This is a genomic window from Saccharibacillus sp. O23, assembly GCF_002205895.1.
Lineage (GTDB): Bacteria > Bacillota > Bacilli > Paenibacillales > Paenibacillaceae > Saccharibacillus.
The window spans coordinates 57,672-100,706 of the sequence record NZ_NJDE01000022.1 but is presented as its reverse complement, the minus strand read 5'-3'; the positions used below and the strand labels follow the sequence as shown (position 1 = coordinate 100,706).

Annotated in this window: 35 protein-coding genes; 34 read left to right on the top strand and 1 reads right to left on the bottom strand. The window is 50.7% G+C overall.

Going from position 1 to position 43,035, the window contains the following annotated elements; all coding sequences use genetic code 11:
• The 28 genes from CDO73_RS21950 to CDO73_RS21815 all read left to right on the top strand — a co-directional run.
• Nucleotides 1–684: flagellin N-terminal helical domain-containing protein (locus CDO73_RS21950; RefSeq protein WP_088490667.1), on the top strand; the 684-nt coding region annotated here is incomplete at its 5' end.
• Between the two features lie 165 nt (nucleotides 685–849).
• Nucleotides 850–1,221: a flagellar protein FlaG gene (locus CDO73_RS21945; protein ID WP_088490666.1), complete on the top strand. Its 372-nt coding sequence runs from the start codon at nucleotides 850–852 to the stop codon at nucleotides 1,219–1,221.
• A 21-nt stretch (nucleotides 1,222–1,242) separates the two neighbouring features.
• A complete protein-coding gene (gene fliD / locus CDO73_RS21940) occupies nucleotides 1,243–2,766 on the top strand; it encodes a flagellar filament capping protein FliD (RefSeq protein ID WP_088490665.1) in 1,524 nt (507 codons plus the stop codon).
• 22 nt (nucleotides 2,767–2,788) lie between these two features.
• Nucleotides 2,789–3,172, top strand: a complete 384-nt coding sequence (gene fliS, locus CDO73_RS21935) for a flagellar export chaperone FliS (protein WP_088490664.1) — start codon at nucleotides 2,789–2,791, stop codon at nucleotides 3,170–3,172.
• A complete protein-coding gene (locus tag CDO73_RS21930; protein WP_088490663.1) occupies nucleotides 3,172–3,516 on the top strand; it encodes a hypothetical protein in 345 nt (114 codons plus the stop codon). Before fliS ends, CDO73_RS21930 begins: the two co-directional genes overlap by 1 nt.
• Nucleotides 3,517–3,668: 152 nt before the next feature.
• A complete protein-coding gene (locus tag CDO73_RS21925; protein ID WP_088490662.1) occupies nucleotides 3,669–5,444 on the top strand; it encodes a motility associated factor glycosyltransferase family protein in 1,776 nt (591 codons plus the stop codon).
• A gap of 40 nt (nucleotides 5,445–5,484) precedes the next feature.
• Entirely contained in the window at nucleotides 5,485–6,504 is a 1,020-nt protein-coding gene (locus tag CDO73_RS21920; protein ID WP_088490661.1) for a UDP-N-acetylglucosamine 4,6-dehydratase family protein, read from the top strand.
• Nucleotides 6,501–7,205, top strand: coding sequence for an acylneuraminate cytidylyltransferase family protein (locus CDO73_RS21915; RefSeq protein WP_088490660.1), 705 nt, complete (start codon nucleotides 6,501–6,503; stop codon nucleotides 7,203–7,205). The genes CDO73_RS21920 and CDO73_RS21915 overlap by 4 nt, the downstream gene beginning before the upstream one ends.
• Before the next feature lie 19 nt (nucleotides 7,206–7,224).
• Nucleotides 7,225–8,265, top strand: a complete 1,041-nt coding sequence (gene neuB, locus CDO73_RS21910) for an N-acetylneuraminate synthase (RefSeq protein WP_088490659.1) — start codon at nucleotides 7,225–7,227, stop codon at nucleotides 8,263–8,265.
• Entirely contained in the window at nucleotides 8,262–9,401 is a 1,140-nt protein-coding gene (gene neuC / locus CDO73_RS21905; RefSeq protein ID WP_088490658.1) for a UDP-N-acetylglucosamine 2-epimerase, read from the top strand. Before neuB ends, neuC begins: the two co-directional genes overlap by 4 nt.
• 13 nt (nucleotides 9,402–9,414) lie before the next feature.
• Nucleotides 9,415–10,056, top strand: coding sequence for an acetyltransferase (locus CDO73_RS21900; RefSeq protein ID WP_088490657.1), 642 nt, complete (start codon nucleotides 9,415–9,417; stop codon nucleotides 10,054–10,056).
• A gap of 6 nt (nucleotides 10,057–10,062) precedes the next feature.
• Nucleotides 10,063–11,202, top strand: coding sequence for a DegT/DnrJ/EryC1/StrS family aminotransferase (locus tag CDO73_RS21895; RefSeq protein WP_088490656.1), 1,140 nt, complete (start codon nucleotides 10,063–10,065; stop codon nucleotides 11,200–11,202).
• Entirely contained in the window at nucleotides 11,199–12,248 is a 1,050-nt protein-coding gene (locus CDO73_RS21890; RefSeq protein WP_088490655.1) for a hypothetical protein, read from the top strand. The genes CDO73_RS21895 and CDO73_RS21890 overlap by 4 nt, the downstream gene beginning before the upstream one ends.
• A 13-nt stretch (nucleotides 12,249–12,261) precedes the next feature.
• Nucleotides 12,262–13,437, top strand: a complete 1,176-nt coding sequence (locus CDO73_RS21885; RefSeq protein WP_088490654.1) for a Gfo/Idh/MocA family protein — start codon at nucleotides 12,262–12,264, stop codon at nucleotides 13,435–13,437.
• Nucleotides 13,438–13,457: 20 nt separating this feature from the next.
• On the top strand, nucleotides 13,458–14,969 hold the full coding sequence (locus CDO73_RS21880; protein ID WP_088490653.1) for a class I adenylate-forming enzyme family protein: 1,512 nt from the start codon (nucleotides 13,458–13,460) through the stop codon (nucleotides 14,967–14,969).
• A gap of 33 nt (nucleotides 14,970–15,002) precedes the next feature.
• Nucleotides 15,003–15,245, top strand: coding sequence for a phosphopantetheine-binding protein (locus CDO73_RS21875; RefSeq protein ID WP_179218788.1), 243 nt, complete (start codon nucleotides 15,003–15,005; stop codon nucleotides 15,243–15,245).
• A 36-nt stretch (nucleotides 15,246–15,281) separates the two neighbouring features.
• Complete coding sequence (locus CDO73_RS21870) at nucleotides 15,282–16,259, top strand: polysaccharide deacetylase family protein (RefSeq protein WP_218821639.1); 978 nt, start codon at nucleotides 15,282–15,284, stop codon at nucleotides 16,257–16,259.
• A 164-nt stretch (nucleotides 16,260–16,423) separates the two neighbouring features.
• Entirely contained in the window at nucleotides 16,424–18,481 is a 2,058-nt protein-coding gene (locus tag CDO73_RS21865; RefSeq protein ID WP_088490671.1) for a sulfatase-like hydrolase/transferase, read from the top strand.
• Nucleotides 18,482–18,515: 34 nt separating this feature from the next.
• Nucleotides 18,516–20,114 carry a phosphoenolpyruvate mutase gene (gene aepX / locus CDO73_RS21860; protein WP_088490650.1) on the top strand — a complete coding sequence of 533 codons (1,599 nt, stop codon included), beginning with the start codon at nucleotides 18,516–18,518 and terminating at the stop codon, nucleotides 20,112–20,114.
• Nucleotides 20,111–21,247 carry a phosphonopyruvate decarboxylase gene (aepY, locus tag CDO73_RS21855; RefSeq protein ID WP_179218787.1) on the top strand — a complete coding sequence of 379 codons (1,137 nt, stop codon included), beginning with the start codon at nucleotides 20,111–20,113 and terminating at the stop codon, nucleotides 21,245–21,247. Before aepX ends, aepY begins: the two co-directional genes overlap by 4 nt.
• A 31-nt stretch (nucleotides 21,248–21,278) precedes the next feature.
• A complete protein-coding gene (locus CDO73_RS21850; protein WP_256972807.1) occupies nucleotides 21,279–21,932 on the top strand; it encodes a class I SAM-dependent methyltransferase in 654 nt (217 codons plus the stop codon).
• Entirely contained in the window at nucleotides 21,926–23,764 is a 1,839-nt protein-coding gene (locus CDO73_RS21845; protein ID WP_088490648.1) for a 2-aminoethylphosphonate aminotransferase, read from the top strand. Before CDO73_RS21850 ends, CDO73_RS21845 begins: the two co-directional genes overlap by 7 nt.
• Nucleotides 23,765–23,977: 213 nt before the next feature.
• Nucleotides 23,978–24,175 (top strand): cold-shock protein, encoded by a 198-nt coding sequence (locus CDO73_RS21840; protein ID WP_037287260.1) that lies wholly within the window; start codon nucleotides 23,978–23,980, stop codon nucleotides 24,173–24,175.
• Between the two features lie 397 nt (nucleotides 24,176–24,572).
• A complete protein-coding gene (locus CDO73_RS21835; protein WP_179218786.1) occupies nucleotides 24,573–28,454 on the top strand; it encodes a collagen binding domain-containing protein in 3,882 nt (1,293 codons plus the stop codon).
• A 243-nt stretch (nucleotides 28,455–28,697) separates the two neighbouring features.
• A complete protein-coding gene (gene hpf / locus CDO73_RS21830; protein ID WP_088490646.1) occupies nucleotides 28,698–29,264 on the top strand; it encodes a ribosome hibernation-promoting factor, HPF/YfiA family in 567 nt (188 codons plus the stop codon).
• Between the two features lie 241 nt (nucleotides 29,265–29,505).
• Nucleotides 29,506–31,953 (top strand): preprotein translocase subunit SecA, encoded by a 2,448-nt coding sequence (gene secA, locus CDO73_RS21825; RefSeq protein WP_088490645.1) that lies wholly within the window; start codon nucleotides 29,506–29,508, stop codon nucleotides 31,951–31,953.
• A 189-nt stretch (nucleotides 31,954–32,142) separates the two neighbouring features.
• Nucleotides 32,143–33,259, top strand: a protein-coding gene (prfB, locus tag CDO73_RS21820) for a peptide chain release factor 2 (protein WP_143536168.1) whose coding sequence is annotated in 2 segments (ribosomal slippage) — nucleotides 32,143–32,214 and nucleotides 32,216–33,259 — 1,116 coding nt in all. Because the reading frame shifts where the segments join, the coding sequence is not laid out codon by codon here.
• A 9-nt stretch (nucleotides 33,260–33,268) separates the two neighbouring features.
• Complete coding sequence (locus CDO73_RS21815; protein WP_088490643.1) at nucleotides 33,269–34,144, top strand: YitT family protein; 876 nt, start codon at nucleotides 33,269–33,271, stop codon at nucleotides 34,142–34,144.
• A gap of 72 nt (nucleotides 34,145–34,216) precedes the next feature.
• On the opposite strand, the gene CDO73_RS21810 is transcribed toward CDO73_RS21815, so the two are convergent.
• Nucleotides 34,217–35,299 carry an Rpn family recombination-promoting nuclease/putative transposase gene (locus CDO73_RS21810; RefSeq protein ID WP_088490642.1) on the bottom strand — a complete coding sequence of 361 codons (1,083 nt, stop codon included), beginning with the start codon at nucleotides 35,297–35,299 and terminating at the stop codon, nucleotides 34,217–34,219.
• Between the two features lie 274 nt (nucleotides 35,300–35,573).
• Here CDO73_RS21810 and argC point away from each other — a divergent pair, with 274 nt between their 5' ends.
• The 6 genes from argC to CDO73_RS21780 all read left to right on the top strand — a co-directional run bounded on the left by argC (nucleotide 35,574) and on the right by CDO73_RS21780 (nucleotide 42,849).
• Nucleotides 35,574–36,626 carry an N-acetyl-gamma-glutamyl-phosphate reductase gene (gene argC, locus CDO73_RS21805; protein ID WP_088490641.1) on the top strand — a complete coding sequence of 351 codons (1,053 nt, stop codon included), beginning with the start codon at nucleotides 35,574–35,576 and terminating at the stop codon, nucleotides 36,624–36,626.
• Nucleotides 36,627–36,665: 39 nt separating this feature from the next.
• The gene (gene argJ, locus CDO73_RS21800) at nucleotides 36,666–37,895 is read left to right on the top strand and encodes a bifunctional ornithine acetyltransferase/N-acetylglutamate synthase (RefSeq protein ID WP_088490640.1); all 1,230 of its coding nucleotides are present in this window, start codon (nucleotides 36,666–36,668) and stop codon (nucleotides 37,893–37,895) included.
• A gap of 113 nt (nucleotides 37,896–38,008) precedes the next feature.
• Nucleotides 38,009–38,776, top strand: coding sequence for an acetylglutamate kinase (gene argB, locus CDO73_RS21795; protein WP_256972808.1), 768 nt, complete (start codon nucleotides 38,009–38,011; stop codon nucleotides 38,774–38,776).
• 435 nt (nucleotides 38,777–39,211) lie between these two features.
• On the top strand, nucleotides 39,212–40,414 hold the full coding sequence (locus tag CDO73_RS21790) for an aspartate aminotransferase family protein (RefSeq protein WP_088490638.1): 1,203 nt from the start codon (nucleotides 39,212–39,214) through the stop codon (nucleotides 40,412–40,414).
• 103 nt (nucleotides 40,415–40,517) lie between these two features.
• Nucleotides 40,518–41,474 carry an ornithine carbamoyltransferase gene (gene argF, locus CDO73_RS21785; RefSeq protein WP_088490637.1) on the top strand — a complete coding sequence of 319 codons (957 nt, stop codon included), beginning with the start codon at nucleotides 40,518–40,520 and terminating at the stop codon, nucleotides 41,472–41,474.
• Between the two features lie 142 nt (nucleotides 41,475–41,616).
• The gene (locus CDO73_RS21780) at nucleotides 41,617–42,849 is read left to right on the top strand and encodes an argininosuccinate synthase (protein ID WP_088490636.1); all 1,233 of its coding nucleotides are present in this window, start codon (nucleotides 41,617–41,619) and stop codon (nucleotides 42,847–42,849) included.
• Nucleotides 42,850–43,035 lie beyond the last annotated feature (186 nt).

Below are 43,035 nucleotides of genomic sequence, written 5' to 3'. Positions count from 1 at the left end.
AAACTGTCTTCGGGTCTGCGGATCAACCGCGCGGCCGACGACGCGGCGGGCCTGTCGATCTCCGAAAAAATGCGCGGACAAATCCGCGGTCTGGAACAAGCGCAGCGCAACGTGCAGGACGGCATCTCGTTCGCGCAAACGGCTGAAGGCGCGATGAACGAAGTCAGCTCGATGCTCGGCCGCATGAAAGAACTGAACGTACAGAAAGAAAACGGAACGTACAGCACAAGCGACACAGCAAACATCGACTCCGAGTTGAAGGCGCTGGGTTCGCAGATCGACAGCATCATGACGAACACGAAATTCAACAACATTGCCATCACGTCCGACGTGAAGATCCAAGCTGACGATAACAGCTTCCAAATCACGATCAAAGGCGTAAGCACAAGCGGCTTCAAAAACTTGAACGCTTCTTCGAAGCTTTCGGCAATCAGCAGCGCAATCGAGAAGGTGGCAACGCAGCGTTCGAACCTCGGTGCGGTACAGAACCGTCTGGAATACACGTCGAACAACTTGGGAACGACAGTGGAAAACTTGACGGCATCCGAGTCGCGTATCCGCGATACCGACATGGCGAAAGAAATGGTCGCACTGTCGAAAAACAACATCTTGCTGCAAGCTTCGCAATCGATGCTGGCACAAGCGAACCAATCGCCGCAAGGCGTTCTGTCCCTGCTCCGTTAATCTCGATAAGCCTCTATTCGACCTCCGCTATAAGCGGGGGTCTTTTATTTTTTTATGCATATCGCATAAAGTTTTCGTCATATAGGCCGATATATAAAATAACAACTTCAACGATCATGAACGGCTTGCCCGAATAACAACAGTCAATAAGCGGAGGTTATACGTATGGATTCTACGATTTCTGCAAACAGCGGAGGAGGTCTTCCTCTCCCCAACCTGAAGAGTGCTCCGATTCAGCCAAAAGCTGCTACATCATCGGCGCAGTCCTCCGAACCGGCTGCCGCTCCGATCAGCATCCCGCAGATCAATGCTGCGCAGAAAAAAGCTGTAGAAGAGATTCAGGCTGCTATGGAAGCTGTTCAAGGACCGCAGAAAACCGTTCAGCTTTCGGTTCACGAGAAAACGCATTCGATCATGATTAAGGTCATGAATAAAGAAACCGGAGATGTCATCAGAGAAATACCTTCTGAAAAAATACTGGATGTCGTAGCGAAAATGATGGAACTTACAGGCATTCATATGGACAAAAAAGTATAAAAAGCAGGGAGGATACCTAGTATGGTCACAAGAATTACAGGCATGGCATCAGGCATGGATGTAGACTCCATGGTGAAAAAACTGATGAAAGCCGAAAGTGCTCCTCTCACCAAGATGAATCAGCAGAAGCAGCTCATGGAGTGGAAAAGAGAAAGTTACAGAGACACCAGTTCTAAGCTGGTTACGTTTTTACAAGATAAAATCAGTGCTTTGAGCACAGCCGCATCCTTAAATGCTCAAGTGGCCACTGTCAGCGGCAATACATCGGCCGTAACCGCAAGTGCTTCCTCTACGGCTAGCGGAATCATGGAAGTCACCGTAAACAGTCTGGCTAGTTCGTCTAGAGCGACGACAAAGAGCACTCCGACGGACTCATGGTCCAGTACTCCTGCGGATACAAAATTGAGTGCTATTGATCCTTCTCTGTCCGGTACGGTGCGTATCGGAAACTCGGATATCTCGATTGGCTCTGACGAGACCGTCGCTACGTTCATACAAAAAATCAATAGCGATAAAAATGCAGGGGTAACAGCGATTTACGATGCGACGAACGGAATATCTTTTACTTCCAAGAAGACCGGCGCCGATAACAGTCTCGCGTCTGTGGCATCGCCAAGCACGGCATTCGGCATAGATTCGAAAGTGGCTAGCGCATTCAAGCTCGACTTTACTCCCGGAACGAATGCAGAGGCGACGATCAACGGACTTAAAGTGACACAGGCTTCTAATACATTCGATGTAAACGGCGTGACTTTGACATTAAACTCTAAAACGCCGGCTGGCGAATCCACGAGAATCTCCGTAAACAAAGATACCGACAAAATTGTATCTGCCGTTCAAGACTTTGTTAATGCGTATAACGATATTCTTTCCTCGCTGAACAGCAAAGTCGGCGAAGAACGCTATAAAAAATATACGCCGCTGTCGACTGAAGAAAGAGCAGCCATGAGCGACGAGGAAGCAAAGCTCTGGAACGATAAAGCCAAAAGCGGTATGCTTAAAAACGATAGCATTTTACAGGACACGATCGCCAGCATGCGCACGGCAATCATTCAAGGCGTAGATATCGGCAGGAAAGACGCCGACGGAAACAACAAGCCTCTCACCATGGTAGAGCTCGGGATTACTACAGGAAACTATCAGACAAAAGGCAAGTTGTCGCTGGATACGGATAAACTTAAAGCAGCTTTGGAGAAAGATCCCGAAATCGTATCGACTTTCTTGGGCAAAAACTATACCAACTCATTCTCGGATACGAACTATACGACATCTGACGGCGTGTTGGCTAAGATGAGAAAGATTTCGACAACAGCCTTGAAACGCATGGCAGATACAGCGGGAACGTCGACTTCGAGCAAAGACATTACGGCTTCATTCATGGGAAACAGCGTTATGGGCGAGCAATTGACTTCGTTAGATCGAAGAATCAGCGATTTTACCAGTAAGTTGAATACGATCGAGACAAACTATTATAAAAAGTTTGCGGCGATGGAAACGGCGATCAGCAAGTACAATACGACATCATCAAGCCTTACCGGCATGTAACCGATTCGAGGAGGCATGAAATTTGATATACTCACCTTATCAGAAATATCAGCAGGCTCAGGCGCAGACCGCTTCTAAATCGAAACTTCTGATTATGCTGTATGATGGAGCCATCCGGTTCGTAAAAGCTGGCATCGAAGGAATCGAAGAACGTAATTACGAAAAAGCCAATAATAACCTTTGCAAGGCACAGGCTATCATTCATGAATTGATTTCTTCGTTAAACTTTGATTATCCGATTTCGAAAGAACTTCTGACTATGTACGAATATATGCTGCATTGTTTGATTGAATCTAATATTCGTAAGAACAAAGAAAAGGCCGAAGAGGCTTTGGAATATATCGTGGACTTGCGCGAGACATGGATGCAGGTAACTAAAATGCCTGGCGCCGTAGGAGAAGCGTGATGTCGAATCCTTCTGTCATCAGTATATTGGATGAGTTGGAACTCATGACCGAAGAGATTATGAATCGTCTATCGATCGTAACGGAAGAAGAGTTCGAAGCTATGGCGGAACACAGAGAACTTCTTGTAAAACGACTGGAGCAGATGAAAGGGTCGATCACTGATCAAGATCGGAGCCGAATCAAAAATATCTTGACGTTCGATCAAGCAATCCTTCATCGCATGCATATCCTGAAAGATCAAGCCGGGAATTGGATCCAAAATCAAAACCAAGTGAAAGTTCAGAAAAATGCTTATCAACATGCTTATGCGGCTAACAGCCTGTTTTTCGACCATCGGAATTAAAGATTAATAAAAAAACCTTTATCTGTTATAGCGGATAAAGGTTTTTTTGCTTAAATTCGCAAAAAGGGTTTTTTTATTGAGGAAGGTTCATTACTATTGGGTTAAATCCGATATATAAGGATGACAAATTTTGAATCCGGAATGGTGAGATTATGACCTATATCAATCGCAATATGCAGATTATTGAACAGCGATTCCCTGCAACATTTCATCACATCAAAGATTCAATGGAGCAAGGCAGGTCGACTTCATGGAAAGAATCATCCAACTATGACTCGGCATGGCTAGAAGCGGTTACTCAGTCGATCGGTGATAATAAAATTGTTTTCGTATACGGTTTCGGCAGAGGATTGAGTATTGCAGAGTTGCTCGATCGTTATCCGGATCGCTGGTTTTTTGTTTATGAGCCGAATATGAATGTTGTTGTCGACTCTTTGGAGGAAATGGATCTATCCATGGTTTTGGAACATTCGAGTCTGTATTGGCTTGCAGTAGGAGAAGAAACGATTAAGACGGCTTTTACTCTCATGTGCAGTTATATGCAGAATAAAATCGGATTTTTGGCGCTTCGATATTACTTGGAACAAGAAGAAGACGTAATTGACGAGATCAAAGAAGAATTCATGGAATATCGAAAAACCTTCTTTTCTAATAAATTTACCGAGCACCGTTTTCGTATGGAATGGACGCAAAACAGTCTGCTGCATCTCAACGATTTTTTTGAACAGGTATCCATCGAGCAGCTTTATGGGACGTTGAAAGGAATACCGGCAGTGATCGTCTCTTCGGGGCCCTCGCTGAAAGAGGATATTGAATGGATCCGCAAAATCAAAGATCGGGCTTTGATCATATCGGCAGGTTCGAGCATCCAAGCGTTAATCGCCAATCAAATCGAACCTCATATGACCGTAATCATGGACGGCCATTCCATTAATCAAAAGATATTTTCCAGTCCGGAGTCGTTACAGCCTCCTTTATTGTACGCGGCTTCTTCTTATTATAAAATTTCCGATTCCAAAGCGGATCAAAAAATACTTAGCGTCATGTCAAGCGACCATATTTCCTTACACTTTCTTGGGTTGCAAACCGAACAGGTCTTTATCAGACCGACCTCTACGGTTGCCGGAACGGCTGTGCAAGCAGCCATTTGTTTCGGCGCAGATCAGATTATTTTCGCGGGGCAAGATCTGTCTTTCTCGAATAACGAATATTATTCGGCCGGCATTGCCCATCACGATTCGAAAAATGCCGAAAACAATGTCGCTACGGCCACCGAAAAGGTGTTAAACGTCAAAGGTAGCTATAATGCGACCGATGAAGGTTTCTTGGCGATGAAAAGCGGCCTTGAGAGTCTAATCGAGAAGTTTCCGGAGGTTAGATTCGTGAATACGACTCGCCATGGTGCCGAAATCGCGGGAGCTCCTTTCCAACCTATTGATAAAGTGTATGAAGAATTGAAAGATCTAAAGGTCGATCCTCATGTAATCCCGAATTTATTGCATAATTTGGAGCCGATTGCGGGAATGGAGTACAAAAACCAAGTGCTCAACCAATTGAAATCGGTATTCGAAGATGTCGGGAACGTGAATCAAGAGAGTATGAAGCTTCTGAACGACTTAGGAAAGATTCGCGCTTTAAGCCGAACAAAGCCGGTAAAAGCTCAAAAAAACTTGGAGCAAATCGAGAAACAATGGGCACAGATTGCTTCGCGCGACTGGTTCGCGGTAATTTTTGAAACGCTTATTCCGCTGGAAATTCATGCTTTTGATCGGATGCTTCCCGAAATTGTTAACGAAAGTAATATAGTCCGAAAATGCGACTTGATCGAAGAACATCTGACACTGGTGCTCAAAGCTATTCGTGATCAACTTCCTGCTTTGCAGGATATCATAGAAGAATCCATTAAACGAATGGAATCAGGCATTTAATCCAGACCTCAAATGAGACCTTTAAAGGGGCGATCATGGGATGTTTAAAGATAAAGTTGTTTTAGTAACGGGGGGGACCGGCTCGATCGGGAGCGAAGTCGTGCGCAAAGTGCTTGCGCATGGACCTAAGGCCGTTCGAATCTACAGCAGAGACGAAAGCAAGCAGTTCGAATTGCAGCAAGAACTTAAAAGGCATTCCAATGTTCGTTATTTAATCGGAGATATCCGGGATAAACAGCGCTTGAGTTACGCTATGGAAGACGTGAATTTTATTTTCCACGCGGCTGCGCTTAAGCATGTGCCGTCTTGCGAATATAACCCGATGGAAGCCGTAAAAACGAATGTATTCGGCGTTCAGAATCTGATCGAAACTGCTTTGGAAAACAATGTTGAAAAAGTTGTTGCGATCAGCACGGATAAAGTCGTAAATCCGACGAATACGATGGGAGCAACCAAGTTGCTTTCCGAACGTTTGATTTCCGCTGCGAATTTTTATAAAGGAAGTAAGAAAACGATTTTTTCCTGCGTACGATTCGGTAATGTCATGGGCTCGCGCGGCTCGGTCATTCCGCTGTTTCGCAATCAGATCTTGCAAGGGAAACCGGTGACGGTTACTCATAGCGAGATGACCCGCTTTATGATGTCTATTCCGCAAGCGGCGCAGCTGGTCATTGATGCAGCATATTATTCCAAAGGCGGAGAAGTTTTCGTTCTCAAAATGCCGATCTTAAAAGTCACAGAGCTGGCGGAATGCCTGATCGAATCTTATGAAAAACATTCAGGACGCGGCTATGCCGGAGACGTCGTCGTAATCGGCACCCGACCCGGCGAAAAATTGTACGAAGAGCTGATGACGCTGGACGAATCCGAGAGAGCTGTAGAAAACGAAAGCATGTATGTCATTCCTTCTGCTTTTGATCATGAGATTGCCGACTACGAAGGCTTTAGCAAAGCTCCGCATCAAGAGTATTCGTCTCATACCGCTCCTCAACTGTCCATGCAAGACATTCGGAATCTGATCGAGCAAAACCAACTCGGCTTCGGAGGTTTATTGCTATGAATAAAAGCGGAGGCTGTTTGGCAATCATCCCGGCTCGCGGAGGTTCGAAAGGCCTTCCGGGAAAAAATATTCGTCCTCTTGATGGAAAGCCGTTGATTGTGTACAGCATCGAAGCCGCGCTTCTAAGCGGATGCGTCGATGAAGTGATGGTGACCACGGACAGTCCGGCAATCGCAGATATTGCTCGATCGGCAGGAGCTCGTATCCCTTTCATGAGACCGGATCATTTGGCTTCCGATCAATCTAAAAGCATCGATGTTCTGCGTCACGCGATTTCTTTTTACGAAGAGAATCTTCATCGGACTTTTTCGTCTGTTTTGCTGCTTCAACCCACGTCTCCTTTACGCGATCAAGCAGACATCAGAAAAGCTTTCAAACAGTTCGAAGATTCCGGAGCCGAGTCGCTGCAAAGCGTATGTCCGGCTGCTACGCATCCGTATCTATTGCGGACGTTCGAAGGAGGACGTTTGAGTCCTTATTGGATCGAACAGCCTCATCTTCGCAGACAGGACCTGCAAGAAGTGTACGCTTTGAACGGGGCGATTTATATTATGAAGCGCGACTTGGTTATGGAGCGGAATTCGATCGTAGGCGACCACAACACCGGATATGTTATGCCGAAAGAACGATCTATCGACATTGATGATCTGCTAGATTTTCAGATTGCGGAGATTTTGATTCGAAAATATAGATCGGAATAAAAAAGGAGGAAGTTGACGGATGTCGATCGAGGCCTTATTTGGGAAAACCGGCGACCATTCAGTGCCTGTATACATCATTGCAGAAATCGGAGTTAACCATAACGGCTCGTTGGAACGTGCCAAATCTTGTATAGACGAAGCTGTGAACTGCGGCGCAAACGCAGTAAAATTCCAGACCTTCAAAAGCGAAAAGCTGGTGACCAAACAAGCGCAGAAGGCAGACTATCAGACCGAAAATACAGGTTCTTCCGAAACCCAACTCGAGATGCTGAAAAAATTGGAATTGAGTTTTGAAGACTTCACATATTTAAAGCAATACTGCAAACAAAAAGGAATAGATTTTCTTTCTACTCCTTTCGATGAAGAAAGCGCGGCTTTCTTAGATTCCATTGATGTTCATGCATTTAAAATAGGTTCGGGCGATATGAATAATATTCCGCTGCTAAGACAATTGAATCGTTATAAACGGCCTGTGCTGCTTTCTACGGGAATGGCCGATCTTGAAGAGATTCAAGAATCGCTGGTCGAATTGGATCAATGCGACGTAGCGATTCTTCATTGTACTTCGGATTATCCGGCGCCTCTGCATGACGTTAATCTGGCAGCCATTCAAACCTTGAAACGTACGTTTAATAGGGTTACCGGATATTCGGATCATACCGAAGGAGTCGAAATTACTTTGGCGGCCGTCGCGATGGGAGCCCGAATCATCGAAAAGCATTTTACAGTGGATCGTAACTTGCCGGGACCGGATCACCAAGCTTCGCTGGAACCCGCAGAGCTGCGGCAGTTGATTGCCGGAGTTCGCCATATCGAGCTAGCCTGGGGGGACGGACAAAAACGCTGCATGCCATCCGAGGAGAACACGCGCAAAGTTGCCAGAAAAAGCGTGGTGGCAGCAAGGGACAAAAAGGCGGGAGAAGTTTTGGCCGAAGAAGATTTAAGCGTCAAGCGTCCCGGGACAGGCTTAGCTCCCAAGTATTACTTCGAATTGTTAGGGCGCGAACTGACGAAAGATATTCGTGAAGAACAGCTGTTGAGCTGGGACGACGTGCGATGAGAAAGATTATGGTCGTTACCGGAACGCGTGCGGATTACGGTATCTATTATCCGATTCTCAAAGCTATCGAAAAGGATCCTAAGCTTGAATTGCAGTTGTTGGTTACAGGCATGCATTTATCGACTCAGTACGGAAATACCGAGCAGTATATTTTAAATGACGGATTTGCGATTACGGCACGAGTAGAATGCCTGTTCCAGAACGCGACGCATGCTAATATGGCTCGTTCTATAGCTATAGGAATCTTAGGCATGACGCAGGCATTCGAGACTTTCGGGCCCGATTGCGTTCTCGTGCTCGGCGATCGCGGAGAGATGTTGGCAGCGGCGATCGCTGCTTCGCACATGAATATTTTGTTGGCTCACTTGCATGGGGGGGAGATCTCGGGCACGATCGACGAATCGGTGCGCCATGCTATCAGCAAACTTGCGCATATCCATTTCGCGGCTACTGAAGGCAGCAAGGAACGTTTGCTTCGAATGGGAGAAGAGGCGAAAAGAGTATATGTTGTGGGGGCTCCGCGAATCGAAACGATCTTGAATACGCCGCTTCCCGAGCTGAACGCAACAAAATTAAAATACGGATTGGAAAAGATCGATACGTACAAGCTGTTTATTTATCATCCGGTAACGACCGAACAGGCGGATCTGGATGAGCTTCGAGCCATGCTTCGTGTGCTGGCCGATTCGAAAGGGAGCATAATCGCGATTCGCCCCAATGCCGATGCCGGGACCGAAGAACTTTCCGAAGTTTACGAGGAATTCGAGGATTACGATAATCTTTATTGGATTACCAGCTTCGAGCAGTTGGATTATTTGACCATGTTGAAATATGCGGAACTGTTAATCGGAAATTCTTCTTCAGGCATTATCGAAGCGGCGTCGTTTCAAGTTCCTGTCATTAATGTGGGCAGCCGTCAAAGCGGGAGAGAAAGGTCGAATAACGTCATCGACATCGAAGCGAATGCTCGGGATTTGATCGAAGCTTTAGAATACAGCGAGACCGCGGATTTCGATTCCGGTATGAAGGAATTAACAAACGTGTATGAGCAATCGGATACCAGTCAACGGATTGTTCGTGTTTTGAACCAAGTCGATCTTTCCGGAAATTGGCTTCAAAAAAAAATGACATATTAAGCAGGTGAGACCGATGGATTGCATTTTATTCGGTTCCGGCGGTCATGCAAAAGTCGTAATAGACATTTTGCAGGCAATGGGAACGCGAGTAATCGGATTCATGGACGATTATCGTGAGGAAGATCATTGGCGAGGTATTCCGAATCTTGGGAATCTGAAACAAGCGAATGAAATAATCCTCAATTATCCTCAGGCGAACTTCTTGGTGGCTATCGGAGATAATGAGATTCGGCAGCATATTGCCCGCCTTCTTGAGCGAAGCGGAGCGAAGTTTCATACTGCGGTTCATCCTTCGGCCTCGATCGGATCTGATGTAACGATCGGAGCAGGCAGCGTGCTGATGCCTGGAACAATCGTCAATGCAGACAGTCGAATCGGCGAGCATTGCATCGTCAATACGGGCGGTACCGTGGATCACGATTGCAGCCTAGGCAACTTTGTGCACCTTTCTCCAGGCGTTCATTTGGCCGGAAATGTCGAGATTGACGATTTGTCTCATATCGGTACGGGAGCTTCCGCGATTCCCGGAATACGTATCGGAAGCAGAACGATTGTAGGCGCGGGTGCTGTCGTGATTCGAAGCCTTCCGAATCGCGTGACTGCAGTTGGTTGTCCCGCTAAGATCATCGACATCAATAACATGAACGAGGAGTGAAACTTGATGGAAGAACGCAAAAGAATCTACCTGTCTTCTCCGAATATGGGCGGCCTGGAACAGCAATACATAAAAGAGGCATTCGATACAAACTGGATTGCTCCTTTAGGGAATAATGTGAACCAATTCGAAAAGGAGATCGCCCGGTATGCGGGAGTTGAAGGCGCGGTTGCTTTAAGTTCCGGGACTGCGGCAATTCATCTAGGATTAGTTTTGCTCGATATCGGCCGAGATGATGTCGTATTTTGTTCATCCTTGACTTTCATTGCGAGCGCGAATCCTATTCTCTATCAAGATGCCACTCCTGTATTCATTGATTCGGAACCGGAAAGTTGGAATATGTCGCCTGAAGCTTTGGAAAAAGCGATGAAAGAATATGCAGCCAAAGGCAAAAAGCCAAAGGCGGTCATTATCGTTAATCTATACGGGCAAAGCGCGGATTACAATCGACTTCAGGCCATTTGCGCCTTGTACGAAGTACCGATCATCGAGGATGCCGCCGAATCTTTGGGGGCGGAGTATGGCGGGAAGATGAGCGGAACTTTCGGTAAGTTCGGAGTTTTTTCTTTTAACGGGAATAAAATCATCACGACTTCCGGCGGCGGCATGTTGGTGTCCGAAGATACCGTTGCTCTTGAGAAAGCCCGGTTTTATGCTACTCAGGCTAGAGAAAAAGCCAAACATTATCAACACGAAAAAATCGGATACAACTATCGCTTAAGCAACGTTTTGGCGGGAATCGGCCGAGGGCAATTGCAGATTCTTCCTGAACGTATTGAACAGAAACGCAGGATTGCCCGTCGTTATGCAGAAAGGCTGAACTCGATGCCCGGAATTCGTGTAACAACGGAAGCCGTTCACGGAAAGTCGAATTGTTGGTTAACTACGGCACTATTGGACATACAACCCGAACAAATAATCGACTTGCTTGAAAGTTATAACATTGAATCGCGCCCGGTATGGAAACCTCTTCACTTGCAGCCTGTATTTAAGGAAGTCGCATATTATGCACACCAGAAAAACGAAGATGTAGGGAAAAACTTGTTTGAACATGGGATTTGTTTGCCTTCCGATACGAACATGACGGATGAAGAACAGGATGAAGTGATTGATATTTTATCGAATCATTTAAAGGAGAACGTATGAACAAATTCGATGCAAAATATGAAATACGTTTAGCGCAAAAAAAAGATATTGCGAACATCATGCAATTCATTGAATGTCATTGGAAAGCAGGACATATCATGGCGCATGACAGAGATCTATTCGAATATGAATACGTCAACGGAAACGATGTAAACTTTATTATCGCTATCGAACGCGAGAAAAAAACGATAGAAGCCATATTCGGATTTTTGAATTGTTCGCATCATGAAGATGCTGCCAAAAAGTACGTATGGGGAAGTATTTGGAAAGTCGTAGAAGGAAACGATAACCTTCCGCTATTGGGGATCGAGCTGGCGCGTCGAGTAAAAGAATTGACCGGATGCCGCGCGCACATCGGAAACGGGGCGAATCCCAAAACGACGATACCGCTAAGGAAAATATTTTTCAAAGAGAAAGTGGCTAGAATGAATCATTATTATCTGCTGAACGCTGATATTAAAGTATACAAAATAGCAGTCGTTCAACAGAAAGAATTGAACGACTCTGGCTTTTTCTCCGATCACGCCCGACTTGAGAAGTTTGGATCCATGCAAGAGGTGAACGACCGTTTCGACATCGACAACGTAGAAGCTGTCCCTTACAAAGACAGTTGGTATGTCGAAAAAAGATTTTTTAATCATCCTTATTATGAATACGACGTATACGGTGTTCAATCGTTATCCAGAAATATCGAGGCAATTTTGGTGACAAGAACTGTGTTGTGCGAAGGAAGCAAAGTATTAAGAATCGTCGATTACATAGGGGATCAATCTGCGTTTGCCGGGTTAGGAAAAACATTTCAAAGTATGTTGAAAAGTAATGGTTACGAATATTTGGATTTTTACGAACTAGGTTTTGAGAAAAAGTTTATTGTCGAAGCCGGTTTTAAACTCAAAGATGAATATGATCCTAATATCATTCCTAATTATTTCGAACCCTTTTTGCGCGAAAATGTAGAAATCTGGGCGCACTATCAGGAAGAAGGGACTTTATTCTTTAAGGCTGACGGAGATCAGGATCGCCCGAATCAAATACAAGAAAGGTAAGGAGCAATAGAGGATGGATGAAATCGTTATTGGTATGGTAGGAGCGGGAAGAGCGACGGAATTACACATGAATGCTCTCAAAAGAGTTAGCGGTTTGAAATTACGGTTTAAAACCATTGTTGCAAAGCGTTCGGAGCAATTGATCCCGGCAAAAGAGCGATATGGATTCGAAATAGCTTCGTACAGATTCGAAGACCTTTTAGAAGACCCTGAAATTGACGTTATAGATATCTGTACGCCCCCTTATGCGCATAAGGATATGATCATTCAAGCTATGAGTGAGAATAAGCATGTAATTTGCGAGAAGCCTTTATCCGGATATTTCGGAGACGGAAGCACAGACGCGATCGGGTTGAATGTTTCGAAAGTCGATATGTATGAAGGGTTGTTAAAATCGCTGGAAGAAATAAAACAGGTCGTTCATAAATCCGAAGCGAAATTTATGTATGCCGAAAATTTTATTTATGCGCCGGCCGTCGTGAAGGCAGCGGAAATCATAAAAGCAAAAAAAAGCAGGATCCTTTATATGAAAGGTGAAGAAAGCCTGAAAGGTTCCAGTTCCCCTGTAGCGGGAGAGTGGGAAAAAACGGGCGGAGGTACTTTTTTGCGAACAGGTGCGCATCCGCTCTCTGCCATTTTGTGGCTAAAGCAACAAGAAGCCGCAGCGCATGGAATCGAGATTCATGCGGAAAGCGTCTTTGCTGAAATGGGAAGAATAACGCCGACGTTGACGGAACATCAACATCGACATATCTTGGCGCGTCCTTACGATGTAGAAGATAACGGAACGGCAGTAGTGAATTTTTCGGACGGTTCCAAAGCAGTTATTATTGCTACCGACGTATGTCTCGGAGGGAGCAAAAATTATGTCGAACTATACTGTAATGATGCCAATATTAATTGTACTTTGACTATGAACGATATGATGTCGACTTATTTTTTGGATGAAGAGGGCTTAGAAGATGTTTATCTTTCTGAGATGCTTCCTTCGAAATTAGGTTGGAATAAACCTTTTATATCGGATGAAATGATTAGGGGATATACGGACGAAATGCAAGATTTTATGGAAGCTATTTATTATAATCGTGAGCCTGTATCAGGTTTCGATCTTGCTTATGATACAATCAAAGTGACTTATGCAGCGTATAAATCTTCGGAAATCGGTCAAAGAATACAGTTGACCGATTAATATAAACTTGTAGGTGAAAAATGAAAACACTAGCAGATTGTTTTTACGATACAGCTTTCGAGCATGCCGAGAGAATCGCTGTATGTTGTGATGATGAACGGATCACATACGGCCAATTAGCAGATTTAGTAAGTCAATATTCGAATTTTCTTTTAGAAAACGGCATCGTTTACGGAGACCGTATTGGGATTCCTATGAATAATAGCATTTTATCGGTAGCCTTGATATTTGCGGCAGCAAATATTGGCGTTGCTCTAGTACCTATCAATCCTACACTTCCTTTCGAGGCAATGGTATCGGCATTCGAAGCGGCGGACGTCAAACATCTAATTGCGCGTGAACACTTTTTATCGCAGCATGACGTGAATAATCATCTGAATATTCAAGGTGTCGTTATCAGCATGGACGCTCCTTATAAAGATAGCTATTTGCTGCAAGAAGCTCATGAGATGAGCAAAGATCGACCTAGCAACGAAAAGATTTCAGGCGAAGAAGTGCTTATCATCACGATGACTTCAGGATCGACAGGAAAGCCTAAGCCTATTGCTTTGACTCAAAATAATAAGTATCGCCGGGCATTAGCTCATATCCGACTTTACGGCATTACAAGTCAAGATAAGGTACTTGCGGCAACTCCGTTGTATCATTCCTTGGCTGAAAGGTTGGTCATTATACCTCTATTGCTGGGCGGGACCTCCGTATTGCTGCCACGCTTCACTTCTGCATTATGGGTGGAATGCGTAAAAACGAATCAAGTGACCTTTTCTATTGCTGTATCTGCCCAATTAAATCAAATTTATAATTATTTGCTTCAACATGATGATAAACATATCGAAATCCAAAGCTTAAGAAGTCTTGTTTCCTCATCAGCATTATTGGATTCGACAATAAAAAATAAGCTTATCCCTATGTTAAACTGTGATTTTCACGAAATGTATGGAACTTCTGAAACTTCTACAGCTACGAGTATCCATTTCAAAGAATCGATGCACAAGAAAAAGTCTGTAGGCAAACCTCTTTCTGGAGTAAGCCTGATTATTTTGGACGAGCATGAGAATGAATGCGAACCCTATACCATCGGTGAAATTGCTTGCTCCACGGAATTGTTATGTCACAGTTATTACAATATGCCGCAAACGTTTGAAGAGTCTTTTTTCAAAAATTATTTTAAAACAGGAGACGTAGGTTATCTGGATGACGAGGGTTATCTCTATTTTGCGGGTCGCAAAAAAGAAGTGATCATTACCGGCGGAATCAATGTTTATCCTCAAGATATAGAAGAATGCGTGAACCGTGTGGACGCAGTCAGCGAAAGTGCTGCTTTTTCTTCTCCGAGCATGAGATTAGGGGAAGTAGTTGGGCTTGCCATAGTCCTTAAAGAAGGCAGAGAATTAAGCGAAAAAGAAGTTCGAAGCCATTGCGCGAAAAATCTAGCTGATTTTCAGCAACCGCATGAAATTGTTTTTCTGAACGATCTTCCCAAAAATTCGATGGGCAAATTGGTAAGATCCGAATTAGCAACCCGTAAATAAAAAAACGTACCAAACGGAATAGGAGTGTGGATGATGAAGGTATCCGATTATATTTTGAAAGCTCTTCAAAAAGAGTATTCGATTAATAGCTCGACCAACTTAGATGAATTCAATTATGTGGAAAATGGATACGTGGACTCTTTAGGAATGATTCAATTTATTGTTGAGCTTGAAGACGAATTCAATATCTCTTTTTCGGATGAAGAAATTTCTTCTTCGGAGTTTCAAATCGTCGGCTCTTTGATCAAGATGGTAGAAAGAAAAATAAACCAATAGATTTTTCAACATGCATTTTAAAAAGCATTCAGACTGTTGCAGGTAACTCTTGTTTTACTTGCAGAAGGGAATGCAGAGATCGTTCGGCGAAACTTACAATCCATTGTTGAAGGTGAAAAGATGAATTTAGCAGTCATGTATCATTATGTAAAGGAACCTGCCGAATGGACAGGAAGTGTTCCCGTTTCTCCCAAAGAGTTCGAAAACCAGATCGATAGATTGGCCAAAAAATTCGAATTTGTAGCACCGGACGAGTTGATGAAAAAAACGCTTAAACCTAAATGCGTCCTTACTTTTGACGATGCCACAAAAGACCAGTACGAGAATGCTTTTGCAATTATGAAAAAAAAGGGGGTGCCGGGTTATTTTACGGTGATGTCCGGCCCTTTGGTCGAGAAAAAAGTGCCTATTTTTCATTTAGTACATACCGCGCTTTCTTTATTCAATGATTCTGAATTATGGGAGAAATTGAATGACCGATTCGATAGAAGTAAATTCGAGAATTTGATCGGTGCTCATCAAATATACGGATATGAAAAATCGGAACTGCGAAGATACATAAAATATCTATTAAATTTTACGCTTACTCCTCAAGAAAGCAGAAAATTTTTGGAAGACATAATTGCTGCGGAGTTTGGGTCTTCCGATAAATTTATCGAACAGATGTATATCAATATTAATGAATTTGAAATAATGAGAAAGGCCGGCATGACTTTAGGCGTTCACTGCGTGTCTCACAAGCCATTTAGTCATGACGCAATGAATTATTATAAGAACGAGATAGAACCGTGCGCTCAATTTCTGGCCGATCGATTGCAAATTAAAGCCGAATGGTACACGCCTCCTTTTGGAGGAGGGGTAGAAGCGCAAAGGATGAAAAAAGACTTAAAAAGTATTTTAATAAATGAAGGTTATAAAGGAGCCTTTGTAACGACTGAAGGATTCATCTCCGAGAAACAAGATTTTTGGTTAAAAAGAGTGGATTGCAATAAGCTTTATTCGATTTCATTATAAAAACGTAAGCTTTGCATAAGTTTTTTTCTTAAGGCGGCAATGTTTATTTAAATAGTGCCGCTTTTTTGGTATTCGATCTTCTGCGCCGCAGCATGTCACCCCCTTTTTTAAATCAGCCTTTGTGGGTAGTAGTAGATTAAAGAAGAGCATAGGAGATGAAAACGATGAGTCCAAGTTCGATTGAAGAAAGCGTAGAAGCTTTAGGTCGGCTGAACACAGAAATTCGCGAAGCTTTTGCCAATAACGAGATGGAAAAAGTAAAGCAGCTGATTGACGATTATGCCAATTTGAATCAAGACGCTGCACTCGTTTCGTTTAAGAGTAACTACTTTTTTTACAGACAAGATTATGTATCGGCTCAACAAATCATACAAGAGGGTCTGTTAGATTATCCCTTTCATTTCGATTTGAATTTGAATCTCGGAATCGTATTCGAAATGCAAAATAAATTAGACGACGCTTTGTACGCGTATGTTAAAGCCCTTAAATACGCAAGCGACGAAGAAAGAAGCTTAGCTGAAGATTACGTGAATCGGATGATCAGTCTTCTCGAAGAAGTTTATCAAGATCATTCAAACGAGCTTGCTCCGATTATTAACGAAGCCAAGCGTTTATTGAACGAGATCGACCAAAGATTTTTCCCTTTGGATGTTAATCGGAACAGCTTAATTCGCAAATTAATCGAGCCGGGTACTTCCGAGTCTTACATGACCAATATGTATAAGACGGTAATGATCTCCGATGTTACGCCAATTGATCGTTATTTTCATAAAACAGAGACGTTGAAAGGCGAAACCGTCGATACGGAAACAGTCTTGTCTATTGATCGACCTAGTTTGGTTCCGGTTTCTTTGTTGGATGGCGACAGCTATATCGAATTTGAGCTGAATGGAAAGGATTATTCGTTTGGTAATCAAGAACTTCCTTTCAATCGGTTTCATTATATTCGGTTTAACGAAACGGGAGAGTTGAAGATTGAAGGCACCAAGCCTATTTTCGTGGGCCGGCAGATTCCTTTGCAAGATCCTCCCTTACCCAAACGTTTAGTTCTGACTATCTTTGTAGACGGCCTATCTATGCAGTTTCTGAACAATCATGCCGAGACCGCTATGCCGAATACGTATGCTTATTTTGAGAAAGGGTGGAAAGCGGAAAATTGTTATGCCACGAGCGAATGGACTTATCCGAGCGTAGCCACTATGTTTACGGGGAAATATACGACTCGTCACGGCATGTTCCATCCAAGCTTCAATCATCCTTTTGCGGAGAAAAACAAACTCTTGTCCGAGTACTTTAAAGAGGCGGGTTATTTTACGGCTCAAATCGGCGGTGATTGGCGAGTAACTCCGGCGCATGGTTACCATAAAGGAAACGATCGCACCGTTTATCAAATGGCAGGCGGAGAGTTCGATAGCGGAAATATTATTATGGAAACGATCGAACATCTTGAAGCGTTTAAAGAAAAAAATAACTTCTTGTGGATTTCGTTAAGCGATATCCATTCCGTTCCGGACGAAACCGACCTGAATCTGCTTCTTCAAAGTCAAATCGATATCTCAGAACGGGTGAATCAGCAGAAAAAAGGCCAAACGACAGTGCTCACCGGCTTCGACCTAAATAAACATCATAAGTACCTATTAGAAATTCAAAGAATAGATACTCTTTTGCAATCGCTATACGGTTATGTGGAGAATAATTACAAAAACGAAGAGGTTCTCGTTGTTTTAACATCCGATCACGGACAGTCTTTTTTGGAAGAGCACGAAATCTTTCTTCATGAAAGTCGTCGCAAAGTTCCGCTTTTCATAAAAGGCATGCCGGAAAATGACGGCGCTTCGAAGACGAGCGACGAGCTGATTGAATTGACCGATTTGCTTCCTATTTTACTGAACAAAAGCGGGTTGTCAGTCCCTTCCGATATTGACGGACAACTTCCCAAAGGGCTGGGCGGTACGAAAGAACGGGAATACGTTTTAACTGAAGCGATCCATCCGAACCAAACTTACAAAGCCGTTATTTCCGATCATGAATATATTTTTCAATTCGAGAACGGCTCGCCGATTCTCAACGACGGACTGATCAACCTCGATACGTATTCTGTGCAATTGTTTAACAAAGCGACCGGAAAAGACGAAACTGCAGCTTTGGTTGAAAAAGTGCAAATATACGAGAAAAGGATCTGGGAACATATAAAGCCTTGGCTTAAGCTAGGAGTCCGATAAATTCGTATTGAACTTTTTAATAAGGAGAGAAAGCATGAAAAAAACGCAAAAACTCAGACAAATGCTGACCGGTCCCGAACTCGATTTCATCATGGAAGCCCATAACGGAATTTCGGCCAAAATCGTGGAAGAAGCCGGTTTTCAAGGTATTTGGGGGAGCGGGCTGACCATCTCGGCATCGCTCGGAGTGCGGGATAACAACGAAGCTTCTTGGACTCAGGTGCTTGACGTCATGGAATATATGAGCGACGCGAGCCGGCTGCCGATTCTGTTGGACGGAGATACGGGCTACGGCAATTTCAACAATATGCGCCGACTGGTCAGAAAGCTGGAGCAGCGAGGAGTGGCCGGGGTCTGTATCGAAGACAAACTGTTCCCGAAAACGAACTCCTTCATTTCGGGAGAGACGCAGCCGCTGGCCGATATCGACGAATTCTGCGGAAAGATCCAAGCGGCCAAAGAAACGCAGCTCGACGACGATTTCTGCGTAGTCGCCCGTTTGGAATCGTTCATCGCCGGTTGGGGCTTGGACGAAGCGCTTCGCCGAGGCGAAGCTTATCGCAAAGCGGGTGCCGATGCCATTCTGGTACACAGCAAAAAAGCCGATAGCTCCGATATCGAAGCTTTTATGAAGGAATGGGGAAATCGCCATCCCGTCGTGATCGTGCCGACCAAATATTATTCTACGCCTACGGATCGGTTCCGCGAAATGGGCATCAACATGATCATCTGGGCCAATCATACGCTGCGTTCCGCGATTCAGTCGATGCAGCAGACGGTCGAGCAGATTTACCGCGATCAATCGCTGATCAACGTAGAAGGCAAGATCACGACCGTCTCGGAAGTATTCCGGCTGCAAGGCGCGGACGAGCTGAAAGAGGCCGAAAAGAAATACCTGCCGACGTCCGGCAAAAAGATCAATGCGATCATCTTGGCGGCCAGTCAAGGGAATCTCGGGGATCTGACGAAAGACATTCCCAAAACGATGCTCAAAGTGAACGGAAAACCGCTGCTCAGCATGCAAATCGACGACCTGAACCGAGTAGGCGTCAAAGACATCTCGGTCGTTCGCGGATTCGCCAAAGAGAAAATCGCCTTGGGCAACGTCAAAACTATCGACAACGATCGTTATGCGGCGACCAAAGAATTGAGTTCGTTGTATTTGGCCAAAGATCAGTTGGGTAAAGGAACGACGGTCGTCAGTTACGGCGATATCGTCTATAAAAACTACATCCTTAACGATCTGCTGAACGACGACAACGACATTACGATCATAGCGGATGCCGATTCCGAACTGAACGAAGATACGCAGGATATCATCGTGACGGATAAACCGTATTCCCGGAATCTCTATTCCAATACCGCCAAATTGCTCAGCGCGAGAAATATCAAAGACGGCCAACCGGCAAACGGCGAGTTCATTGGGCTGTGGAAGATCTCGGAGGCCGGCGCCGCGCACGTAACGGCCGCAATGGAGCATCTGGCGGCTCAAGAGAATTTCGATGCGTTGACCGTCGTGGATCTGTTCAACGAATTGGTCAAGCGGACTACGATCGCCGTCAAATTCGTCAAAGGGGATTGGTTAGATATCGATTCGATCGTCGACTTGCAGAAAGCGGGTGAGCTCTTATGATCGATACGCGCGCGTTCGGCGAAGCGATGAAAGCGCGAGGGTTCGACTTCTATACGGGCGTTCCTTGTTCTTTTCTTAAAGATCTGATCAATTATGCGATCAACGATTGCGACTACGTAGGCGCGGCAAATGAAGGAGACGCGGTAGCGATCGCGTCCGGGGCACAGATCGGCGGCAGAAAATCCGTGGTGTTGATGCAGAATTCCGGTCTGACCAACGCCGTATCTCCGCTGACGTCGCTCAATTACTGCTTCAAACTTCCGGTGCTCGGATTCGTCAGCCTGCGCGGCGAAGCCGGCCTGGCGGACGAACCTCAGCACGAGCTGATGGGGCAGATTACGACGCAGATGTTGGAATTGATGCAGGTCGAATGGGCCTATTTATCGGATGAGATAGAGCAGGCTCGCGAGCAGCTCGAGCAGGCGGACCGGATCATCGCCTCCGATCGTCCTTTTTTCTTCGTCGTGAAAAAGGGGACGTTCAGCAAAGAAGTCTTAAAAAGCGGCGATGCGGCGTCTCGCGCCAACTATGCCGATATCCGGCGTCATCCGGCGGAGGAGCTCCCTCTTCTCAGCCGCTACGAAGCCTTGAGTATCCTGAACCGCGTTAAAGACGCGCAGACGCTGCAATTGGCAACGACCGGGTTCACGGGCAGAGAGCTGTACGAAGTCGAGGATTCGAAGCAAAATCTGTATATGGTCGGTTCGATGGGCTGTATCAGTTCGTTGGGTTTGGGGCTGGCTTTAAGCCAGACCAGTCGCAAAGTCGTCGCGATCGACGGTGACGGCGCGTTATTGATGCGAATGGGCAATATGGCGACCACGGGCCGATACGGGCCTTCGAATCTGCTTCATATCCTGCTGGACAATCATGCCCATGATTCGACGGGAGGCCAGGAAACAGTGTCCGCAGGCGTCGATTTTGCGGCAATCGCGGCCGCGTGCGGGTACGAACATGTCGAAGAAGTGCGCAGCGCGGAACAGTTCGAGCAGGCCGTTCGAAAGTGGCAGCAATATCCGAAGTTGACCTTTATCCGAATGCCGATCTCGACCGGGACAAAAGAAGACCTGAGCCGTCCGAAGGTCAAGCCTCATGAAGTCAAAGAGCGGTTGATGGCTTTTCTTCATGGTTAATTGGAGAGAGATTTGGTCTCGGGAGCGTAAGGTGCCGGACGATAAACCGAACCTGGAATTTCTGATCGAAGCGGACGGCTTCAATTCCGGCGCAGGCAAAATCGAGACGGCGGCTTGGCTAAAGTATGTCTCTTCCGTGGCGAAACTAACCGGTTTGCGCGAGCGAGATTCGATCTTCGAAGTCGGCTGCGGAAGCGGAGCGTTTCTATACGAATTCTACAAAAAAGGTCATCGGGTCGGAGGCATCGATTATTCGCCGTCGTTGATCGAACTTGCGGCGTTCGCGATGCCCGGTATGGATTTCGAAGTGAAAGAAGCCTTGGAAACGGAATCCGATCCTATGTACGATTTTGTCGTGGCGAACAGCGTGTTTCAGTATTTTCCTTCTTACGATTACGCGGAGGATACGATTCTGAAAATGTATCACAAAGCCGAACGAATCGTAGGCATTCTGGACCTGAACGATTCGGCGCATGAAGAAGAAGCGCTTCGCATCCGCAGAGGCGCGCTAACGGAAGGCGAGTACGAACGGAAGTATGCAGGCTTGAATCATCTTTTTTACGAACGGGATTTCGTAGCGAAAGTATTGGCCGGCCAAAAAGCTTCGGTTCGGGTTTACGATCAGCGGATTGAGAATTACGGCAACAACAAATTCCGATTTAATGTGGTGATCGAGAAATGGTGAAAACAGCGATTATTTTGGCGGCAGGCTTGGGCAGCCGTTTGAAAGAACGAACAATCGACAAGCCGAAAGGATTCGTCGAGGTCGGCGGGATACCGATCGTGGAGCGCTCCGTGCAGCGGCTTATCGACAACGGGATCGAACGTATCGTGATCGGCACGGGATATCTGGCGGAGTTCTATGAACGTCTCGCGACTCGATATCCGCAGATCCTCTGTATCCCTAATGACCGATATCGCGACAGCGGCAGCATGCGGACGCTGTACGGGCTGCGCGAAGCGGTCGACGAGAACTTTTTGCTGCTCGAGTCGGACCTGCTCTACGATCCGCTATGTTTGGGCAATCTGATCGCGGACCCGCGCGAAGATATCGTCTTGGCGAGCGGAACGACGCATTCGGAGGACGAAGTCTATATCGAGACGGACGAATATGGCATGCTGCGCGCGGTGTCGAAGCGTCCGGAGGAACTGCGGAGTATCGATGCCGAACTGGTCGGAATCTCCAAGATTTCGAAAGAAACGTATCGGATGATGTGCGAAGCGGCAGAACGAGAGATGCGCGATCAACCTAAATGGGATTACGAATACGCGCTTGTGGCCGTATCCGCGCATAAGCCGATTCCGGTCAAAAAAATCGAAAAATTGGCTTGGTGCGAAATCGACACGGAAGAACATCTGGAACGCGCGGCGGCCGAGATCTATCCGCGAATCGCCGGAGAATCGGGCAAAGGACCTTTTTCGATCCAACGCAACGTGCTCTTGAACCCCGGGCCGGCGACGACGACGGATACGGTCAAGCAGGCTCAAGTCGTTCCGGATATTTGTCCGCGGGAACGCGAATTCGGAGATCTGATGGAATGGATCGCGGAGCAGCTGACGCTGTTCGTCGCGCCCAAAAAAGATTACGAAACGGTACTGTTCGGAGGTTCCGGTACGGCGGCGGTAGAATCGGTGATCAGCTCGGTCGTGGGCGACGGCAAGCTGCTGATTATCAGCAACGGCGCTTACGGAGAGCGAATGGCGGAGATCGCCGAAGTTTATCGAGTCGATCATGAAGTTCTGGCAAGCTCGCCGGTGCTGCCTGTATCTCCGGACGCGATCGAAGCCGCGATTCGGCAAAGCGAAGGGAAGATTACGCATGCGGCAGTCGTCCATAACGAAACGACAAGCGGCGTGCTGAACGATATCGAGGCGATTGCCGAGATATGCGTCAGATACAACGTACAGCTGATCGTGGACGCGATGAGTTCCTACGGAGCGATTCCGATCGACATGGCGGCTCACGACATTTCGTACGTCGTCGCCAGCTCGAACAAAAATTTGCAGGGCATGGCGGGAATCGGTTTCGTCGTCGCTAATCGGGAAAGATTGACGAAGCTCCGAACGCATACGCCCAAGTCTTATTATCTGGATCTGTACAAGCAATACGAATATTTGAAAAGAACCCATCAACTTCGCTTTACGCCGCCCGTGCAGACCCTTTACGCGCTGGAGCAGGCGATCGTCGAAACGCAGATCGAAGGAATCGAGCAGAGATATCGCAGGTATTCCGAGTCGTGGGCCGTATTGATCGAAGGGATCGAACGCTTGGGATTGGAATGTCTGGTGCCGACCGAGTATCATTCGCGCATCATTACCGCCATTAAAGAACCTGATCTGCCCGGCTACGACTTCGAACGCATGCACGACTTCCTTTATGAACGAGGAATCACGATTTATCCGGGAAAGATCGGCAAAATCGCGTCTTTCCGAATCGCCAATATCGGAGCCATCGACAAAACGGATATCGAGCGTTTTTTACAGGTGTTGAGCGAATATTTCACGAGTTTAAAATAAAAATTCAGAGAGTCGTTTCATGATGCTGCAGCCGGTTTAATAAAAAGCAAGTCTATTATTCCGGCTTCGGTTACTGCTCTATTTTTAAATTAAATGTTGGAATATAATTGCATGAAATCATTTTATATTCCAATTGACATTTCGAAAGAAGCGGTGGTATAGTCGAAGAGTAGATCAAACCTATTTATTTGATAACGAAGGGAATGTTCGTGCATGCAAGGTAAAGTAAAATGGTTTAACGCAGAAAAAGGTTACGGTTTCATCGAAACGGAAGAAGGCGGCGACGTTTTCGTTCACTTCTCGGCGATCCAAATCGAAGGATTCAAAACGCTGGAAGAAGGACAATCCGTTGAGTTCGACATCGTTGAAGGCGCTCGCGGACCGCAAGCTTCTAACGTCACTCCTCTGTAAGCCGTAGCCGTATACCTGACCTACATAGATGATTAAGCTTTAATGATTTATGGTGGTTAGCGATTACACGAGGCTCAGCCGGAAGGCCCCGCTTAGGCGGGGCCTTTTTTGTGTTTAGGAACGTTATTTGTGCTGTGTTTTATAAATGGATAAATAAGGTTTTAGTCACAAAAATATATAAGTTTATCCTGCTTGGTAGAGGTTTAACTAATCAAGAAGGCATTGCCTTCTTGATTGCGGCGGTTTGCTGTCGATCAACATACAATTGCGGTAGACATGCAGACTGGAATCGGGCGGGTCCGGAGCCTTTTTGGGACCGCTTTATGCGAAGGCTTAAGCTTTTGCGAAAAACGATAAACTTGCGCGAATACCCGGTATTACTGGAGGGATGGTCAACGTGTACAAAAGATTAGGTGCAGCTTTGATTGCCGTTGTGTTGATGCTGCACAGTCTGCTCGGGTTCGGAACAGGAACCGCTTGGGCGGCCGAGCCTCAGGCAGGCATGCAATCGTCGGCGGAAGCCGCAAGCGGGAATTCCGCCGCGGAAACGCGGACGGAGGTACAAGAAAGTAAGGCAAAAGAAACCGAACCGGCCGCCGGAGAATCGGCGCCGCTCGCGGAACCGGCGCCGCAGCTTCAGCCTGCCGAAGAAGAGGGAGAAAGCGGCGCCGTAGCTTCCGAGGAACAAACGGAAACCGACATCTCTGTCGAGGAAGCCGAACAAGACGAAACCGTGCACGAGGAAGCTCAACCTTCTAATATCTTGACCTCCGTATCTTTGACCGACGACGAAGGCCATGCCGTAGGAGACGGAAGTACGTCCGATATTCGGATCGAACCCGACCAAGCGCTCAATCTGAATTACGATTGGGCACTGCCGAACGACCATACGTATAAGGAAGGTTCGACGTTCGAATTCGATCTTCCGCAGGCGTTTCGTATTTATACGGAGATCCGCGACGTTCCGCTGACGACAGGCGGAGACGAAGGCGAATCGGCAGGCTCGTTCAGCGTCGACACGAACGGGCATGCGACCGTCGTGTTCGGCCGTTTCGTGGAAGATCATTCGAACGTTTCGGGAACGATAACGGTACGCTCCGAGTTGAAGGAGGAGATCGTGCGCGAGAGCACGGAAGTTCGTATTCCTTTTGCGATCGGAGAATCCGAGCAGGTCTTCGTATTGTACCTGAAGCCGAAGCAGGGCTCGCTGCTCGACAAGAAAGGCGAGGCGGATAATGCCGCGGGCCGCATCAATTGGACGTTGGACCTGAACACTTCGCTGCAAAAGTTGGATAGCGTCTCGCTGAACGATCCGATTCCCGACGGGCTGACGCTCGATCCCGAATCGGTAAACGTTTATAAGCTCGGCGTTTCGACTTCCGGCGAACGTACGCAGGGAGAGAAGCTGTCTGCCGAACAGTATACATTGAGCGGGGACGGTTCTTCGGGACTGAAGCTTTCTTTCAATTCCGCTTCTATCGACCGGGCTTATCGGGTCACGTATGCGACAACGGTCGGAACCGGAACGCAAACGCAGTTCACGAACACGGCCGCTCTGACGGCGTCGGGCAAAGAGCCCGTGACGGCGTCCGCGACCGTAAGCGTAAAACGCGGGGAGCTGCTGAACAAATCGGTCGGCGCGTACGACCGGTCTACGCAGACGATCGACTGGAAGATCCGCTATAATGCCGGCATGCTGTCGATTCCGCGCAATCAGGCGCTGCTGAAAGACCGCTTCAACAGCGGTCAGCGTCTGGTCGAAGGTTCGCTGAACGTAACCGAATCGGCGACAGGACGAGTATTGGTCGAAGGAACCGATTATACGCGGACCGCCGTTCCGGTGTCCGGCGGGCGGACCGGCTTCGATCTGCAGTTTTTATCCGACGTGACCGGTGCTTACGAGATTGCATACCGGACAACGGCCGCGGATGCGGTATACAATAACGATCGCATCACGAATACGGTAACGACGGGCACGGTCAGCAAGTCTGCTTCGCAGACGCTCCAACGCAGCCTGTTGACCAAGGTGAACACCGGCGTCAATTACAAGAGCAAAACGGCTTCTTGGCGCACGATCGTGAACGAAGACAATTTCCGCATGGAGAACGCCGTATTGACCGATACGTTCCCGAATGGCGGGCTGGAGCTGGTTCCGGGCACGCTCAAGGTGCTGAAAGCAAACGGAACGGCGATGAACACGAGTGATTATGCGGTGTCCATTACAGCCGGCAATCGCTCCGGCTTCGTCATCTCGTTCAACCAGACGCTGACGGATCGAGTCACGGTTACGTATAACACGAGCTTCAACCAGACGTGGAAAACCGACCGCAGCCAGGCGGATTTCGTCAACGCGGCCAAGCTGTCTTGGACGGAAAACGGAACCGCGCGCAGCCGCGACGTTACGGCGCGTTTTACGCCGGACGGCCTGACGCTGCAGAACGGTTCCAAGTCCGGGAGCTATAATCCGCAGAGCAAAGAGCTGACTTGGGACGTCAAAGTCAACTACAATAATTTGCTGCTGAGCGAAGCCGTGTTGACCGACACTCTTCGTCCAGGCCAGCGCTACGTGGAAAATTCGCTGAACGTGTACAATCTGGTTCAGACCGGCGCGAAAAACGGTACGCAAAAAGGAACTCTGGTCGATCCGGCCGATTACAGCGTCGCTTATCCGAGCGCGGATAACGGCGGCGTTCTGCGGATCGCGTTCTCCAAAACGATCAACACGCCTTATTGGATCACGTTCAAAACGACCGTGGACGGGGCGATCGTCGGCAAAACCGTTTCCAACGAAGCGGTTCTGACAAGCGCCGACGCCAATCCCGAAAGCTGGAGCGCCGAAGTGCCGATTCCCGGCGGCGGCGAATACGTGACCAAAACGGGCATCCAAAAAGGCAGCCGAATCGATTGGAGCGTGACGATCAACCGCGGCCAGTCTTACGTGGAAAATGCCAAATTGATCGATACGCCGACAGGCGAACAGTCCGTGGACGAAACGTCTTTCCGTTTGTATAAGGCGACTGCCGCTTCGGACGGAACCCTGACGCGCGGAGAAGCGCTGGTCAAAGGCCGAGACTACGGCGTCGTCGTGATGTCTTCGGATACGGGCGAACGGTTCGAGCTGACATTCGCGCAGCCGATCCGCGGCGCGTTCATTCTGGATTACGCCACGGCCGTTTACGCGCCGGACCGCTCTGCGGTCGGCAACTCCGTACGTTTCGAAGGAACGGGCGTCACGACCGGGCAGACCGAAGCGGACCGTTCGGTCACGTTCCGGGCGTCTTCCGGCTCGGGAACGGGCAGCGGCGTTCGGGGCGCGCTTGAAGTCATCAAAATCGACGCGCAGGACGTCTCGAAGCGTTTGGCAGGCGCTACTTTCACGCTGCAGGATACGAACAAGCGCCGTCCGGCCGTGACGCGTACGACGGATGCCGACGGACGCATCTTGTTCGGACAGCTGCTCTACGGCAGCTACGAGCTGACGGAGACCCGTGCGCCGGAAGGCTATGCGCTGGATAAAATGCAGCCGTCTTTGACCGTCGTGGTCGGTTCCGATGCCTCCGGTACCAACGGCCCCAAAAGCGTGACGGTCCGAAACGAGCCGCTGCCGTCCGTACCGGAGCCGTCCGGCCCGCCCGAAGTTCCGGGCGGCGGCGGACCCGGAGAGCCGGGGGGACCGACCGACCCGCCGGTAACGCCGGGCGGTCCGGACATCCCGCCGACGGAACCGCCGACGCCGACCGCGCCGCCTACTGACGGCGGTACGCCGAGCAGCCCGGACGCGCCGGGCACGACCGAGCCCGAAACACCGGTGCCGGACGACGGCGTTCCGTCGGGCACGCCGTCCGTGCCTCCGTCGGATAACGGAACGCCAGCGGTTTCGACGCCTCCGGACGACTCCGGAACGCCGACGGAACCGGAAGTATCCGTGCCGGACGAAGGAGGCCCGCAGGGCTCGCCGGAAACGCCCGAGGTTCCGTCCTCTTCCGAACCCGATGTTCCGCTTCCCGACGACGGCACGCCGGTAGGCACGCCGGAAATTCCGTCCGTTCCGCCGGCCGTGCCCGGCGAACCGGAAACGTCCGTGCCGGACGACGGCGTGCCGCAGGGAACGCCTCCGGTCGTTCCCGGCACCGTCGTTCTGGGAACGGTCGTGCCGGAAAGCCAGCCGACGCTGCCGCAGACCGGCGAATCGAGCAGAGCGCCTTACCTGTTGGCCGGAGCCGCGCTTCTGCTGGCCGGCTTATGGCTGCGACGCCGCGCGGCGCGATCGGGCGAGTAACGAAAGCTGACGGGCCGTGCACGCGGTTCCGGAAGCTTTTCTGTCCGCCGCGGTTTTCCGGTTTGGCTCCCTGCCCCGGGACGATGCTCGTTTGCCTTTCTCGTTTTACGGTTAAAAGAAAGAAATAACGGCGGTTCGATGAAGATTGCGAAGCTTGCAAGCCGAATTGCCGTTAGCGCGTTAACATGGTTTTTACTCCGCGTTAACGCTGTGGTATAATGGTGACATAAGGAGGAGTGCCCTATGGATTTTGCGATTCGCGGACAACAAATTGAAGTTACTGACGCTCTGAGAGACTATGTCGACAAGAGACTCAGCCGACTCGACAAGTACTTCGATATTCCCCCTGCTACAGAAGGTACGGTTACGCTCAACGTAACTCGTGGCATTCATAAAGTGGAGGTGACGATCCCTCTTCCAGGCGGTATTTTCCTTCGCGCGGAAGACCGGAGCGACGATATGTACACGTCGATCGACTCGGTGCTGTCGAAGCTCGAACGTCAAATTCGCAAACACAAAACCAAGATGAACCGTAGATTCCGTCAAGACGAAAGTCTGAAGGGATTGTTCGTCGACGAGGGCGTCAACGCTTCCGTCTCGCCGTCCACGGACGAGGAGGAGGCCGAGGAAGAACTCCAAGTCGTGCGTAACAAGCGTTTCTTGCTCAAACCGATGGATGTGGAAGAAGCGATCCTGCAAATGAACATGATCGGCCACAACTTCTTCGTATTCTCCAACATCGATACCGAAACGGTAAACGTGGTGTATCGCCGAAATGATGGAAAATATGGTTTGATCGAGCAAGAATAACGACTCACTTTCACAGAAAAATCATGAATTTTGAAGAAAATGAGCCTTGTCCGCACCGGATAAGGCTCTTTCTGCGTATATAATATGTTGGGGGATTTACGGTAAGCCCGGCAGCGCGTACTTTGACCGCTTAAGAGGTTCGTTCAATGCGGTCAAGGTACTGGGGGTACGCGGTTGCCCGGGCACGCTCAAGCTGGTACAATTTAGGCAAACCATCCGTTTTGCACGAAAGGGGCACAACATGTTAGGACTTGTCAAAAAAATCTTCGGGGATATGAACGAACGGGACGTCAAGAAGTTCATGCGTACCGTAGACATCATCAATAAAATGGAACCGGATTTCGAGAAACTCACGGACGAGCAGTTGAAGAACAAAACCGTCGAGTTCCGCGAGCGCCTGGCCAAAGGCGAATCGATTGACAGCCTGCTGCCGGAAGCGTTCGCCACTACGCGCGAAGCGTCGAAGCGTACGCTTGGCAAGCGCCACTATGACGTACAGCTCATCGGCGGCATCGCCCTGCATAACGGCCGGATCGCGGAAATGAAAACCGGGGAAGGCAAGACGCTGGTCGGAACTCTCCCGGTCTATTTGAATGCGCTGCTCGGCAAAGGCGTGCATGTCGTCACGGTCAACGACTATTTGGCGCAGCGCGACAGCGAGGAAATGGCGCAGGTCTACAACTTCCTCGGCCTCACGGTAGGCCTTAACCTGAGCGGCATGGAACACGCGGAGAAACAAGCGGCTTACGCTTGCGATATCACGTACGGCACGAACAACGAGTACGGATTCGATTATCTGCGCGACAACATGGTCCTGTACAAAGAACAAATGGTACAGCGTCCGCTCTATTTCTGCATCATCGACGAAGTGGACTCCATTCTGATCGACGAAGCGCGTACGCCGCTGATCATCTCCGGCCAAGCGCAGAAGTCGACCGAACTGTATTTCCTGGCGGATCGCTTCGTGAAGCGTCTGCAAGCGGAAGAAGATTACACCGTCGATATCAAGGTCAAAGCGGTATCGCTCTCCGATAAAGGCGCCGCCAAAGCGGAGCGCGATTTCGGCATCGACAACTTGTACGACCAGAAGCACGTCATGCTCAACCACCATATCGTGCAGGCGCTCAAAGCGAACGTCATCATGCGCCGCGACGTCGACTATGTCGTCGTCGAAGACGAAGTCGTGATCGTCGACGAGTTTACGGGCCGTCTGATGGCCGGTCGTCGTTACAGCGACGGCCTGCACCAAGCGATCGAAGCCAAAGAAGGCATCACGGTTCAGAACGAAAGCATGACGCTGGCGACGATTACCTTCCAGAACTACTTCCGGATGTACCGCAAGCTGGCCGGCATGACCGGTACGGCGAAAACGGAAGAAGAAGAGTTCAAGAAGATCTACGGCCTCGAAGTGCTGCAGGTGCCGACTAACCGGCCGAACCAGCGCGTGGATGCGCCGGACGTCGTCTATAAGAGCGTAGCCAGCAAGTTCCGCGCGGCCGTGAAAGAAATCGAAGAGCGCCATGCCAAGAATCAGCCGATTCTGGTCGGTACGGTCTCGATCGAGAACTCCGAAATGCTGTCGGAAATGCTGAAGAAAAAAGGCATCCGTCACCAAGTATTGAACGCGAAGTATCATGCCGAAGAAGCGGAGATCATCTCCAGCGCCGGCCAACCGGGCTCGGTGACGATCGCGACCAACATGGCGGGACGCGGAACGGACATCACGCTGGGCGAAGGCGTTTCGGATCTGGGCGGACTTCATATCATCGGTACGGAACGCCACGAATCGCGTCGGATCGATAACCAGCTGCGCGGCCGCGCGGGCCGTCAGGGCGATCCGGGTTCGACGCAGTTCTATCTCTCCCTCGGCGACGAGCTGATGAAGCGTTTCGGCGCGGACAACGTGCTGAACATGATGGAACGTCTCGGTTTCGAAGAAGACCAACCGATCGAGAGCCGCATGATCACCCGCGCGGTAGAATCGGCTCAGAAACGCGTCGAAGGCAACAACTTCGATACGCGCAAAATCGTTCTCCAATACGATGACGTGATGAATCAACAGCGCGGCGTCATCTACAAGCAGCGCCAAGAACTGCTGGATTCCGAGAACGTGAAGCCGATCATTCTGGATATGATCCGCGCGACGATCGAACGCGTGGTCGAAGCGCACACCGGCGACGAGATTCCGGAGAACTGGGAATTGGAACAAGTGGCGGATTATATCAATGCCAAGCTGCTCGAAGAAGGCGAGATCACGCGCGACGAGCTGTGGGGCAAAGAATCTTCGGAAATCACGGAATACCTGTTCGAGAAAGTCGAACAGCGTTATAACGACCGCGAAGCTTCGCTCGGAGAAGCGATGGTCCGCGAGTTCGAGAAAGTCATCGCGCTGCGCGCGGTCGACCGGAAATGGATGGACCATATCGACGCGATGGATCAGCTTCGTCAGGGCATCCACCTTCGCGCTTACGGCGGTACCGATCCGCTGCGCGAGTATCAGTTCGAAGGTTTCGAGATGTTCAACCAGATGATCGCCAGCATTCAAGAGGAAGTCTCGACGTACATCATGAAAGCCCGCGTCGAGTCCAACCAACAGCGCGAAGCGGTTATCGACGAGAAGAAGATCAGCACCAACAGCCCGACGCCGGAGAAAAAAGCTTCCCGCAAAGATCGCCGCAGCCAGCGGTAATCGGCGTTCTCTTTTTAGGCAGCATACGGCCCGGTTTCCGGAGGTTTTCCGGGAGCCGGGCCGAAAGGCTGTTCGGGGATCGGCGGCCGGCGTTAAAAAGTTCATGACGAAAGAAAAAGAATTCGATAAAATACGGGCGAGCGACCGCAGAGGCGCTCCGGACCCAAACTACCAACGAGGTGACGCGAAATGATCGATCCGCAAGTCAAACAGGATCTGCGCGAGATGGCGCAGAAATTAACCAACCTTAGGGGGTCTCTTTGACTTAGATCTCAAACAAGAGATGATCTCCAACTTCGAAGAGAAAATGTCCGCTCCCGATTTCTGGGACGATAACGACAAAGCGCAGGCCGTGATCGCCGAGATGAACGCGGTCAAAGGTTCCGTCGACCAATATGCCAAACTTCAACAAGACTACGACGACGCGGCTTTGATGGCCGAGCTGGCCGACGAAGAAAACGATCAGGATATGGCGGACGAAGTCGCGGGCAGCGTGGCTGAACTGGTCGGCAAGCTGAACGAGTTCGAACTTCAGCTGCTGCTGAGCGAGCCTTACGATAAACTCAACGCGATTCTCGAATTGCACCCGGGCGCGGGCGGCACCGAGTCGCAGGACTGGGGCCAGATGCTGCTTCGCATGTATACGCGTTGGGCGGAGAAGCGCGGCTTCAAAGTCGAGACGCTCGACTATCTGCCGGGCGACGAAGCGGGCATCAAGAGCGTGACGCTGCTGATCAAAGGCTATAACGCTTACGGCTACCTGAAAGCGGAAAAAGGCGTGCATCGTCTGGTCCGCATCTCTCCGTTCGACTCGTCGGGCAGACGGCATACGTCGTTCGTCTCCTGCGACGTGGTACCGGAGATCGACGATACGATCGAGATCGAGATCCGCACCGAAGATCTTAAGATCGATACGTACCGCGCGAGCGGCGCCGGCGGTCAGCACATCAATACGACGGACTCGGCGGTACGGATTACCCACCTTCCGACCGGCGTCGTCGTGACCTGCCAGAACGAACGGTCGCAGATCAAGAACCGCGAGCGCGCCATGACGATGCTGCGTTCCAAGCTCTACGAGCGCAAGATCGAAGAGCAGCAGCGCGAACTGGCGGAAATTCGCGGCGAACAATCGGAGATCGGCTGGGGCAGCCAGATCCGTTCTTACGTTTTCCATCCGTACAGCATGGTCAAAGACCACCGTACCACGCACGAGACCGGCAACATCGGCGCGGTGATGGACGGCGAACTGGACGGATTCATCGACGCTTACCTGCGCGGCCAGTTGAAGACCGAGACGGCGGAGTAAGACGGCGGCATGCAGACAAGCAGAAGAAAACCTGTGATTCCCGTGGACGGCCTCGAGCGCAACGTGCTCGACGTCGTCCTTATTGCGGTCGGCTCTTTTATTACGGCTCTGGCATTCAATTTGTTTTTGCTTCCCAATCAGATCGCTTCCGGCGGCGTATCCGGGCTGTCGATCATTATCCATGAATGGTTCGGGCTCGAACCGGCCTTTACGCAGTGGTTGTTCAATATTCCGCTGTTCGTCGCCGGGGTGATCTTGCTGGGCCGTCAATACGGCGTTCGGACGCTGATCGGAACGGTGTGCCTGCCGCTGCTGATCTATCTGACGCGGGACTGGCCGATTCCGACCGCCAATCCGCTGCTCGCTTCGCTGTACGGCGGCATCGGCGTGGGTCTCGGCCTCGGTCTGGTTTTCCGCGGACGCGGTTCGACCGGAGGATTATCGATCGTGGCGCAGCTGCTGCAAAAGTATACCGGGCTCAGTCTGTCGCTGTGCGTGATGCTGACCGACGGAACGGTGATCGCGCTCGCGGGCTTTACGCTGTCGCTTGAGAACGCCCTGTATGCGCTGATCGGATTGTACGTGACGGGGAAAGTCATCGACGCGGTGGAGATGGGGACAAGCTATACCAAAGTCGCCTATATCATTACCGATAAAAAAGAAGAAATGACCTCGGTGATCTTGAAAGACTTGGATCGAGGATTGACCGAGCTTACCGGCAAAGGCGGATATACCGGAGAATCGCGCCCCGTGCTGATGGTCGTGATCGGACAGAGCGAGACCAGCCGTCTGAAAACGCTGGTGCGTTCCGTCGATCCCGAAGCTTTCGTCGTCATCAGCAACGCGCAGGAAGTATTGGGCAAAGGGTTTAAGATTCAGATGTAAAGATAACTCGTAAAGTATGATAAACAGAAACGGCTCCAAAGCATATGCCCGGAGCCGTTTTTTTCTATTTGATTACGATAATCCGTCCTTTTCCGCTGCCAACTGTTCAATCTCAGACAGTGTCAGCCCGGAGATCCGTGCCGCTTGCTCCGTAGACATGCCCTCTTTCAGCAGCTTACGGGCGATTTCCGTCCTTGCGGCTGTTTCTCCTTCGGCTCTGCCTTGAGAAATACCTTGAGCAATACCTTGAGCAATACCTTGAGAAATGCCTTGAGAAATGCCCTGAGCAATACCTTGATCGATGCCTTTAGCCATTCCTTCGGCCAAGCCGTCTTCCAAGCCTTTGCGTCTCATTTCATAATATTCATCGCGCAGAATCTTGGTCAGATTAGAAATCATGATATCCGCTCCTTTCGGGTCGTTGAATTCATCCAGCATGCGATTGACCTGCTCGGTTTCTTTGGGATTGATCATTTTGAACCAGGACTTGAACAGTTGAAAAAGTTCGGGACTCAAGTTTTTCAGCACACGACTTGATTTCCGCAGACGATCCGTGAACATTCGGCTGTCGGGTTCTTGTTCAACCAAAAAAACAAGGGCCATCAGATTCTCGAGAGCTTCTAAATGAGCTTCTTCAAGCCGTTTGACATCAATCAGCAGATAACGAAAGTCCAGCAGCTCATCGCCGAAATACTGTTCGCCGTCCTGCATGTTGCGGAAAGAACGAACAGCCGTCCAAGGCGCTTGCCCGTTGTACAAGACAATCGGTACGATCGCGGGCAGCTTATAGCCTTTTCGCCGGGTTTCGCCTTCCTGCGCGTTTCGTTTGACATCTCGCCAAATCTCCGTCATATACGTAAGCAGGCGGTGCGGCATTTCGAAATCGACTTTGGATTGCAGTTCCAACAGCACATAGAAATAAAACTCTTGCCCGAGCAATCTGGCCTTGTAAACGATATCGGACTCTTTTTCCATATAATCGCTTAAAACATAAGACTTGTCGACCCTGATCAGATCTTCTTCCGAAATCTTTTTGACCCATTCGCTGTCTACGAAACTATGCAGCAGCTCGGCAAACAGTTCTCGACTGGACAATAAAAGCTTGTAAGCTTTATCGTACGGATGATGGACTTCGATTTCCGACTTTTTGTTCATACCCAGACGCCTCTCTTTCGTTGAAATAAGCGAAGTTTTAACAGAGAAGATCGCGCCTGGGCAATGTGCGAAGGATCTTTGTAAGCATTATAACTCTTTTTTCGAGAATAGGGAACATAGGTTCTTATTTACCGTGAAAATAGCTTTCTCCCGCAGAATGTGAACTTTTACCGGAAAGGTTGTATTTATATGATACCGAACGTATAATAATACATATTATTTTGATTCTATGCACGGATTCATTCGGAAATCGGGAAGAACGGGGGACGGAAAGATGAGTAATCCAAAGATCAGAGCGGCAATCGTCGGAGCGACCGGTTACGGCGGAGCAGAGTTGGTTCGGCTGCTTCAAGCGCACCCTTATGCGGAAGTGAGCTGCGTATTGTCTTCGTCGAACAGCGGCACGCCGCTGAGCGGAAGTTTTCCTCATTTGACGAATATTATCGAGTCGGATCTGGAAGCGATCGAACCGGCAGCGATCAAAGCCAAAGCGGATGTCGTGTTCCTTGCCACGCCGGCCGGCGTAAGCGCGGAGCTGACGCCGAAGCTGCTGGAACAAGGACTGAAGATTATCGATCTGTCGGGCGATCTTCGTCTCAAAGACGGAGCCGTCTACGAAAAATGGTATAAACGTTCTCCCGCATCGGACGACGTGCTGGCGCAGGCCGTATACGGGTTGAGCGAAATATACGGAGAAAAGGTCGCGGGTCAAACGGCGATTTCCAATCCGGGCTGTTTTCCGACGGCGACGCTGCTGGGCCTTATTCCGGCGGTCAAAGAAGGTTGGATCGATCCGGCGACGATCATCATCGACGCCAAAACGGGCGTATCCGGCGCAGGGCGCGGAACCGGACTCGGCACGCATTACAGCGAGATCAACGAGAGCGTGAAAGCTTATAAAGTCAACGCGCATCAGCATATTCCGGAGATCGAGCAGGCGCTGAGCGAAACGGCGGGGCAGGAAGTGGTCGTTACGTTCGCCACGCATCTGATTCCGATGACGCGCGGGATTCTGAGCACGATGTACGCATCGGTAAACGGATCGAAAACGACGCAGGACTTTGTCGATCTGTACCGAAGCTTCTATAAAGGAAGACCTTTCGTGCGCGTGCGGGAGAACGGCGTTCTTCCGGCGACCAAAGAAGTAACGGGTTCGAACTACTGCGATCTCGGCTTCTCCGTCGACGAGCGCACGGGACGCGTTACCGTCGTGTCGGCGATCGACAACATGGTCAAAGGCGCGGCAGGGCAGGCGATCCAGAACTTGAATCTGATGATGGGCTGGGACGAGGCGACGGGCCTGAATTTCGTTCCCATGTATCCTTGATCGGCAGAACGATTATATAGCGAAAGGCGGAAGTCTCTCATGGCAGTTCCTTCTTACACCGTCGTCGAAGGCGGTTCGATCATCACCCCGCGCGGATTCCGGGCGGCCGGTCTGCACTGCGGCCTCAAAAAAACGGAGCGCAACGACATCGGCGCGATCGTCTGCGAAGTTCCGGCGGCAGCGGCGGCTGTGTATACGACGAATATCTTTCAAGCGGCTCCGCTCCAGACCACGCGCGAGAGCCTCGCTAACGGCGTGCTGCGCGCCGTGATCGTGAACAGCGGCAACGCCAACGCCTGCACGGGCAAGCAGGGCGACGCGGACGCGTACGAGATGCGCGCTCTGGCGGCTCGGAGTTTCGGCGTCGAAGAAAACGACGTGGCGGTAGCTTCGACCGGCGTCATCGGCGAGAATCTGAAAATGGACCGCGTACGGGACGGCATCTCCCGGCTCGCGGGCGTGCTGACCGGCGAAGCCGACGGAGGCGAGCAGTTCAGCCAAGCGATTCTGACGACCGATCTGGTGAAAAAAGAGCTGTGCGTATCCGTACAGATCGACGGTTCTCCGGTCAAGATCGCGGGCGCGGCCAAAGGCTCGGGCATGATTCATCCGAACATGGCGACCATGCTGGCTTTCGTCACGACGGACGCGAAGATCGGTAGCGAGGCGCTGCATGCGCTGCTCAAGCGCACGACCGACGATACGTTCAACATGATTACCGTCGACGGCGATACCAGCACCAACGACATGTTGGTCGCGATGGCGAGCGGATTGTCCGATCAGAAGAAGGAACTAAGCGAAGAGCATCCGGATTGGGCGGCTTTCGCGGAAGCTTTCGCGGCCGTGTGCGAGCATCTGGCCAAAGCGATCTCCCGCGACGGCGAAGGCGCAACCAAGTTGGTCGAAGTCGTCGTGAGCGGCGCGGAGAGCGCCGAATCGGCCCGCGCGATCGCCAAGACGGTCATCGGGTCCAGCTTGGTCAAAACGGCCGTATACGGCGCGGACGCCAACTGGGGACGCATTATCGCCGCTGTAGGGCGCGCGGGCGTTCCGGTGAATCCGCATACCGTGGATATCAAGCTCGGCGACATCGTCGTGCTGACGGCTTCCCAGCCGGTAACGTTCGATGAAGACGTCGCGTTGGAATATCTCAAAGGCGACACGGTCTCGATCTTCGTCGAACTGAATATGGGCAGCGAAAAAGCGACGGCTTGGGGCTGCGACCTGACTTACGATTACGTGCGGATCAACGCGGCGTATCGGACTTAAGACGGCGAAGGAGGACGAGCATGAACAGGCAGCCTTATTTCTATAAAAGCGGCGAAAGCGGATCGGCTTCTCCCGAAGCCGGATCGACGTCCGCGTCGACCGCGTCGTTCGTCATGAAGTGCGGCGGCAGCACGCTGGCCGCGCTGCCGGAAGCATTCTTCGCCGATCTGGCGGAGCTTCAGGCCAGCGGCGTCAAGCCCGTGATCGTGCACGGAGGAGGCCCGGCGATCTCCGAGAATCTGGAGAAGCTCGGGATTCCGACCGAGTTCGTGAACGGCCTGCGGCGCACGACCGAAGACGTGCTGGACGTCGTCGAGATGGTTCTCGCCGGAACGATCAACAAATTGATCGTAAGGCGCATCCAGTCCGCCGGCGGACGGGCGCTCGGGCTGTCCGGTTCGGACGGCTCGCTGATTGAGGCCGAACCGGTAGCGAACGCGGCAGAGGTCGGCCTCGTGGGCGACGTCGTCCGCGTGGAAGCGGACATCGTCGCCGGCATTCTCGGCATGGGCTATATGCCGGTCATCGCGCCGCTGGGCGTCGACGCGGCGGGGCAGCGTTATAACATCAACGCCGACACCGCCGCCGGCGCGGTGGCATCCTTCATCGGCGCGCAGCGGATGATCGTGGTCACCGACGTGCCCGGCATCTTGAAGACGATCGACGGCGTCAAGACCGCCCTGCCTTCGGTGACCTTCGCCGAGATCGAGGCGATGATCGAGAGCGGCGAGATCTACGGCGGCATGATCCCGAAGGTCCGCGCCGCCATGAAATGCATCCACGGCGACGTGCAGGAAGTCGTCATCGTGGACGGAAGCGAAAACCGCGTCCTGAGCCGCCTCCTGTCCGGCGAACAGATCGGAACGGTAATCCGACGATAAAGCTCCTACGAATAGGGTTTTATCCCGACCGTTCGAGCCGAGCCTCTTGTACAGAAGCCGAAGCTCGGGTGATATAGAAAGCAAGGACTTTAAGGCAAAGACTTTGAAGCAGCGATGAAACGAAGTTTGCAGAGAGTCGGTAAGTTTTCACTTCGAAGAAGCTGCTAAAGTCGTTGGTCATTGGTTGTTCTGTGAATGAAAGAGAATCGATACATAGAATCGATTCTGTGTCCCCGTATTAAAATATTTTGACCGATCACGACGTGCAAGCGTACCAAGCGGAGGGAGAAGTCCAGTGTAGGAGCGCCAGCGTTCGCCTTTGAAATCGGGAAACCCCCACTGAAATTTCTAATGAAGTTTCCCGATTTCAACAAGCGACCGAAACGGACTTCTCCCGGAGCCTCTCGCCGAACTCAGGAAGGAGCGTGCAAAATCATGACCCAAGAAAGCGCATTGTTTCAAACCTACGCCAGATACCCGCTCGCCTTCGTCAAAGGCGAAGGCAGCCTGCTGTGGGATGCGGAAGGCAACCAATACCTCGACTTCATGAGCGGTCTGGCCGTAACCAATCTCGGCCACGCCCCGAAGAAGATCGCCGACAAGCTCAAAGAGCAGATCGACACCCTCTGGCACACGTCCAACCTGTTTATCGTGCCGAAGCAGGAAGAAGCCGCCAAGAAACTGGCCGAAGTCGCGCAGGCCGACGCCGTGTTCTTCTGCAACAGCGGCGCCGAAGCCAACGAAGCCGCGATCAAGCTGGCCCGCCGTTATTTCCAGAAAGTCAAAGGCGAAGAGCGCTACGAGATCGTCACCCTCGGCAAATCGTTCCACGGCCGCACGCTGGCGACGCTGACCGCGACCGGACAAGACAAAGTCAAAGAAGGTTTCCTGCCGCTGCCGGCCGGTTTCGTGACCGTGCCTCCGCATGATATCCAAGCGATCGAAGACGCGATCAACGAACGCACCGCGGCCGTCATGATCGAGATGGTGCAGGCCGAAGGCGGCGTCTATCCGCTGGATCAGACTTACGCCAAACAGATCGAACAGCTCTGCCGCGACAAAGGCGTCCTGCTGATCGTCGACGAAGTGCAGACCGGCATGGGCCGCGCCGGAGATTGGTTCGCGCATCATCGTTACGGCATCAAGCCCGACATCTTCACCGTCGCCAAAGGCGTCGCTTCCGGCTTCCCGGCCGGCGCCATGTTGGGACGCGCTTACCTCAAAGAAGCGTTCACCGCAGGCAGCCACGCGTCCACGTTCGGCGGCACGCCGCTCGCTTCGTCCGCGATCATCGCGACGATCGAGACGATGGAGGAAGACAATCTGCCGCAAAGAGCCGCCGAGATGGGCGAGCTGCTGATGGGCAAACTGCGCGAAAGACTGAACGGCAATCCTTTTGTCAAAAGCGTGCGCGGACTGGGTCTTCTGATCGGGATCGAATGCGCGGAGCCGATCGGCGAATTGGTCTTGGAAGGCCAGAAACGCGGGCTGCTGTTCGTACCGGCCGGACCGAACGTGATCCGTCTGCTGCCGAACCTGTACGTGACCGAAGACGAGATCGAGCAGGCCGTTTCGATCGTCGCTTCCCTGATCGAAGAGAAAGTTCCGACGCCTGACCCTACTCATGCCCAAGCATAAAATCAAGTCGCTTCGGAGCGTTTTGGGAACGCGGCCGTTAGGGTCGTTCGCCAAACGCTCTCTCTTTTTGCCACAAATCCAACACACCGGGAGGACGACTTACATGGACCTGACCCAACAAGCTCACGGACTCGCGCTCAGAGGACGCGATCTCGTCGAGCTGACCGATTATACGACGGAAGAAATTCAATACCTGCTGGATCTGGCGATCGAGCTCAAACGCAAACAGAAAGCGGGCGAGACGTTCCGTCCGCTCGAAGGCAAGACGCTGGGCATGATCTTCGAAAAGTCGTCCACGCGCACCCGCGTTTCGTTCGAAGTCGGCATGTTCCAACTCGGCGGGCACGCTCTTTTTCTCAGCAAAAACGATATTCAGCTCGGCCGCGGCGAAGCGATTCCGGATACGGCCGGCGTGCTGTCCCGCTACCTTGACGGCATCATGATCCGTACTTTCGGGCACGAGAACGTGACAGAGCTGGCGAAATACGCGGATATCCCGGTCATCAACGCGCTGAGCGATCTCGGCCATCCGTGCCAAGTGCTCGCGGATCTTCAGACGATTCAGGAGCACAAAGGCGCGCTGCGCGGCAAAAAACTGGCTTATATCGGCGACGGCAACAATATGGCCCACTCGCTGCTGCTCGGCGGCGCGAAGATGGGCATGGACGTGAGCATCGCCAGTCCCGAAGGCTACGAATCGGACGCCGATATCGTGCGTCAGGCGCGCGAGATCGCGGAGCAGACCGGATCGAAGATCGCGATCGTGCGCGACGCGCGCGAAGCGATCGAGAACGCCGACGCCGTCTACACGGACGTCTGGGCGAGCATGGGCTTCGAAGAAGAACAGAAAGTCCGCGAGCTGGCGTTCAAAGATTATCAGGTGAACGAAGAACTCGTGCAGTATGCGAAAAACGACTATCTGTTCCTGCACTGTCTCCCGGCGCACCGCGGCGAAGAAGTGAGCGCGGGCGTGATCGACGGCAAAAACAGCGTCATTTTCGATGAAGCCGAGAACCGTCTGCACGCGCAAAAAGCGGTCATGGCGACGCTGATGGCGTAACCGCTGCCGATCCGGTAGTGTTTTTATGTAAATGAGTTCGGCCGACGGCGTAGTCGTTTCGACGTTAGGCAGGAGAACGCGGCATGCGCGGCGAACATGAATAGATCGAATTTGAATTTTTAGAGCGGGGGAATGAAGAATCATGGCAAAAGAAAAAATCGTGCTCGCGTACTCCGGAGGACTGGATACGTCGATCATCTTAAAGTGGCTCAAAGAAACGTACGACGCGGAAATCATCGCTTTTACGGCGGATATCGGACAGAAAGAAGAACTGGACGGCCTCGAAGAAAAAGCTCTGGCCACCGGCGCTTCGAAAGTGTACATCGACGACCTGCAAGCCGAATTCGCTTCGGACTTCATCTTCCCGATGTTCCAAGCGGCGGCTCTCTATGAAGGCCAATACCTGCTCGGCACCAGCATCGCGCGTCCGCTGATCGCCAAGCGCATGGTCGAGATCGCGCGCGCCGAAGGCGCCACGATGATCGCGCACGGCGCGACGGGCAAAGGCAACGACCAAGTTCGTTTCGAACTCGGCGTAGCCGCTCTTGCTCCTGACATCAAAGTCGTCGCTCCGTGGAGACTCGACGAGTTCCGCGACACGTTCCCGGGCCGCGCCGAGATGATCGCGTACGCCGAGAAACACGGTATCCCGGTCACGGCATCCGCCGCGAAACCGTACTCCACCGACCGCAACCTGCTGCATATCAGCTACGAGAGCGGCGTGTTGGAAGATCCGTGGTTCGACCCGAGCGCTCCGGAAAACAAAGACATGTTCCTGCTCAGCGCCGATCCGCAGGACGCCCCGGACGAGCCGGAAATGCTGGAAATCGAATTCGAGCAGGGCAACGCGGTATCGCTGAACGGCGAGAAGCTCAGCCCGCTCGAAGTGATGAACAAACTGAACGAACTCGGCGGCAAACACGGCATCGGCCGCGTGGACATGGTCGAGAACCGTTTTGTCGGCATGAAGAGCCGCGGCGTCTACGAGACACCGGGCGGCACGATCCTGTTCACCGCTCACCGCAAAATGGAATCCCTGACGATGGACCGCGAAGTCATGAACCTGCGCGATTCCCTGCTGACCCGTTACAGCACGCTGGTCTACAACGGCTTCTGGTTCGCGCCGGAACGCCTCGCGCTGCAAGCGCTGGTTACGGAAAGCCAGAAAAACGTGACGGGTACGGTTCGGGTGAAACTGTATAAAGGCAACGTCATCGGCGCCGGCGTCAAAAGTCCGGTCAGCCTGTACAACCCGGACATCGCCACGATGGAAGCCGATCCGAGCCAAGCTTACGACCAGAAAGACGCGACGGGCTTTATCCGCTTGAACGCGCTTCGACTGAAAGTGGGCACAGGGGTCGAGCAGAAGAAGTAGGCTTTGAAAACAAAGCCCAGTGCGCAAGTGAGGAAAAGGCTTGGACTTGGCTTACGGGCAAGATTCGTTTCGGTCGCTTGTTGCAATCGGGAAGCTGGATTAGACGCAGAGGAGGCTTCCCGATTGCAAAGGCGAACGTTATCACTCCTACACTGAATCTTTCCCTCCGCCACTAGGCCTTTTCCA

What these genes read in the sequence shown, in the direction of transcription:
- CDO73_RS21945 (WP_088490666.1), top strand. Translation starts at nt 850, where the DNA reads ATGGATTCTACGATTTCTGCAAACAGCGGAGGAGGTCTTCCTCTCCCC.
- fliD (WP_088490665.1), top strand. Translation starts at nt 1,243, where the DNA reads ATGGTCACAAGAATTACAGGCATGGCATCAGGCATGGATGTAGACTCC.
- CDO73_RS21930 (WP_088490663.1), top strand. Translation starts at nt 3,172, where the DNA reads ATGTCGAATCCTTCTGTCATCAGTATATTGGATGAGTTGGAACTCATG.
- CDO73_RS21925 (WP_088490662.1), top strand. Translation starts at nt 3,669, where the DNA reads ATGACCTATATCAATCGCAATATGCAGATTATTGAACAGCGATTCCCT.
- CDO73_RS21920 (WP_088490661.1), top strand. Translation starts at nt 5,485, where the DNA reads ATGTTTAAAGATAAAGTTGTTTTAGTAACGGGGGGGACCGGCTCGATC.
- CDO73_RS21915 (WP_088490660.1), top strand. Translation starts at nt 6,501, where the DNA reads ATGAATAAAAGCGGAGGCTGTTTGGCAATCATCCCGGCTCGCGGAGGT.
- neuB (WP_088490659.1), top strand. Translation starts at nt 7,225, where the DNA reads ATGTCGATCGAGGCCTTATTTGGGAAAACCGGCGACCATTCAGTGCCT.
- neuC (WP_088490658.1), top strand. Translation starts at nt 8,262, where the DNA reads ATGAGAAAGATTATGGTCGTTACCGGAACGCGTGCGGATTACGGTATC.
- CDO73_RS21900 (WP_088490657.1), top strand. Translation starts at nt 9,415, where the DNA reads ATGGATTGCATTTTATTCGGTTCCGGCGGTCATGCAAAAGTCGTAATA.
- CDO73_RS21895 (WP_088490656.1), top strand. Translation starts at nt 10,063, where the DNA reads ATGGAAGAACGCAAAAGAATCTACCTGTCTTCTCCGAATATGGGCGGC.
- CDO73_RS21890 (WP_088490655.1), top strand. Translation starts at nt 11,199, where the DNA reads ATGAACAAATTCGATGCAAAATATGAAATACGTTTAGCGCAAAAAAAA.
- CDO73_RS21885 (WP_088490654.1), top strand. Translation starts at nt 12,262, where the DNA reads ATGGATGAAATCGTTATTGGTATGGTAGGAGCGGGAAGAGCGACGGAA.
- CDO73_RS21880 (WP_088490653.1), top strand. Translation starts at nt 13,458, where the DNA reads ATGAAAACACTAGCAGATTGTTTTTACGATACAGCTTTCGAGCATGCC.
- CDO73_RS21875 (WP_179218788.1), top strand. Translation starts at nt 15,003, where the DNA reads ATGAAGGTATCCGATTATATTTTGAAAGCTCTTCAAAAAGAGTATTCG.
- CDO73_RS21865 (WP_088490671.1), top strand. Translation starts at nt 16,424, where the DNA reads ATGAGTCCAAGTTCGATTGAAGAAAGCGTAGAAGCTTTAGGTCGGCTG.
- aepX (WP_088490650.1), top strand. Translation starts at nt 18,516, where the DNA reads ATGAAAAAAACGCAAAAACTCAGACAAATGCTGACCGGTCCCGAACTC.
- aepY (WP_179218787.1), top strand. Translation starts at nt 20,111, where the DNA reads ATGATCGATACGCGCGCGTTCGGCGAAGCGATGAAAGCGCGAGGGTTC.
- CDO73_RS21845 (WP_088490648.1), top strand. Translation starts at nt 21,926, where the DNA reads ATGGTGAAAACAGCGATTATTTTGGCGGCAGGCTTGGGCAGCCGTTTG.
- CDO73_RS21840 (WP_037287260.1), top strand. Translation starts at nt 23,978, where the DNA reads ATGCAAGGTAAAGTAAAATGGTTTAACGCAGAAAAAGGTTACGGTTTC.
- hpf (WP_088490646.1), top strand. Translation starts at nt 28,698, where the DNA reads ATGGATTTTGCGATTCGCGGACAACAAATTGAAGTTACTGACGCTCTG.
- secA (WP_088490645.1), top strand. Translation starts at nt 29,506, where the DNA reads ATGTTAGGACTTGTCAAAAAAATCTTCGGGGATATGAACGAACGGGAC.
- CDO73_RS21815 (WP_088490643.1), top strand. Translation starts at nt 33,269, where the DNA reads ATGCAGACAAGCAGAAGAAAACCTGTGATTCCCGTGGACGGCCTCGAG.
- CDO73_RS21810 (WP_088490642.1), bottom strand. Translation starts at nt 35,299, where the DNA reads ATGAACAAAAAGTCGGAAATCGAAGTCCATCATCCGTACGATAAAGCT.
- argC (WP_088490641.1), top strand. Translation starts at nt 35,574, where the DNA reads ATGAGTAATCCAAAGATCAGAGCGGCAATCGTCGGAGCGACCGGTTAC.
- argJ (WP_088490640.1), top strand. Translation starts at nt 36,666, where the DNA reads ATGGCAGTTCCTTCTTACACCGTCGTCGAAGGCGGTTCGATCATCACC.
- argB (WP_256972808.1), top strand. Translation starts at nt 38,009, where the DNA reads ATGAAGTGCGGCGGCAGCACGCTGGCCGCGCTGCCGGAAGCATTCTTC.
- CDO73_RS21790 (WP_088490638.1), top strand. Translation starts at nt 39,212, where the DNA reads ATGACCCAAGAAAGCGCATTGTTTCAAACCTACGCCAGATACCCGCTC.
- argF (WP_088490637.1), top strand. Translation starts at nt 40,518, where the DNA reads ATGGACCTGACCCAACAAGCTCACGGACTCGCGCTCAGAGGACGCGAT.
- CDO73_RS21780 (WP_088490636.1), top strand. Translation starts at nt 41,617, where the DNA reads ATGGCAAAAGAAAAAATCGTGCTCGCGTACTCCGGAGGACTGGATACG.